This is a genomic window from Singulisphaera chitinilytica (assembly GCF_049331405.1).
GTDB lineage: Bacteria > Planctomycetota > Planctomycetia > Isosphaerales > Isosphaeraceae > PoT.
On record NZ_CP186274.1, the window covers coordinates 4,939,422 to 4,997,092 of the forward strand.

A 57,671-nucleotide genomic window follows, 5' to 3' on the forward strand; every position below is an offset into this window, starting at 1 on the left:
CCGCCGAAGCTCCGGTTCCGGCCTTTCGAGGAAGCCGTTTGCCAGGCTTTCGGCGACGATACGTCAATCCGCTGCCGCAGGGTCGAGGTCGGTCATTCCGACGAAATTCGGGCCGGCGTGCAGGGCTGTCACAACGACCGACCATTCGCTGGCTTCCCCACCGGACACCTGCGGATCGTCCGATGCAGTTCCGAACCGGGTCCGCTCTTGCAAGGCGTGCGACTCTATGTCTGCACGGTCGACGTCGTCCACACGGGGGGACATCGTTCCGGCGAACCAAGCCGCCCGCTCAATTTCGGCTCGCTGCCCCCGGCTCCCTCCTTCTCATGATCGACCCCGAATTTCAAGCTCCAGCGGCCGGCGGCGACACGTCGGCCGTTGTCCCTTCGAAACAAACTCATCCCCCCGCAGTAGAACCGGGGGATGAGCAAGTGATTCTTCCCTGAAGTGACATCAAGGTTTCAGGACGACCTTGATGCATTTATCTTTCTTGTCGCGGAAGGTCTTGTAAGCTCCAGGTGCCTCCTCGAGCGGGATCTTGTGGGTGATGACGAAGGATGGGTCGATCTCGCCCTTCTGGATCTTCTCCAGCAGGGGTTTGGTATAGCGCTGGACGTGCGTCTGGCCCATCTTGAGCGTGAGCCCCTTGTTCATCGCCGCGCCCATGGGGATCTTGTCGAGGAATCCGACGTAGACACCGGGGATTGAGACCGTGCCCCCCTTGCGACAACACATGATCGCTTCGCGAAGGACGTTAGGTCGGTCGGTAGCCAGTCCGACAGAGGCCTTCGCCTTGTCGAGCACCGCATCGAAACTGCCGCCGGCGTGGGCCTCGGCCCCCACGGCGTCGATGCAGCTATCGGGACCCCGCCCCTTGGTCATCTCCATCAAAGTCTCATAAACATCCTGCTTCTCGAAGTCGATCGTCTCGGCCTTCCCCTGCCGGGCCATCTCCAGGCGTTCGGGGACAGTGTCGATGGCAACGACCCGCCCCGCGCCGAGCATCCAGGCGCTCCGGATCGCGAACTGGCCGACGGGCCCGCAGCCCCAAATTGCCACGGTGTCGCCGGGTTGGATCTGGGCGTTCTCGGCCCCCATGTAGCCGGTGGGGAAGATGTCGGAGAGGAAGACGACCTGCTCGTCGGGAAGTTCGTCGGGGATCACGACCGGGCCGACGTCAGCATAAGGCACTCGCAGGTATTCAGCCTGCCCGCCGGGGTAGGCGCCCAGCATGTGCGAATAACCGAAGAGCCCCGCGGGCGACTGCCCCATGGCCTTACGGGCGATCTCGGCGTTGCGGTTACTCGTGTCGCAGAGGGAATACTCGGTCCGCTTGCAGTACCAGCATTCGCCGCAGGAGATCGTGAACGGGACGACCACGCGATCGCCTTTCTTGAGGCGTTTCACGTCCTTGCCGACCTCGACGACGACGCCCATCGGCTCGTGACCGATGACGTCGCCGGGTTCCATCGTCGGCATGTAGCCGTCGTAGAGGTGGAGGTCGGAGCCGCAGATGCAGGTGGTCGTGATCTTGATGATGACATCGCGCGGATCTTCGATCGTCGGGTCGGGGACGGTATCGACGCGGACGTCGCTCTTCCCGTGCCAGCAGAGCGCTCTCATGGTGGATCCTCGTTGTCCTGGGTCTGGGATGTTGAGCTTGTGTATTTACTTGCCCGGCGCCACTTCAGGGCTGTCGCGATAGTGGGGGTTCGACCCATCGGCCACGTTCTCGCGATGCGTGCGGAGTGAGCCGTGGGGACGCCCGCTGTGGAGGCGACGGGCACACCAGTAGTCGAGCGCGGTGATGCCGGCGACCGTCACAATCGCGGCGGCGAGGTTCTCCTTCTTCGGGTTGTCCTCGGTGAACCCAGAGCCAAGGGCGGCCAAATCGAGGGCGTCTCCGGCAACCCTCGCCCAGACGCCGGCACGAGGCTGCTCCGATCCCAGGATCATCACGCCGGCGGCCATCTCGCGAACGCCGAAGGCCCGCAGCAACCAACTCTTATCTTCCATTCCCAGGGCCCGGCCTATGTGTCGGCCCGCGACGACCTCGGCCAGGCCGAGGCCGAGACTGAACCAGCCCAACCCGCGTGCAACTCTCATCTCGTTCATGTTGCCACTCCTAGCAATGATGTAATGATTTATGCGGTCGCATTCCGAAGAGGTCCATCAGCGGATGAGCCTCACAGGTTCGGAGTCGATCGGGGTTCGGAAGAGGACATAAGGCTTCTGGCGGAGGTCCTTCCCCTTGTTGTAAGCGGCCTGGCGATGGAGTTGGTTTGCCGTGAAATAGAGGTAGCCATCGGCGGCGACCGAGAGCGTATCGGGCCAGAGGACTCTCGGGTCGTGGACGATGGTCTCGATGGAGCCATCGGCAAGGCGTCGGACGATCGCATTCTGCTCGTAATTCGTGGCGTAGATCCTCCCCTTGTCGTCCGACTCCAGGCCGTCGGACGCCCCCTTCTCGCCGTGATCGATGACGGTCTTCGCCACCTGTTCATCGCTCTGGCGACCATCGACGAGTGCGTCGATGCTCACGCTATAGAGCTTGCGACTGATCAGCGGGCAGTAGAAAAGGCGTTTGCCGTCATGGCCGATGGCGATGCCGTCGGAGCCAAGCGACAGGGGCTTCTCCTCGCCCGAGAGCTTGGTCTCACGAAGCGGGAGTCCCTCGATCAGCGGGAGAAAACCCGACTCGGCCTTGGTCGAGGGGTGGTCATCGAGGCGTCGCCAGCTCTTGCCGGACTCGAGGTCCACGACGATGATGCCATTCGGCCCATTCCCCGAGGAATCGGTGAGGAAGGCGTATCCCGCCTCGCCGCGTCGGAGGTCGAAGCGTACGTCGTTAAGGTAGCTCGTCGTGAGGGCAACGTCGGCGGGGAAAAGAATCGTCTTGAAAATCTTGTCGGTGGTCAGGTCCACGCCAATGAGCTTCGGACCACCTGGCACTGTTGGGCCGAACTCGATGCTGCCGGTGTCCACGATCCAGAGTCGGTCGAGGGGGTCGACCACGACGCTTTGCACCGAGATCAGCCGCCGGCTCGCATGGGTCTCGTCGGAAAGGTTGATCTCGGCACCGGGAAAGGCGACGGCCTCGCCATGCTTCAGTTCGGCGACTGTAAAGTCAACTTTGTCGCCCCACCTCGGGAAATTGACGAAGATCCGCCCAGTCCTGGACACTGTCACGCCCGTCGGCATCGGCCCGTCGAAGGTAGCGACGATCTCGAGCCGCCCGGTCGGCCGATCCTGCGCCAGTTCACCAGCCAACGTGATCGCCGGTGACGTTAGCCCCACCACGGGAAGCGAGGTCGCGAGCCATCTCAGCCATGTCATCTTCATGTTTGAGAGCATCTCCGTGTCGATGGGCGTCCCGCTCGATCGCGACTTTTCCGCGATGACTTCACATCAACTGACACGAGATAACCTATGCAAAAGGCGAGCCCGAAACAGGTTAATGATTTCCGTGCTTCCGGCCGGGCCTTAGGAATCGCCTTAAGCCATTCCGTGGCCACTCATCAGAAAACCCCATTGCCCCCATCTCTCCCATAACATTGCATCATTACTATTTGCGACTTGATGGCCGCGTCATATCGCAAGGTGATTGCAGTTCGTGCTTACAAAGCTTGCAAACTGGACGGGATGAGATTGGGATATTCGGCGGGACCTTCGGCCTACTCGATGGATGCCGCATGAATCCGTACGTCAGCACGATCATTTTCTCCGCCCCGATGATTCACGCGCTGCTCGCCAACAGGAAGAGTCAGACGCGTCGGCTGACCTCGAGCCGTTGGCTGAGCCTCAAGGAGCGGTTGGAGGGGGGCCAACCCTGTTTGTTATGGGTCCGCGAGGCGTGGAGGCTCGATTCCCTCACGGTTGAGTCCGCCGGCGTCGTTTTCAGGGCATCGCCATCCGACCTACCGCGAAAGATCCTCACATCAACGCTCGCGAACGCGAAGCTCACCTCGGCCCGAGAAGGCTGGCGATCGCCGCTGCACATGCCCCGCTGGGCGTCCCGCTTGACGTTGGAGTTGCTCGATATCCGGGTGCAGAAACTTCAGGAGTTGTCTGAGGCCGACGCGATCGAGGAGGGCGTTGAGTGCGCACCCGGCGGGAACGGCTGGAGGAACTACCAGTCGCCCGCCTCGGACCGACCCTTTGATAAACCGGTGGACTCCTACCGAAGCCTCTGGCTCACCCTGCATGGGGGGGAAGCTTGGAGCCAGAATCCCGTGATTGTTGCCATCCGCTTCCGAACGCACGCCAGAAATGTGGACGAACTCATCCAGGCACGGGAGGAGGAATAGCGAAAGATGGGACGAGCCCCGGCATTCAGAAAAGGTCGATTCTGCCGAGGGGCCTTTCGAGGCAGATCCACCCAGCCTGGCATTGGATTCGCGATCGAAGGCTCGTCGGAGGAGCCAGTCGACTCGATACCGAAGGCGGGCATGTCCCGGATATCCGATGCGAGAAGAGAACTCACCGACGGTTCATGGCGAGCCGGGAGAAGACCCCGAAACACGCATCCGGAATCCGTCGCCGCAACGTAGGAATGCTCAAGGAGGCATCCACCTGCAAAGTCATGACCTGATCCTCCGGGAGTCGAAACCCAAGAATCTGGAGTCACCCTTCTCGGACCTCGAAGGCTTCCTCACTCCAAACAATAAGTTCTACGTACGCAATCATTTCGACATTCCTGAGATCAGCGATTCGAGTTGGCGGCTGAAGATCGAGGGAGCCATCGATAAGCCCATCGAGATCGGCATTCAGGACATAAAGCGGATGCCATCGCACGTGCTGACGGCCATGCTCGAGTGCGCAGGAAACGGGCGAGCCTATCTGGAGCCCAAGGCCAAGGGCATCCCCTGGGGAGCGGGGGCGGTGAGCAATGCGGAATGGACCGGCGTGCCGCTCAGGGATCTCCTCAGCCGAGCCGGCCTCAAGCCCGGGGCTCTTGAGGTGATCCTCGAGGGGGCAGACCGCGGGACGATCGACGAGGAGCCGAAGACGCCGGGTGATATCCATTTCGCCCGCAGCATCCCACTCGTGAAGGCCCTCGACGACGTGTTCCTCGCCTACGAGATGAACGGCGAAGTCCTGACCCCGGAACATGGCAGACCCCTGCGAGCCATCGTGCCGGGCTGGTATGGGATGGCCTCGGTTAAGTGGCTGTCTCGCATCGTCGTCACCGATCGGCACTTCAATGGTTACTTCCAGACGCTCGAATACTCGATCTTTGAACGCCATTCGGGAATCCCCACACTTGTGCCCCTTGCCGAGAACGCCGTGAAAGCGGAGATCGCCCGCCCGGCCATGGGCGAGAGCGTCCTGCGCGGCGGTGAATATCGCGTCCTCGGTGCGGCCTGGGCCGGCGAATCGATGGTGCGTCAGGTCGAAGTGAGCGTCGACGACGGGGAACATTGGCAATTGGCCCGGCTCCTCGGCGATCCCGTCCGCCACGCATGGACGCTGTGGGATTGGTTCTGGCGGGTCCCCGAGAGGGCCGGGCATTATCGCCTGATGGCGAGGGCGACGGATGCCCGAGATCGCACGCAGCCCGATCATCGCAATGAGGACCTCAGGACGGTGATGATCCACCACGTCGTGCCGATTGAGGTTCAAGTGAAATAGTGCGTCGGTATTTGTAAGAAAACCTATTAATACTCGTACAAATCTATATCATTCTATTAATTAGATGATTTTACAATCGAATCACCTCTGAGGCTTGGGTTTATATTATCTCCTCCACGCATCTCGCTTCCCGCCTGCGTGTAATACCCCGGTCAGCCCTGGCGATGGCTTGCGATGAGGACGACTCGGGCATTTTGGCCGAACTCGGCCAGAGTTCTCGCTCGACTCGGCTGTGATCTCCCGTCAGAATAACAATTCACCTCAAAACAATGAACGAATTCGGCGAGATTGCCATTCTTACAGAAGGCGGATTCTCGCGAATTCTTTTGCCCTCAATCGCTTGCAAAATGCTTGTGCCGAAGGTATTGTCACGTGTTAAGAGACTCGACTGATTCGGCGAGTCTCGAACTTGAGGCGGCCAGGTTCTATTGCCCGCCAGCGAATCAATTTCCCTATGAAACCGTTCATCCGTTGGCGATCGTTCGTCCGCTACGCCGCGACACTTCTGTCGCTGGCGGCGGGCGTACTTATTTCACCGACGGTCGCCTCGGCCGGTTGTACGAGTCATGTAACCGCCAATACCAACCCGCTCGACATCGCCTCGATGACCGGGTTGGAGATTTTCAAGGGCTCGGGCAAGGATGTGGCCCATCCTGACGAGGCCCTACCCGGGCGTCGCTTGCCTTGCTCGGGTCCCTCCTGCTCCGAGGCCCCCAAACCCCCGGTCGTCCCGGCCTCGACCGAGTCCGTGCGGACCGACCAGTGGGGATGCCTCACGGCCGCCCATGAGTTCGACGCGGTCGGCTATTTCACCCTCCGCGATGAAGGGCGAGTCCGGCCCGTCCACGCGGGTTCGTCGCTCGATCGTCCACCCCGCCATCCTTCCCTCCTCGCCAGTTGATCTGAATTCCGGCCTAGAATCCAACCTTTGCGCCACCTCTTCGCGCGAAGTGACTGGCGCCTCCGCGCGCCAGTCACCTCCAGAGCGTGCCACCGCAAGGGCCTGGAATCCGGCCTGATTGATCACCTCGGCTACGGACATAACCGTGGCGTCCTGCGCCCTGGGTCTATCCATCGACATTTAACGACTTCGGCTCATGACCGTGAACGGTCATGACTTCGGGTGCGGCGTTTCGCGCCCTCGGGGGATGGTACGCGCAGCCCGCGGGCAAACTCCTCGCGGACCCATCGCCGTCACGCTGCAACGACGGAATTATGGTTAGGCTATTTTTGCGCCATCATAAATTCACGTTAATGTTATCGAATATTATCCTACGATTGATCCCTCGCCGCCGAACCTATCCAGCGTCGTCGTTGCCGTCATGCAAGATCGTTCTCATATTCACATGCTCAAGGAGTTCACCATGAGGTCCAAGCGTTCCGCCTTCACGCTGATCGAGCTCTTGGTCGTGATCGCCATCATCGCCGTCCTGATCGCCCTATTGCTCCCCGCGGTCCAGGCCGCCCGCGAAGCCGCCCGCCGGTCGCAGTGCGTGAACAACCTGAAGCAGATCGGACTGGCGTTGCACAACTACCACGCGACGCTCAACTGCTTCCCGATGAGCATGGGCCTGGACTCGCCCGGTTTCGGCTACCCCTCGCCGAAGTCATACTCCGGCCTGAGCATGCTCCTGCCGTACATGGAACAGATGAACGTCTACAACACGATCAACTACAGCATCCTCCGCAGCGACCCGGGCAATAACACCGCCATCGCCACGTTCGTGAACACATTCATCTGCCCGACCGACCCCCAGACGATGCTGCCGGCCGGCCAGGCGGGCGAGAACTATCGCCCCAATTCCGGCAACGGCATCCAGTTCGTCCAGGGGTTGAGCGATCCCTACTTGCTGAACACCTCCCTGCCGGCATTCAACGGGCCGTTCTACCCGCTGAGCAGCACACGGATCGCCGAGATCACCGACGGCACGAGCGGTACCGCGGCGTTCGCCGAGGCCGCCAAGGGGGACATGTCCAACGCCATCGGGACCGAGAAGACCGACCAGTTCTGGACCAAGACCTATCCGTCGGCCCCCGATCAGGCCATCGCCGACTGCTACTCGTTCCAGCCTTCGAACCTGGCCTTCCAGGGGCTCTCGACGGCGGGCGTGCCCTGGCTGACCGGAAGCACCTCGGCCATGTACAACCACGTCAACGTCCCGAACAAGCGTTCATGCATCTTCCCTCCGGGACGCATCATGAACTCGGCCAACAGCTACCACCCGGGGGGCGTCAACGTCGGCTTCTGCGACGGCTCGGTCCGATTCATCAAGGACTCGGTCAACCTCCAGATCTGGCGGGCCATCGGCTCGCGCAACGGCGGAGAGGTCGTGAGTTCCGACGCCTACTGATCCCCAGGGCCCACGACGAGGAATCCTCCGATGCAAGGTTCACGCAAGTTCTCGACGCCGTGTTGCCTGGCGGCCCTGCTGCTCGCGATCATCCCGATCGCCTGCGGGGGGCCCAAAGAGGCAGACCCCGACCTCGCCCGCAAGGCGCTGGTGACGGTCCTGGACGCCTGGCACGACGGCCGGAGCGTCGACGAGGCGAGCAACATCAGCCCGTCCACGACCGTGGCCGACCCCGACTGGCAGGCCGGCTACAAGCTCGCCAAGTATGAGGTCGCCGGCACGACCTCGTCGGCCGGCTTCGACCTCATGATCCCCGTCGAGCTCTGGCTCCGAGATCCCAAGGGGAAGGACGTCCGCCACAAGGTTCGCTACACCGTGAGCCTCACCCCTGCGCGGACGGTGCTACGCGCCCCCCTCTGAGCCCTCATTCCAAAGCGCAACGGATCGGGGCCCTCACCGATCATGAGGGCCTCGCCGAGCACACATCAGTAAGTCCTTCTTCCTCGTAACATTGCGAGCCACATACGATGTTCTCCATCAAGAAGCCCGCGATCCTGCTCATCTTCGGGGCCTCGATGTTCCCCACCATAGGACGGGCCGCCGCGCCGAGCGCCGGGCCCACCGCCGTGGTCCCGCTGAACGACGCCGATTGCTGGAAGAAGCTGCCCCCGACGGAACATGGCGAGGGGAAGCCGCTGCCGAGCTGGGCGGCCGCCGTCGCCACGCGCCTGCCCCGGACCGCCGCGGCCATGCTCGAGCTCGACTATGCGCATCGGACAAAAAGCCCGCTTGATCCAATTCTTCGGGCCAAGATGCGCTGGATGATCGCTCATTCGAACCATTGTTCCTATTCGGAAGCGTACGCGATCGCCGACCTGCTCCGGGCTGAGGCCGATGAGTCCACGGTGAAGGTGCTGACCGGGAACCCGGAGGTCTGGCCCGAGGCGGATCGGGAGCCACTCGAGTTTGCCCGGCTCCTGACGGTCGCCGCCCCGACGATCCCCGACGATCTCTTCGCCCGGCTCCGGGCCCGCTTCGGCGACAAGAAGGTCGCGGCGATGGTCTTGCTGGCCGCGTACGGTAACTTCCAGGACCGCATCGTGCTGGGGCTCGGCCTGCCCGTCGAGCCGAACGGGCCGCTGCCTCCGCTGGACGTGAAGTTCGCCCCGACCGCCTTCCAGGCGACGCCCGTCCTGCCGGCCCAGCCAGACGTCCCCCGCCTGCTGACCTCGGGCGAGACGGTCGTCGAGCGCGACCCGGAATGGTCGCAGCTCTCGTTCGACGAGCTCCAGTCCCGGCTCGAGCGCCAGAGGGATCGCACCCCTCGCCTGCCAATCCCGGCCTGGGAGGAGGTCAAGAAGAACCTCCCCCCCGCCCTCGCCTCGCGGCCGACCCGGATTCGCTGGAACCTCGTCTGCTCGGGTTATGTGCCTGAGCTGGCCATCCCCTGGAGCGTGAGCACACGGACCATGTGGGCCGAGGCCAAGCCCAACCGCGTCTTCGAGGAGAGTCTCTTCTGGATCCAGACCCGCGCCATCCGCTGCAACTACTGCATGGGGCACTGCGAGATGCTGCTCGAAGTCGCCGGACTCGATAAGGACGCGATCGCCGAGCGCACTCGACGCCTCGCAAGCGACGACTGGTCGTGCTTCCCGCCGGCCGAGCAACGCGCCTACGCCTACGCCCGCAAGCTCTCCAAGACCCCCTGGGAGCTGAACTCGGCGGACTTCAAGACCCTCGAGCAAGACCTCGGGCCCGATAAAGCGATGGCCACCTTCTTCTGGCTCTGCCGAGGCCTGTACATGACCCGGGTCTCCGACGGATTCCAGCTCCCCCTGGAGCGGGACAACGTCTTCTTCGACTTCTACAAGGTCCCGGCCCCTCCCGCGGCGGCCACCGCGTCACCGAAGTCCTGACGACTGACGGATCAACCGAGTGAGATCCTCTCATCCCCACGCGCGAGGTTCATCAGCATGACTCGGACTGGAACATGGACCCTGCTGGCGCTGGCGGGGGTCGGGCTCTTCCCGACCCTCGTCCAGGCCGATCCCCCTCGCGAAGGCGCGGGCGGTGCGGCGGTGCTCGGATTCTCGCCCCTGGACAATGACGAGGCCTGGAAACGCCTGCCGATCGAGAAACGCGAGCCCGAGCCGCTCCCGTCCTGGGCGAGGATCCTCGCCGGCCCGGCCCCTCGGCTGGCGGCTTCGCTCCTGCGGCTCGACTTCGTCCACCGCGCCCACAGCCCGCTCGACCCCAAGCTGCGGGCCAGCATGCGATGGGTCACGGCTCACGCGAACCATTGTGCGTACTCCGAAGCCTACGCCCTCACCGACGCGAAGCGCGCCGGGCTCGATGAGGCCGCCCTCAACGCGCTTCGTAGAGGCGATTGGACGGCCCTATCCGATTCCGAGAAGGCCGCGGTCGAGTTCGCCCGCAAGATGACCGTCGCCTCCTCGACCGTCTCCGACGACGAATTCCGCTCGCTCGTCGTGAAATATGGCGAGAAGAAGGTCGCGGGCATGGTCATCCTGATGGCCTACTCCAACTTCCAGGATCGGCTCATGCTCAGCCTCGGCGCGGCCATCGAGCCGAACGGGCCGCTGCCCCCCGTGGAAGTCGTTGTGATCCAGGAACCAGCCGGCACCCGACCACCGAGGCAGGCGAGCCAGCCCTCGACGCTGCCGAAGCCGACGGGCAATGACCTCGTGGAAGACGACCTCGAATGGATCGGCATCACCTATGACGAGCTCCAGGATCGCCTGGAGCACCAGCGAGCCAAGACGAGCCGCGTCGCCGAGCCGACCTATGAAGAGGTCTATCGCGACTGGCCGGCGGGCGTCCCCAAGGCCGAGCCCAAGCCAACGCGGATCATCTGGAACCTCGTCTGCTCCGGCTATCAGCCGGAGTTGGCCTCGGCCTGGATGGCCTGCGGCCGGTCTCGCGCGGGGAGCACGGAAAAGTCGCGGCTCGACCCCGTCTTCGCCAACACGCTCTTCTGGGTCATCACCCGGGCGATCAACTGCACGTACTGCATGGGGCACTGCGAGATGCTGCTGGAGGTCGCCGGGCTCTCCAAGCCCGAGATCGCCGAGCGGACCAAGATCCTCGCGGGCGACGACTGGTCGAGCTTCCCCCCGGCCGAGCAGCGGGCCTTCGCCTATGCCCGCAAGCTGACGCGGGCCCCCTGGACGGTCAACACCGACGACATCCGCTCTCTCGACAAAGACTTCGGCCACGACCTCGCCCTGGGCGTCATCTACAACGCATGCTGGGGCAACTACATGACGCGCGTCTCCAACGGGTTCCAGCTCCGCCTGGAACGCGACAACATCTTCTTCGACTCCTTCTCGCAGGAGCCTACCCCGGCGAAGACCGCGCAGAACCCATCGGCGAAATGACCGATGGGACGTGATCAAGAAAATCCAACGGGCTCGGCCCCGGTCCAGAGTACGCCTTGCTTGAAACGTCCTGGGCCCACGGACGACGCGTAACGCCGGAGAGAAGACCCATCCACGGGGGTCGGATCGAAGGCGTTACGCGTCCTCTTTCATTGCGGGGACGGCCTGGAGGTCAGGGACTTCCGGTCGTAGGGCGAGGCGCTTCAAGCGGCGGAGCCGGACCTGATAGAAGAGGACGGGCAAGAGGAGGTCGATCACCTCGTCGGCCACGAGCAGCCCTCCAAGGACGGGAGCCGCCATGGGACGGATGACATCGGCTCCCGGCCCGTCGGCCCAGAGGACCGGGGCGAGAGCGAGGATCGTGGTGCCTTCGGTCAGGAGCTTGGGTCGAAGTCGGTGGACCGCCCCTTCGAGCGTCGCCAGGCGTAAGGCATCCGGCGTCAAGGACTCGAGGCCGCCGTGCCGCTCGACCGCGTCGCGCAGGTAGACGAGCATGATGATGCCGGTCGAGGTCGCCATGCCGAAGCAGGCGAGATAGCCGATCCAGACCGTGACCGAGAACGGGAACCCCAGCAGCCATTGGAAGAAGACGCCCCCCGCAATCGCTCCCGGGACGGCCATGAGCATCAACGCCGCGTCGATCAGGTCGTGATAGGTCCAGTAGAGGATCCCGAAGATCAGCAGGAGGATCACCGGGACGATCACGACGAGCGTGTTGCGGGCCCGGACCTCGTGCTCGAACTGGCCGGTCCAGTTGACCGCGATGCCCGTGGGCAGGCTCACTTTCGAAGCGACAACCCGACGAGCCTCGTCCACGAAGTCGACGACGCCCCGGCCCCGCACATTCAGTCGGACATAATTACGCAGGAGCCCGTCCTCTCCCTTGATCGTCGCCGGCCCCTCCGCGATCCGGATGTCGGCCACCTCCTCGAGCGTCACGAATCGAGGCCGACCGTCGGTGCCCTTCGTCGCCGTCGGTACCAGGATGCTCCGGGCCGATTCCTCGTCCTCGCGAAAGTCGCGGGCGTAGCGAACCCGGACCGGATGCCGCTCGCGACCCTCGACCGTCGAAGTCACGACCCTGCCGCCGAGCGCGGTCTCGACCATATCGTTCAGGTCGCCGATCCGGACGCCGAGCTTCGCGGCCCTGGCGCGGTCGGGCTTGATCTGGAGGTAGCCCTTGCCCCGGATCGGGTCGGCGACGACGTCGACGGCCCCCGGGACCTTCTTCAACTCCGAGGCGATGGCCTCTGAAACGGCCACTACCTCGTCGAGGCTCCGGCCGAGCACGCGAACGCCGACGCTCGTGTTCACGCCGGTGGCCAGCATGTCGACCCGGTTCTGGATCGGCATCGTCCAGATGTTCGACCAGCCGGGGACCAGCACCGCGCGATCCAACTCGGAGCCGAAGCCGAGCAGCTCCGACCGATCCTTGCGCCAGAGGACGAGGGTTCGGCCCAGCTCGGAGACCAGGGCTTGCTGAACCACTTCGAGTTGCGGGGCAGGCGGCAGGTCCGGGGCTTGCAGAGCCCGCGTCATGCCATGGCCGCCGCCTCCAGAGCCGTGGTGCAAGGCCACGACGGTCGGCTTCTCGCGATGCTTGCGGAGCCGGCTGAGGGCCTCGGCGACCTCGGGGTCGATCGCCCCCAGGCGGGTCACGAGGTCCTCGACCGCGAGCCTGACGTAGACGGATGCGCCGCGGTCAACGAGGTCGGCGTCGAGTGCCTTGACATGCTCACGCCAGAGCGCGAGTTGCGAAGAGGTGAGGCCGTCGTGAGAGGGACGGCCCAACGCGGCTGCTTTATCTCGAAGGAACTCGACATTTTTCAAGTACGCATACTCTCGCATCTGCACGTCGAAGCGGGGGGAAACGTCGACCTGGCTCGCGTCGAGGGTTGCGCGGCGGTTGGCGGGAGGTCGAGTGATGCGTCGGACCACAAGCTCGTCGAGGATACGCGAGAGGAGCCGGTTCGCATCGCGGGGGGCGATGGCCCGTCGGGGCCACAGCACGCTGGGGCGGAAATTGACCATCGTCTCGATCATATCCATGGGGGCGGGGTCCGTGGCTGTCTCGGCTCGGCCGGCCTTGCCGACGACCATGTCGACCTCGGGGAACCGGCAGAGGATCATGTCGCGGGCCTTGAGGTCATCGGCCGACTGCGCGACCGAGGCCCTCGGCACGGTGATCGGCATGTCCATCACCATCCCCTCGTCCATCGGCACGAGGAACTCGCGGGCGATCGGCTTCATGCTCGACTCGGCGACCAGCCCCGCCAGCACGAGCGAGATCACCGCGGCGACCCGACCGGCCCGCCCCTTCACCACGAGCCCGACCGAGACGATTGCTAGCCCGAGACTCGCCAGCAGGATCGGGCGGCTCCCCAACGGGGCCAGTCCCAAAACGAAGGTCATACCGATGACCCAGGCGAGGGGCCCCGGAGCGTCGAGTAAATACGTCAGGACGGGTCGATAGACGTCGATCACCCCTCGCACGAGTGGGCTCGCCCGCTCGCCGCGGATCCGGCCCCGGATGAGCAGCGAGCAGAGGGCCGGCACGAGCGTCACGGCGAGAGCGGCGACCGTCACCAGGGCGAGCGTCTTGGTGAACGCCAGGGGGTGGAACATCTTCCCCTCGATCCCCCCCAGGGCGAACACGGGCAGGAACGAGAGGAGCATGATGAGGATCGAGAAGAAGATGGGCCGGCCGACCTCGCGACAGGCCGGCAAGACCACGATGCGCAGGTCGCCGCGGGCGGGCCGATTGCCGAATCGCTCGCGGAGCCGATGCATCACGTTCTCGGCCATCACCACCGAGGAATCCACGAGGACTCCGATCGAGATGGCGATCCCGGCGAGGCTCATGATGTTCGACTGGATGTCGACCACACCAAGACGCCTGAGCATGAACATCAAAAGAAACGATCCCAGGACTGTCAGCGGCAGCGTCACCGCGATGACGAACGAGGTCCGCAGGTGAAAAAGCACGAGCAGCACGCAGAGCGTCGCCGTGATGATGGCCTCGACGATCGTGTCGCGGACCGAATGGATCGCCCCCTCGATCAAGGGGGTTCGGTCGTAGAACGGGAGGATCGAAACCCCTGAGGGCAGGCCAGCCTCGAGTTCGTGGATGCGGGCCTTGAGCCTCCGCGTGACCTCGAGCGGATTCTCGCCCGAGGCCATGAGTACGACCCCGCCGACGATCTCACTGCCGTCCTTCTCCAGGATCCCTCGCCTCGGCCCCGGGCCGATCACCACGTTGGCGACATCCTTCAAGGGGATGGCCTGGCCATCGGGGGTCGCCAGGACGATGGCTTCGAGGTCCTGCACGACGGCCTCGGCATTCTCCGGCGTCCCGGTGCCGAGCCAGCCGTTGCTGCTGACAAGGTACTCGGCGTTCCCCTTATGGATCACATGCCCGCCAACCGAGGAGTTCGATCGCGCGATCGCGTCCTCCACTTCCTTGAGCGTGATGCCTCGGGCGCGGAGCCGCAACGGATCGACGGAGATAACATATTCGATGGGATAGCCGCCGACGCTGGCGACCTCCGCCACACCCGGAACCGAAGCAAGTTGCGGCTTCACGAACCAGTCCTGCACCGCCCGCAACCGGCCGAGGTCGATCCCTTTGCCTTCGAGGCTGTACCAGTAAATTTGTCCGGTCGCCGGTGAGTCGGGCCCGAGCTTCGGCACGACGCCTGGGGGCAAGGTCGCATTCGCCCTGGCCAGCCGCTCGCCGACGCGGCGGCGCCCCTCGGCGACCGTCGTCTCGCCGTCGAGGATGACGTGGATCGTGGACATGCCGAAGTCGCTGGAGGAGCGGACCGAGCGGACCCCGCGCAAGCCTTGAAGTTCCAGGGCCAGGGGGTACGTCAGTTGGTCCTCGACCTCGCGAGGCGCATGCCCCGGCCAGTCGGCGTAGATGATCACGCCATCCTCGGAGAGATCCGGGATCGCGTCGATCGGGGTGACCCGGATCGCAAAAGCTCCCGCAATCGCGAGTGCCAGGCTCACGAGGATGACCGCCCATCGACGCTCGATCGAGAAGGCGATGATTCGGTCGATCATTTGTGGTGCACGGGGGATGATGGGGCCGGCGTGGGCTTGAGCTTCGCGAGATACTTGTCCGGGTTGGATTTCAAGGCGTCCGTGCAGCCCTCGCAGCAGATCAGGAGGCCTCGGCCCTTGACGTCCAAATGAACGGGAGTCCCCATCGATCCCAGCGGCTTGCCGGTCACCGGGCAGATCTTCTGGGCCAGGGAGAGCGCCCGATCGGCGGGCGATAACCCCTCCAGCGCCAGCGTCTCCTTCTTCGCGGATCCGCTCGTAGCGACACCAATGGAGGGGGGCTCGACGGAAGGCGACTCGCCCCGATTGGCGTTGGCCCCGAAGTATGCGGCCGCAAGGCTCGGGTTGAGGCGGGTTTCGGCGTCGACGAGGAACGCGCCGGCCTCGGCGACCCGCCACCCCGCTTCGAGGCCGCTCACGACAGGGTAGGACGTGCCGCAGCGGGGCCCGAGGCGGACCTCGACCCCGTCGAAGGTCCCGGGCATGCTCTCGACGTAGACGAGCCGACGCGCACCGGTGTCGATCACGGCCGACTCGGGGACGGCGAGCACCTGCCCGGGCGGGCAATACGAAACAACCCTGGGCAGGAGCTTCATCCCGCCGCATTCCTGGCATTCGCACCCCGCGACTTCGGCCGTGACGCCCGGGTGCATCGGGCACCACCAGCCGACTTTCTGCTGTGCGCTCAGCGCGACGCGGATCAGCACGTTCTCATCTCTGGGGCAACGACCGGCTTCGAGCCGAGGTTCGGCCGCATGCTCGGGGCAGACGTAGACGGCCCTCGGCTCTCCCTTGCGGATCGGCGGCAAGCCTCGCGGCATCGAGCGGAACGGCTCGCGCTCGGCGATCGGGACGTTCACGACGGCCGTGGCGTATTTCGTGGGCAGGACGCCTGGCTCGGCCAGCTCGATCGTCACGCGGGTCCCCTGCTCCGAGGCGAGGATCTTGCCTCGCCTCGGTTCCGAGCCGTCGGGAGGGTCGGGACGGACCTCGGCCTCCTGCCCGGGTTCGAGCCAGTTGGCATCGTCGGCGCCGATCTCGGCCGAGAGCTGGCGACGGCCGTCCTGCGTCGTCAAAGGGCCGGCCAGGCGGATCGACCTAACCAGCGGCAGGAAGCGGACGGGGGCCGTCCGGACGCCCGCGAGCATGACGCGCTCGGGCGAGAGCTGGACGCGGGCGATCACGCCGTTCGGCAAGGGGCCCATGTCACCCTTCTTGCGCCTGACCAGGGCCATGTGGCAGATGGGGCACTTGGCCGGCCAGTCGGAGACGACGCCCGGCTCCATCGGGCAGAAATACTCGGTATCGGCGGAGATGGCCCCCATGGCCGCGTCGCGAGCGGCGGGGGCGGTCCAGCGATCCCAGTACGTGCGGAAGTCGTCCCAGCGCCCCACGACGACGAACGCCACGACCAGTGCCGCGAAGAATCGGGCACGGACCCAGGCCGCCTTCAACGCCCAGGCCAGGCTCCGGGAGGCCCCGGCTCCGAACGACCTCCCGGGGGGACTCGGTGATGCGTCGGGCACGGACATGAAACGGTCCTCGGTCCTGTCGAGAGGGCAGTGTGCGAACAAACTCAAGGGCCAGGAGCCACCGGGGCGTCGGGGCCATCCTCGGCCCTCGGCTCCATCTTGTGTTCCCAGTGCATCATGAGGTCGAAATCCTCCTGGCGGAAGATCAGGATCGGGTCGGCGCCCATCACCAGGAATCGCACGAGGGCCTCCTCCTGCGGATTGTCGAGGACGACCTTGACGCTGAAAGTCCGCTCGCGAGGCGTGACCGCCTCCGCGACGATCTGATAACTCGCGAGGGCCTGGCCCGGCTTGCGATGGGCGTCGACCACCTGGAGCCGAGGCGTCGTCGGCTCGACCCTGCCCGTCGGCCGCCCTTCCTTCCAGAACTCCAGGGCGCGTTCCAGCGCCTGCCGGGCGACCGCGGATTCGGGCACGAGCGAGGTCGGCGTCGCCGGCTCTCCGCAGCCGGAAACGGCCAGGGCCAAGAGGAAGATTCCCCAGGAACACCGCTTTCTTTGCCGAGGCCTTGCCAATGCCGGTCGACCCTTCATATTGCTCTGTGTCATGGTATCACGGTCTTCGAGGGCATCGCATCGCGGCTTGCCGGGGGAGTTCCCGAAAAGGATCTTGTGCCCGAGGCCGATACCTTGACAAAATCGCCTGGTTTCGACGCTCATGGAAGGGGCGAGGCATCGGGGCGCCGCGGTCGGCGGGCTTCGATGATAAAGGATGTTCGTCGGCGCATGAATGCCTCGACAGTCCCAACGGGAGTCCATCACGTGACCCAACGTCGGCGCGGATTCACGCTCATCGAATTATTGGTCGTCATCAGCATCATCGCCGTCCTGATCGCGCTCCTGCTACCGGCCGTCCAGTCGGCACGCGAGGCGGCCCGACGCAGCCAGTGCACGAACAACCTGAAGCAGATCGGCCTGGCCCTCCACAATTACCTCAGCGCGTATCAGGTCTTCCCGTTCGGCAAGGGGAAGAATTACGTCGCCACGCTGCCGTCCTCGGCCGCCTATGCACGCTGGTCGGTCCACAGCCAGCTCCTGATGTTCATCGAACAGGGGAACCTGTTCAACTCGATCAACTTCTTCCTGCCGCCCGAGACCCCGGGCATGGCCGGCGACGTCCCGTTCATGCCGCCGTATCAGAATCCCAACCGCGAGAACCAGACGGCCTCGCTGGCGCAGGTCTCCGTGTTCCTCTGCCCCTCCGATGGCGGCACGAACTTGCTCTCGCAGTGGCCGGGGGGGAATAATTACCTGGGGAACCTCGATACCTGGGCCTGCGACCTGAGCGAGTCCGTGCCGACACAGGTCGACCCCAACGCGACCCCCTCCGGCATCTTCTACTACCTGAGCGCCGTGAGGGTCGCGGACGTCACCGACGGCCTCAGCTCCACCTGCTTCTTCAGCGAGAAGATCCGCGGAACCGATACGAACGACGGCAACGCTCGTTCGGATTCGCTGGTCATGTCCGGCACGATCACCCCGGTGCCGAACGGCTTCGAGGGGACCCGGCAGAACTGCGAGAGCCTCAACCCCAAGACGACGACCCGGCTCACCCGCCGCCAGGGGATGAGCTGGGTGATGGGAGAGATGTGCTGCACCTCGTATAACCACGTCGCCGTCCCGAATGGCAAGACCTGCGCGGGGGTCGGTTTCTCCGGGAGCATGGCGAACATGCCGATGCAGGTCCCCCCGTCCAGCCTCCACCCCGGGGGCGTCAACATGCTGATGGGCGACGGCACCGTCCGATTCATCAAGAGCAGCGTGGCGCTCCCGACCTGGAGGGCCATCGGCACGCGGAATGGCGGCGAGGTTGTCTCGGCCGATGCACTCTGAACAAGTCCGCGGACTCACAGGAATCGACGATCTTGGAAGCAACCGAGGGCCTGCCCAGCTCGGGCAGGCCCTCGGCGTCTCTTCGTCTCGCATTGAGTAATCAGGGAACCGATTGATGCGCCTCGCCTTCGTCCGCCTCGGACTCATCGTACTGACCGCCCTCGCCGGCTGCGGCAACCCCCCGCCTCCGATGTCGACCCTCGAAACCGGCCGCAAGGCCCTTGAGGATGGCCTGGCGGCCTGGAAAGACGGAAAGACAGCGGCCTCCATGGGCGACGCCAAGCCCGCCGTGGACTTCGTGGACTATCAGTGGAGGGCCGGGAAGAAGCTCTCGAGCTACACCATCGTCTCCGACGCGAAGGGGGAGTCGAACCACACGTACACGGTCGACCTGACCCTCGCGAACACGGATGAGGCCAAGCAGGTCGAGTACATGGTCTTCGGCTCGGATCCGATCCACGTCTTCCGCGACGAGGATTACGCGCGGACCCTGAACATGGACAACGCCCCGACCGTCCCCAAATCCGCCAAGAAACGCCGCTGAAGCCCGATCGGCCCCGCGGTGATCACGCCCGAGGCCGATAGCGCACGACCTTGACCACGCCGTCGAAGTCGCCGGTTCGAAGCTCGTCGAGCATGATCGTCTCGACCCGCACCGCCTTGCCTCCCCCGGAGCCCGCCCCGATGAGCGGGAAGGCAATCGAGGCATAGCCTTTCCCCCTCGCGAGCGACAACGCATTCCGCACCGAGTCGCGGATCGAGCGATCCGAGGATCTCCAGAACATATTGATGCCGGCGACATGGATGATCGCTTGGAATGGGAGCCGCCCCGGACCCGTCTCGACGGCTCCTCCCAGCGGGATCGGCCCTTTCCTCGCGAGTTCGCGGAAGGGCTCGCGCCCGCCTCGCTTCTTGATCGCCCCCGAGACCCCTTGCGGCAGGAGCAGCCACCAGGGGATCACGTTGCGATTCCAGGCGTTGACGATGACGTCGACGTCCTGTTTCAGAAGGTCGCCGTCGACGATTTGCAATTCCATGACTTCTCCCGCATCGCCAGGCATCCTCCTTTTGCCGGAGAGGCCTGTTGCAGCCGAGATCCCGCCTGGGTGACTTGTGGTCGCGAATCCCCTCCGTACGACCCATCCAGCATATTCTGCAGCTCCGTCGAAAGCGTCAAGTCAAGCCGTCTTCCCTGCGCCATTTGCTTGAGATTTCAACAATACCTAAGCTTGTTCTTTCTCATCCGGGATTGGAAGCCCGGATGAGGATTCTCGGCCGACTCACCCCAAATCACCTCAACTTCCAATCGATCCTCAGAACCGAATCTCAAGGCTTGAACCTCTGAACCTGTCCGCCAATATCCTCCCGTCGTGGGCCGATAAAGATAACGAACTGGGCTCGAATGTCGGTAACACAGAGTTGCGCTTTCGTTTGCAAACAGATGCGGGGTCCTGATCTTCCTGGAACGGGCGGAGAGTATCGGCGATGCGTCAACGCGCGACCTTGAAACTAAGTCCCCGCCTCGAGGGCCTGGAAGAGAAGCAACTCCCCAGCGCCTCGGTGCCGACGACGCCGTCCGCCCAATCCGAGATCCGCGCGACGGCCCAGGCGACCCACGCGGCGAGGGCGACTAATGCCCTCGAGTTCGCGGGCGATTCGACGCGACACCTGGCCGCCCTGGCGCGGAACAACCAGATCTCGGCTGCCCCGCTACCTCGTCAGACGTCCAACGTGACCGGCGTCACCATGGACAGGATCACCAATCCGACGCCCTTCAACGCCATCCTGCGACCTCCGTTCCAGCAGGTGATGGTGCAGTCGCGGCCGCCCAAACCGGGCCAGACGTATAACGTCCTCTTCATCAGCGTGTACAATGGGACGAAGCGGACCTTCAACGCCAGCGACAATCTCACGGTCAAGCTGAGCAACCAGGCTCCAGGCCAGGCGTTCCCGGTGCTCACCGGCTCCGAGCAGTGGAAGCCCGGGCAACGGATGGTCTTCTACGTATTGTCGAAGCAGTATTATCCGGCCACTCCGGTCGTTTCGGCAGGCTTCCAGTTCAACTTCGTCAATCCCCAGGTGACGGCCATCCCGGGGCCGTCGGGGATCTTCCTGCGGCTCAAGTACAACCCCGCCACGTTTAATAAGGTCCTCGACCAGATCGTCGCCTATGGTCCCGGTTCCAAGGGCCACGAATTGGGGCTCGCGGACACCTCAATCTGGGAGATCATCCCGGCGAATTCCAACGTCATCCCCCTTTGACGAGGGGCTGGCAGGTTTCCTCGCCGACGATCTCCGTCCGGGCCGAGTGGGTGTTGCGGCCCGAATCCAAGGCCATTGCCACATAGCAATGCAACCACAAGTGATCACTCCTCGGTCGAATTGGCGCCGCCCGTCTTGAGGAAAAGCCCAAAGGATGTGGTTCGATCACTCTCGGGCTTGGGGCGAGGGGGTGGCCACCTGTACGGCAATCAGGTGAGCACGCGAGGTCTTGAGCACATCGCCAGGTTCCTCGCCCTCAGTTCCGTCTCCCTCTCCGGGATCAAGGGGCCGAGCAGCGGCCTCGGCTTCCTGAGCCCGCTGGTCGGGATGGTCCATCTGAGGATCGATGGCGAGAGTTGGCTCGACCTCAACGGTGAGGGACACGACTCCAGCGAGAACGAACTATCCCACCTCTCCGGCATGAAGCGCCTGGAGTCGCTCACACTCGGGGCACCGATCACCGACGCCGGGATGGCCCACCTGGCCCGGTTGAAATCACTTCGATGGCTCCAGGCCGATGATAAGGGAAACCAAATCACGGACGACGGCCTGGCCCGACTCTTAGGCATGAAAGAGCTTCGCAACCTCCTGCTCGCCGGCCGGTTCACGAGCGCCGGCCTGAAGCACCTGGAAGGCCTCGAGAACCTGTCTCAGCTCTCGCTCGCCTGTCGCCCAGGCGCGATCAGTGCCGAGGCCATCGAGAAGCTCGAGGCCCGCTGCCCATCGCTTCAGCAGGTCACGTGCACGCCCGAGCCGAAGCCGACGACGCCCGCCCCGAAGGTTGGCCGGGCTGCCCCTGACTTCGAAGTCGTGGCGTTCGATGGCCGAAAGGTGCGCCTCAATGACCTGAAGGGAAAGATCGTGCTGCTCGATTTCTGGGCCACCTGGTGTATGCCCTGCCTGGCTGACACGCCGCGTCTCAAGTCATTGATCGACGAACACCGTGCCGAGGCATTCCAGGCCATCAGCCTCAACATGGACGTGGATTCCCACCTGGCCCGGCGTCACGTGCAGCGTCAGGGGTTGGACGGGCCCCAAGCCTGGCTCGCGAAGGATTCAAAGATCCTCACTCTCTATGCCGTCGACTCGGCACCGCTTTATGTGGTCATCAAGCCCGACGGGACGATCGCCTACGCGGGGCGCGAGCTGGACGCGTCAAGGACCTCGGTCGCGTCGCTCGCGAAATCGAGCCCACCCAGGCCGTGAGCACTCGAATTCAAGGGGGGACGAGATCGCCGGGTTAGTCGAGGCCGCTCTTCCCGGCCTGATGCTGGAGCGACTCGATCGTCATCCCCTGGGCCTGGCGGATGAGATCCAGGGTCATCGCCTCGAGTTGTTCGACGAGGGCTCGGCACTCGTCGAGACGCCCTTCGGCGGCAAAGTCTTCGAGGTCGGACGCCACCTTGCCCGCGAGGTTGGAGAAGGCGTATAGCAGGGCACAAGATTTATGCGCGGCGCCGCTCAATCGCGTGGCGTCGCGATTCCGCAGTGCCTCGCCGATCTCGGCGATCCGCTGTGGTGCATATGTCTCCAGGTCGCGACACATCCGGACCAGGATGTCCGCGTCCTCGCCGCACGAGGTCAGGACTGCGGTCGGGTCGATCAAGTTCCTCAACCGAGGGGCTTCCGGGACCGGGATCGGTCGAGGGATTGCCACCTTGTCGATGACCAATCGATCGATGGCTTCGAAGAGGGCGGCCTTCGAGACGGGCTTGGTCAGGAAGTCGTCCATCCCGGCGTCGAGGCAGTGCTGGCGATCCTGGTCTCGCGAGCGGGCTGTCAGCGCGATGATCGGCAGGTGGCCGCCGATAGCCTGCTCCTGTTCCCGGATCGATCCCACGACCTCAAAACCATCGCATTCGGGCATGTGCACATCCAGGAGAAGCAGGTCGAAGTCCCGCTCGGTGACGAAGGCGAGGGCCTCTCGCCCGTTGCTCGCCCTGGTGACATGGTGACCGCGACGGGTCAAGAGCTGCTCGGCGAGATTGGCGCTGAATTCGTTGTCCTCGGCCACGAGGATCTCGAGCCGAGGTGCATCGGCGACCATCAGGGGGGACGTCGGGGACTTCTCGGGCGCCGCGTGCTGCAACATGATGGGGCCATCGTACGAGGTCCGGCTCAACACCCGGCGGAAAACCTCGTGGAGCTCCTCACTCCGGATCGGCTTGACGAGGAGGGCGTCGATCCGGAGCTCGCGCGAGCGGGCCGGGTCGATGGCGCGGTCGCTCCCATTCATCAGGATCAGGTGCGTCTCGGCCAGCTCGGCCCGGGCCCGGATCCGGGCGGCCAGGGCGAAGCCGTCGGTGTCGGGCATCTGCGCGTCGATCAGGACGATGTCGTAGAGCCGGCCTGACGCCGCGGAGTCCCAGAGGGCGTCCACGGCCCCGATCCCGTCGACCACCGAGGTCGGCACGGCCCCCCAGCCCCGGCACCATTGTTCGAGGATCCGGCGATGCGTCGCGTTGTCGTCGACGACGAGTACACCGCGGCCATCGAGCAGGCGAGACGCGTCGGCCCCGAGGAGCGACGGATCATGGCCGAGCTCGAACCTCGCCGTGAATGTGAAGACGCTCCCCTTGCCGGGCTCGCTCTCCACCGAGATGACGCCCCCCATGAGGTTCACCAGTCGCGAGGCGATCGTCAGGCCCAGGCCCGTCCCGCCGTACTTGCGAGTCGTCGACATGTCCTCCTGCTCGAAGGCGAGGAAGATCGCCGCGTGCTTCTCATGGGCGATCCCGACTCCGGTGTCGGAGACCTGGAACCGCAGGTGGACCTCCGAGTCCTTCGCCCCCGCGTCGAGGACGCCGACCCGGACCTCGACCTCCCCCTTCTCCGTGAATTTGACGGCGTTGCCGACGAGGTTATTGAGCACCTGGCGCAGGCGCCCGACGTCTCCGAACAGCGCGTCGGGGACCTCCGCCTGCACGTCGCCGACGAGTTCGAGCCCCTTTCGATGGGCCCGGGGCGCGAGGGCCCGGAGGGTGTCTCCGACGACGCCTCGCACGGAGAAGTCGACCGGGTCGAGTTCGAACTTGCCGGCCTCGATCTTGGAGAAGTCGAGCAGGTCGTTGATGAGGCCGAGCAGGTCGTTGGCCGAGGCCGAGACGGTCTTGAGATACTCGCGCTGGTCGGTCGTCAGGGCGGTGTCGAGGACGATCTCCGTCATCCCCAGGATCGCGTTCATGGGGGTTCGAATCTCGTGGCTGACGTTCGCCAGGAATTCGTCCTTCGCCGTATTGGCGGCCTCGGCCATCTCCTTGGCGAGCCTCAACTCGGCCGCCTGGAGGTTGCGCTCGATCCCCAGGGCGATCACCCCCGCGAGCGAGTCGAGCGTCTGGATCACCGCCTCGGAAAACGGCTGTCGCGAGAAGAGGGCCAGCACCCCCGTCAGGCGGTCGCCGACGACGAGCGGGAAGCCGGCGAACCCGACCATCCCCTCGCGCCTCGCCCACTCTGGGTCGCTGATGAGAGGTTCGTCGACGATCTGGTTGCTCAGGAACGGCTTGCGCTCGAACGCGAGCTTGCCGACGCCGAGCTCGCCCAGGGGGATCCGCGAATGCCTGCCGTCGAGGTTCGTGTACATCCCGGCGCTGGCCTGCAACTCCAGCGTGTCCTTCCCGGCGGGGAGGAACCAGATCCTCGCGAAGGCGGCGTCGATGTAGCGCACCAGGGCCTCGGCGCAGGGCTGGAGGAACTCATGCAGGGTCTCCCCCCGATTCAGGGCGATTCCCACGTCGCGCCCCAGCTCGGCGAGGCGGGCCCGCTCGACCTCCGCCTCCCTGGCTTGAAGGAGCATCTCCTCGGCCCGCTTGCGGTCGGTGATGTCGGTCCGGCTCCCGAGGAATCGGATCGGCTTGCCGGTCTCATCCCGCACGGCGATGCCTCGCGACAAGACCCATCGGTAAGTGCCGTCGCGATGCGCGACCCGGAATTCGGACTCGAACTCCTGCGTCTTGCCGCTCAGGTAGTCCTGGATGTCGACTTCCACCCGCGGCGCGTCCTCGGGATGCCATAGTGCCTTGTTCGTGATGTTGTCACTCGCGGCCTTGGGCAGGTCGAAGCCCGCCTGCTCCCAGACGTTGAGGTAATGGACCGGCCCGCTGGGATAGATCCCATCCGGCATCTCGACTTCCCAGATCCCCACGTGCGACCCTCGCACGGCGAGTTCCAGGCGCTCGCTGACCTGGCGGAGGGCTTCCTCGGCGAGCTTGCGCTCGGTGATGTCCTCCACGAGGCCGCCGATCCTGGGAGCCTCGCCCTCCTGCGGCTTCACGGCGAAGGACCGGCTCCGCACCCATCGGATCGAGCCGTCGGGGCGCACGACCCGGTACTCCATGCTCACGAAGTTGCCCCCGGCGCGCTGGATGAAGTTCTCCTGGATCAACGCACGGTCGTCGGGGTGGATGCTGCTGGACCAGGCCATCGGGTCGTCATAGAGGGCCTCGATCTTCGTCCCCCAGATTTCCTCATACGCCGGGCTGACATAGAGGATGCGCCCCGTGGTGGCGTCGGCGATCCAGTAGATCTCATGGATATTCTCCGCGAGTTGGCGGAACCGCTCCTCGGTCTCCCATGCGGTTTCCTCCTGGCTTCGCCTCGCATCGCCGCGGCCGTTGGCCCTCGCGCGGCGGGCGTACGCGACCAGGCCGGCGAGCGCCGCCAGGGCGAGGACCACGTCCCATCGCCCGATCCAGGATAAGCCAGAGATTTCGCTGAAGGCGTAAGTAGCCAAGGATGCGCCAGGAAAGGTGCAACGATGCCGGTTCGACGGCCGGCGGCACGACCCGCGAGGCTCGGGACCGGGATCAATGGCAATGAGAGCTCAGGACACGCGATCCAAGCGAGATCGTCTTCTAGGGTGGACGGACGCGGGGGCTTGGGCGATCGAAGCCGATGTTGAGGCTACGAGCTGGGCGTGGGGTCTTTCACGCACGCCCACCGAGGAGACAGTGTCAGGAATCTGCCGACGGTGAGACACGCGTGCATCGCGATCAGTTCGTCAAACCCCGACCGACCCCAACACCAAGCGAATGGAGTGCCAACCCAATGCAAGGATTCAATCAGGCCATCCTTCCGCACGATGCAAGCCGCACTTATAGCATCGACACAGCGATCCCGCGGCGAGTTTGCTTTGATGGCTTCCTACCCTGACGCCACGTCGGAGCCCGAGACTTGGCGCCCTCAGTGACAATCCTCGACTCTGCCTCTCGCCCGCAAATCGCCCCCGGACGAACGCCTCAAGTAAAGACTCTTTCAAGGGAAGCGTCAAGCCGGAGGGCGCTGATCCCGGAGAAAAATGAACACAATCACGAAGCACCATGACTTGAACGGAAGCCTCGCCACCAACCTTGCCGGGTGGATTCGTGCCGGAACCCAGCCCAAGCCTTTTTGCAGTAACATTGCCAAACCATGGCAATCGAGAACCGCATGGTTACTCGCAATACGCGGCGTCGACGTCCAGGCATCGCGATCCAGGAGGAAAACGCTGGCCAAATTCAGGTCATTTGTCTCAAAAGCTTCCAACTCGTCAGACCACTTTCGACCCTACCCCGCCGTGACGATGGACTCCCGCCCTCGGTCCAACCCCAACAAGACGGGCCTGGCACATGGGGAGGGGAGAATCTTCGGATCGAAGGGGCGCGAAGCGCGTGGACGCGGGCGGGTCATCGTTTAGCCTGCCTTCGGACACGACTGGCGGGACGGCTGAATAGCCGAGTGGCCTGGACTTGCTATACTACACTGTACACCGGTGGCATTCGGACTCTGTCGGGAACCGCCCCTCCCGGCTTCGTGACGGCGGGAGCGGGCAAAACCACCCTCACCCTCTGTATCGAACCGGAGTTAGTGCTCGCGAAGTGGAGACCGACACGTGAAAATGAATATTTCTTTAAAAATTCGAGCTCGATCGATAATACAAGAGAGGGCGACGGGCCGCGCGGGCCACGACATTCCGAAGAGGCCGGGCGAGGGGACGAAGAGGTGAATCCGAGGGGTCGACCCGACCGACGCGACAAATGCCGACGCCGTAGCCGCAATCCAGGGCATCGAAGAGGTCTCCGAGATGAAGTTGAGAATCCGAGGTAATTCGATCCGCCTCCGACTCGGCCAGTCCGAGGTCGAGCGGATGGTCGAGCAGGGTTTCGTCGAGGAATTCACCACGTTCGACATCGCGCGTCGCCAGCGCCTGGAGTACGTCCTGCGATCCTCGGACGACGCCAAGGAAGTCGCCGCCACGTTCGACGAGGGTCGCCTCGTGGTCAGGATCCCGGCCGAGCAGATCCGAGCCTGGGCCTCGACGGATCAGGTGGGGATCGAGGCGTTTCAGAAGGTCTCCGAGGACGAGACGCTCAGGATTCTCGTCGAGAAGGACTTCGAGTGTATCGACGCCCCCGTGCATGAGTCGCAGGCTGACGCCTTCCCCCGCCCAACTACGGGGATCGCCTGTTCGACCGCGAGTGGGGACTATCCCGACGACACGTCGACAGATTGACGCCGCGCGACGACCGGCCGACGGTCGATCGGCGCTCATGTCGTTGAGGGCCCTTGCCCGGGGAGCCTGCGATGCTGATTTTACGCTGGGACGGGGAAGTCGCCCGCGAATTACCCGATGAGGTCGTCGAGGAAGAGCCGCTCGAGATCCGGGTCCAGGGGCGGCCGATCAGCGTCACCATGCGCACGCCGGGCCACGACCCCGACCTTGCCGTCGGCTTCCTCCTCACCGAGGGGATCATCCGGCGCCGGCAGGACGTGCTCCTGGTCCGGCACTGCGACGACAATCAGGATGGCAACATCCTCGACGTGCTGATCGATCCCGACGTCGCCGTCGACTTCCAGCGCCTCACGCGTCACGTCTTCGCCAGTTCGAGTTGCGGGCTCTGCGGCAAGGCGACGATCGACTCGGTCCACTGCCAGTTCGCCCCGGTGCAGTCCGACATCGTGGTCTCGGCCGAGTTGCTCGCCACCCTGCCGGACAAGATGCGGCTTGCGCAAACGACCTTCAACCGCACGGGGGGCCTGCACGCGGCGGCCCTCTTCGACCTCTCGGGCGATTTGATCACGCTCCGGGAGGACGTCGGCCGGCACAACGCCGTAGACAAGGTGATCGGCCAGCGCTTCCTGAAAGGGGCCTTCCCCCCCGATCAGGCCATCCTGGTGGTCTCGGGCCGCAGTTCCTTCGAGATCATGCAGAAGGCCCTCGCCGCGAGGATCCCGATCGTCGCGGCCGTCTCCGCCCCTTCCAGCCTCGCCGTCGAATTCGCAAGGGAGAGCGGCCAGACGCTGATCGGTTTCCTCAGGGAACGGCGAATGAACGTCTACGCCCACCCGCACCGGATCGAATTCGCGAGCGTTTCCGAGGCCAAACCCTGAAGCGATAGGCTCCTCACCATCGATCAAACCGCGGCACTCGTCGCGACGCCGCCGGGACTCTTCGCCGGCGAGGGACGAGTGGCCCAGAGGATCCCGACCGCACTCATGAGGCAGACGCTCATGTGGACGAGGAGTCGGGCGTTGGCGGTCGCCGGGATCGGGTTCGTCGTCGAGGCCAGCGGGAACGCGATGCCGCCGAGCACGTCGAAGACGAGCGTCCCCAGGATCGCCCCCACAATCCCCCCCAGGGCCGCGATCGCCGGACTCTTCCAGCCTTCCCCCCCGAGGCCGAAGGCCAGGCCCGCCCCGAGGCCCGCCCCGGCCCACATCCCGCCGTGGATGAGAATGGGGAACAGGACGTCGTGCGAGAGGTGGGTCGCCGACTCCATGAACGCTCGCCAGTAAATCCCCAGCATGAGCCTCGTGCAAAGCCAGCAGAGGGTCCCGCCGAGCACGGCGCCCGCCATGGCGGCGATTACTCGCCGCAGACCGCCCCGCCACGGGCTGCCGCAGGCCCCCAGAAGCAAGCCGAGCACGGCCCCCATCGAGCCGTACGCGGCCGAAGCGACCTGCTGGACCGCCAACCGCTTCTGCCTCCCGATCTCCTGGGCCGACGAGACCGCGTTCGACGAAAGCTCCTTCGACATCTCGAAGGTCGGTGCGAAGTAGGCCTGAGCCCACTCGCCGACCCGCCACGACGCCAGGCCCGCCGCGGCCCCCGCGACGATCATCACCAACCCCATCAAGGCGAGGCTCCGCGGGCGAGGGTCAAGGCTCGACGAGACCTCCGCCTGCGGCCAGGTCGTGCGGGGAGGCGAGTCGAGGGACTCCACGGGGGAGTTCAGTTCATTCCCAGACATGAAGACCTCCTAGGACATCGGCGAGGACTCGACCGCGGCGACTCCCCCAATTCGGATCGGGCCGGGTCGGGGGCCAACTTGAATTCGCCCGGCTCGATGCACGAAACAACTGGAGATGAAGACCTCGAAAACCGAGGCATTTTTATCATAGACAGAGACGTCGATCCCGTCACTCCGATTCTTGCTTCCAACAAACGTTCCACGGGCGTGAAACTCATGTTTTGCCTAGTTTTTTCGTACTAAAACCATCAAGGTATGCAGCCGAATCCCTTAATAGTAAGTGGATTATTTTAGCGTGATCGGGAGAAATCGCTTGACTTCGCGGGTCGAGTCTGGGAAAAATCAGTCGATTCAAATATCTTAACTTCGAATTCAACTCGAGAAACCAGGCGGCACGGCTCGGACCGGTGCATCATGCCCGGGCATATGCCAGGGGCTGATACACGTTTCATTTCCGACGAGCCGAGCTGAGAGGTTCGGGGTTTCAACCGACCCGGGGCGTCCCGAACGCGGAGTCGCCAGGGTCCTCCGTATGCCTTCGATTTGGCGAGGATCAGCCTCTCACATCGCATGAGGACTGATTGAGATTCGTCGCGGGGTTGCCGCATCATTTCACATCGGCATCCTCAACACTTCTGGTTCTGGGGGATACACCGTGTCATCGATGCATCGACGGGGGGCCGTGGCGCTCTTGCTGGCCTATTCGACGACGATCATGGGCGGCGGCTGCGGCGCCGGGGTGAATGACGAGGTCTCGGCCAGCACCCGGGGGGTGGCGGCGGCCGACGCCCCCAAGAGCCAGGCCGACTTCTATAAGCAGCAGAAACAGCTATTGCCCAAGAGTGCGTCCAAGACGAAGGGGTCGAGGAGCCGCACGAGGTGAATCCGGCCTTCCCGGGAGGAGGAATCGTCCGCGCCGGGACGATCGAGAGTCGAGTTACGTCGTGTCGGGTGTCGAGTCGGCCAGCTCGAAGCGAGTCACGCGAGCGGCTCGCGCGTTTCACTAGCCCCAGGAGATCGAGGATATGTCGATCAAGCGACGTGGTTTCACGCTCATCGAGTTGTTGGTAGTCATTGCGATCATCGCGGTGCTTATTGCATTGTTGCTCCCCGCCGTCCAGTCGGCGCGCGAAGCCGCGCGTCGTGCCCAGTGCACCAATAACCTCAAGCAGCTCGGCCTCGCGATCCATAATTACATCAGCCAGAACAATTCCGTCCCCCCGGTCATGATCATGTACGGTACGCCGTCGGCCGGCGCGACGAACAACGGCCAGCAGCATTCGATCCATGCCCGGCTCCTGCCCTTCCTCGAGCAGCAGCAGATGTTCAACGCCATCAACTTCATGCACAGCGAACGCTGGGGCGGCCCCGGCGGCGACATCATGAACGGGTATCTCGGATCCACGGCCGACGGCGACCTCTGGGGCCTCCAGAACGCCACGGTGACCTGCAATCAGATCAATTCGTTCCTCTGCCCGTCCGACACCGGCGCGGCGAACCTGACCGGCATGCGGTTCTACCAGGGCGGCCCGATCCAGCTCGTCGGCCAGCTCAATTACCCGTATAACGCGGGGCTGAACCCGTTCACGTCCTCCGGCGGCGGCAACGTCCGGGGCCCCGGCTACTGGCCGGCCTGGAAGCAGTTGCAGACCGCGGCCCCCTTCAACGGGATCCAGGCCGAGTCGACCGTGACCGTGGCCTCGTTCGTCGACGGCACGAGCAATACGGTCGTCTTCAGCGAGTGGATGAAGGGAGACGGCCTGGACCCCAGCGTCTCCAAGGATGGCCTCGGCCAGGTCTACACCTCGACCGCCGGCTCGACGGCCTTCGCCGGCCAGTTGAACAACGACATCCAGCAAGCCCAGGCCTGCCAGCAGGCGACCACCCGCAACTGGACCTGGAAGGGCGACTGGTGGATCTCGGGCCAGTCGGCCACTTACACCCACACCCAGACCCCGAATAAGAAGTCGTGCTACTACTCCGACATCGGGCAGCCGGGCTCGTCGGCGGTCAACGTCGTCGCGGCCTCGTCGAACCACCCTGGCGGGGTCAACACGGCGTTCGCCGACGGCTCCGTGAGGTTCGTCAAGTCGTCGGTGAATGCGTTGACGTGGATGGGCCTCGCCACCCCCAACGGGGGCGAGGTCATCAGCGCCGACTCTTATTAACCCAAGGTAGACCTCGCGATCCCGACCGTGCCGAACTGTAGGGGTTCTCGCGGGCGGTCGGCCGCCGACGGCCCGACGCGTCGCCCAGCGGCCGCCCGCAGCCCAACCTGTCGTATCCGGCCCGGTCGGGGTCCGTTCCGAGACGTCGCCATGTCGCACGAGTCATCGTCATCAACGTCGATGCGAGCCCCGTCGACCGCAACAGGTCCAAGGTCCCGAGTCATGCCGGATGCTCGGCAAGGGATGATGACGTCCCGCAAGAAGAGGCCAATCCGCCTGATCCTCGCCCTCCTCGCGGTCGTCGGGGTGGCTGCGGCGATCCCGTTCGTCCGGAGGGAGCTCGACCCGGAGGCCCTCCGGCGCGCGGATGAATCCTTCCGCAAGGGGGATGCGACGACCGCCCTGCATCGTGCCCTCAAATACCTCGAGTCGCGGCCGAACAGCCGCTCGGCGAACCGGATCGCCGCGGTCAGCCTGAGCCGGCTCGACCAGCCCGATCGCGCCGAGCCTTACTATCAATGCGCGGGCCGGTTGGGGCTGGACGATCAGCACCTCCGCGCCCTCGCCATCGTCCGGGCCAACCAGCGAGACAAGGCGATCCGGGCCTATACGGATCTGCTCACGGAGCATCCCGACGACATCCTCGCCCTGAGACGGCTGGCGGGGGTCCGGATCTCGCAGACCCAGTACATCGAGGCGATGGACCTCGCCGAACGCCTGACCAAGCTCCCCGACGGCCAGATCATCGGCTACACCCTCGCCGGCCTCATCTATCACCGGACCGGCTACACCGACCAGTCGGTCGGCAAGTTCGAGCACGTCCTGAAGCTCGACCCCGAGCTGCGCCAGATGCCCCTCGAACCCGCCTGGCAATTCTGGGCGTTCCTGGCCGAAGGATTGCTATCGCTCGGCCGCTCCGCCGAGGCGAGGGGGTATCTCGTCGAGGCCCTAAAGACGAGCCCCGAAGCAAGGCTCGCCGGCCTACTGGGCCGGGTACACCGGAACGAGGGGGACATGGACGAGGCGGAGAAGGCCTGGCGGCTCGCGACGCAGTGGAACCCGCAGCTCGGCGGCCCCTGGCTCGAACTGGGGCGACTGGCCCTGGACCGAGACCAGGTACAGGAGGCGGTGGCGCTGCTCGAGAGGGCCGCCGCGCTCACCCCGGCCTCGCCCGAGCCCGCCTACAGCCTGAGCCTCGCCTACCGCCGGCTCGGGCAGGCGGAGGCCGCCAACCGGCTCGCGGCCCGCGCCGAGGAATTACGAAAACGCCAACGCGAGCTCTTCTCGCGAACCGGAACCAAAGCGAGCCCAACGCCATGACCCGAATCAATATCTCGCGACCGCAAGGCGCTTTGGTCCGACTGGCCGCGATCCTACTGCCGTGCTGGTTCGGGGCCGGCTGTCGTCCCGACCCGCCGACATTCGCCAGGGAGTCGGCTCTGAAGCCGCCCGCTCCGGCCTCGACGGCCGCCGGCTCCGCCGAGGCCCCGCGCGCGACGCCCGACCCCACGGACCTCGGGCCGTCGACCGACCAGGCCGAAGACAGGGCCTCGGGCACGATCCGGTTCCGCGACGCGACGGAGGCCTCCGGGATCGACTTCGTCCATTGCAGCGGCGCGAGCCCCGAGAAGATCTACCCCACGGCCAACGGCAGCGGCCTGGCGATGATCGACTACGACAACGACGGCAAGCTCGACCTCTATTTCGCCTCGACCCGCAACCTCCCGCTCGATGCCCCGAATCAGTCGAAGGGGAACAAGCTCTTCCGCAACAAGGGCGACGGCATGTTCGAAGACGTGACCGCGAAGGCCAGGGTCGGCTTCAACGGTTTCAACCACGGGGTCTGCGTGGGGGACCTCGACGGCAACGGCTGGCCCGACCTCTACCTGACGACGATCGGCAACAACGTCCTCTACCTCAATCAGGGGGACGGCACCTTCCGCGACGCCAGCGCGGGCTCGGGCGCGAACGTCGGCCCCTGGTCATCGGGCTCGGCCGTGCTCGATTACGACGACGACGGCGACCTCGACCTCTACGTCACTTGCTACGGCACCTGGCCCGAGGGATCCTCCACGATCTTCGCCGAGATCCAGAACAAGGGGATCCGCACCTACGCCTCGCCGAAGCAGATTACACCCTCTCGGCACTACCTGCTGAGGAACCGGGGGGACGCGACGTTCGAGGATGTCACCGAGGCGGCCGGGATCCTCCGGAAAGACGGCCGGGGCCTCGGCGTGCTGGCCTGCGACCTGAACCAGGACGGCCGCGTCGACCTCTTCGTCGCCAATGATATGTGCCCCAACTTCCTCTTCCTGAACCGGGGTGGCGGCACGTTCGAGGACGCCAGCGAATCCTCCGGGGCCGCCCTCAGCGAGGCGGGATACGCCCAGGCGGGGATGGGGGTCGACGCCGAGGACCTGAACGGCGACGGCCTCCCCGAGATCATCGTCACCCACTTCCGCGAGGATTACGACACGCTCTACCGCAACCTCGGCAAGGGCCTCTTCCGGGACGTGAGCGCGAGCGCGGGCGTCATCAAGGACAGCATGCCCAACGTCGGCTGGGGTTGCGCCCTGGCCGACTTCGACAACGACGGCCATCCCGACCTCTTCGTCGTCAACGGGCACGTCGACGACAACCTCTCGGCCATCACGGGGCTCGACGTCCCCCAGGCGGAGCCCCCCAAGGTCTGGCGGAACCTCGGCGACGGCCGTTTCCGCATCGCGAAGGGGGCGGGTGCCTATTTCGACACCCCCCAGGTGGCCCGTGGCGCGGCGTTCGGAGACCTCGACGACGACGGCGACGTGGACGTCGTCGTCTCGCGCCTGGACGCCCGCCCGGCCATCCTCCTCAATGATTCGGAGGCGCGTCCCTGGATCAGGCTCGACCTCCGCACCGGCCCGTCGCATCGCCCGGCCGTCGGGGCCTCGATCGACGTGAATGCGGGAGGAAAAGTCCTGCGCCGGCATCTCAAGGGAGGGGGCAGCTACCTCTCCTCGAACGACCCACGGCTCCTCGTCGGCCTCGGCTCCTCCGAGAAGGTCGACCGCGTCGAGATCCGCTGGCCAGGCGGCCGCGTGACGACCCTCAAAGAGCCGGCCTTGAGGCAGACCCACCGCGTCGACGAGCCGACGACGGCCGAGGCCACCACGGGGGAAGCCAAGCGATGACTCGACGCTCGACCCGACTGCTCTGGCTCGTGGCCGCCCTCCTCCCGGTCGGGACGACCTGGGCCGCCTGGTCCTGGATGGCCCCGGGGCCCGACCTCCGCGAGGCGATCGCCCTGGCCAAGTCGAACCGTTTCGACGAGGCCGAGGCTCTCGCTCAAAAGTACCTGGCCCGCGACCCGAAGAGCGCCCGCGCCCACATGCTCCTGGCGCAGTTCGCTCTCAACCGGCCCGAAAGTCCCTCGCCCAACGAGGCCGATCCCGAGGCGGGCAAGCGCAACGCCCGGCGGGCCCTCGAGCACCTCGACCAGATCCGGACCGACGCCACCAACCTCGATCCCAAGCTCCCGCCCCTCGTCGCCCTCTATCGAGGCAAAGCCCGGAACCGGCTCGGCAGTCTCGTAGAGGCCGAGGCCTCCTGGGAAGAAGCTCTCCGGCTCGATCCGCAAATCCCCGAAGCGGGATGGCATCTGCTGGAGATGCAGTATCTCCAGGGGCGCGTCGAGGACTCCCGCCAGTTCGCGTTGAAGATGCACGGGATCGAGCTCGACCCGCACGACCGTGTCCAGTACCTCGTCGAAATCCTCCGGCAGGAGGCCCGCACTCCGGCCCCCGAATCCCTGCTCCCGATCTTCGAGCCGATCGTCCGCGACCATCCCCAGGATTACCGCGCCCGCATCGCATTAGGACTCGCCCGGGTGCGTTCCGGTCGGATCGACGCGGGGATCGACGAACTGCGGCAGGCCGTGCGGCTCCAGCCGGAGAGGCCCGAGCCCTGGCAAGCCTGGCTCACCGGCATGGAGGAAGCCGGCCAGATCGACAACCTGATCCGGGCCTGGGATCGGCTCCCGTTGTCGTTCGCCGACTCGGATCGGTTCTCCACCTTCGCCGCCCGGATTGAGCAGGAACGCGGCGACTTCGCCAAGGCTATCGAGCAATACCGGCGTGCCCGCCACGCGTCCCCCTGGGATCGCACCGCCCTCTTCCGCCTCGGGCGGGCGCTGTCGAACGCGGGCAAGACGGCCGAAGCCGCGGAGGTCGATCGCGAACTTCGGGGCATCAACGAGGCCGTCGCCGAGGTCCCGAGCCTCCACGAGGAGTTGAACGCCCTGCCCGACCTCGGGATCACGCCCTATCCTGAACTCTGCGAGCGGGTCGCCCGCAACCGCCAGCAACTCGAACATCTCGACGAGTCACGAGCCTGGCAGGCCCTCGCCGACCGGGATCGAGCGAAGGAGTTGGCCTCAAGGCCTTAAGCCGCGTGGATCGAACCCGAGGATGACGATCGGCGTCGGGCTCATGGCTCGCCGACCTTCTCCACCACGGTATCCGCAGCACCGACGACCCGCCCATCCTCGGATTGGACCTCGAGCCTGCGAAGTGGCTGAGACTCCTTGCGATCTACGAGCCGGGAATGGGGCTCATCCGGCTCGTAGCAGAACGCTTCACCCCACTGCCGCAAGGCGACGAGGACGGGGAAGAGTTCCCGCCCCTTTGGGGTCAAGACATAGTCATGATAGGCGCTCCCGTCCGACGCGGGGACGAGTTCGAGGATGCCGTGGGCGACGAGCGAGCGCAGCCGCGTCGTCAGGATGTTCTTCGCCACGCCCAGGCTCTTCTGGAACTCGCCGAATCGCCGCAACCCATCGAAAGCATCGCGCACGATGAGGAGCGACCACCAGTCGCCGATCACGTCCAGCGACCGGGCGACCGGGCACTCGGCACCCTCCAGGCTCGTCCGCTTCACCATCGGGATTCGACCTCATCAAGAATCGTCGCGACACCCCAGGTTGCATCTTAGGACCATTCCTGACCATCAGCAACTCGAGGTCCACAACTGGGGAATCGAGAACGGCTTTTGGCGAAACGTTGCCCGACGAACCTGACGGTCGCACGTTTGGACCTGGAAACGGCAGACTCCATGACGATCCGGTTCCATAAGGCGACGATGAAATTGCTGGACCTAAACCCGACGCCCTCCCTGAACGCCCCGAACTGGACGTGAGTGATACGGCGGTGACCAGCGCCGCCGTGGACGAGTTCCAGGCCGCCCGACCGGACCTTCGCATCGAGAGATAGAAACGAATCGAGCTGCCAGGATGAATCACCGGGCAGAGACCCCACCCAACGCAAAGCGGCGTGGCCCCTCTCCTTTCGGTTGAGGCCACGCCGCTTTGAAGTCCGAGCCCGATCCGAGGATCGGCCGAGATGATCAGGGATTCAGGGCGGAGTTATTCGTGTCGTCGGCGGGCAGCCTGGAGCCCTGCGCGGCAGCCTTGGCACGCTCCTGACTCTCAAGGCGGAGTTTCTCGAGGCGGCTCAGGGGCTTGTCGGGAGAGTCGCCCGGCTTGGGGGTCGCAGCGGCGAGGGTGGGCTTGGGGGCCGAGCCGCCAGTGCCGTTCTTGCGCTGCGGCAAGGGGGCATCGACGCGGAGTCGGCCGGAGCCGATGTTGTGCAGGATCGGCTCACCGTCCTGGGTGATGACGACCTGGCAGAAAAGGCTTTTCGTCTCGCCGGGGGGCGTGGCCGGGTCGGTCTTGAGGTGGAAGACGATGTCGGTGGTGTCCTTGGTGATGGTGGCCACGTCGGTCGTCACCTTGTTCGGCAAGCCGATCAACGTCACCTTGGCCTCGCCGTGGAAGTCCTTGGCCTTGTTCACCTTCACCGCGATGTCGACCTCGTTCCCCTTCTCCACGCTGGCCGCGCTGAAGTTCAGGGCAAGGTACGGTGGGGCGATGGTCAGCTTCGCGAGCTGCGACGAGACCGTGAGTCGCCCGGCCCCTCGGCCCTGGCGATTATTGCCACCGGCCGGGCGAGGCGGTTGAGGGCCGGTCGGCGGCTCGAAGTAGGTGCCGTTGACCACAATCCGCCAGGTGGCGAGCTCGGCCCCGCCATTCGCGTTGATCGGGATCAGGGCCTCGTTCTGGTTCTCCGGGATCAGGATGCCCCCCTTCGAGGCGGTTCCGGGCGGATTCCATGGGAGCGAAACGGCGATCGGCGCGGTGAAGCCGGGCTTGCGCTTGGCGACCACCTTCAAATCCATCGTCCCGCCCCGGACCAGGGGAACCTTGGGCTCGACGATCTCGATGGTGAACGGGGCCTCGTCGGTGACGGCCACCGCCAGGGATTCGACCGTGCGAGTCCAGAAGGGGACGTTGTTCTGCCCGAGGACCAGCTCGGCCGTGGAGACGAACTCGCTGGGGATCTGGAGCTTGGAGTCGACCGGCTTGCCCGAGATCGTCGCGAGGGTCGCCCCGACAGGAGCATTGGCATCGGCCGTGAAGAGCACCGGCTGGAGCGAGGAGCTCGAGCTCATCGTGTCGGTCTCGAACGAGACGCCCGCGGGGAGCGACGAGGCGTTCAGGGTCAGGGCCCCGCCGAAGTCGGCACGGCTGGCGTTCACGAGGATCGCCTGGCGATTCCCCCGGGGGACGGCGATGGCCATCGTCCCGGTGCCTCGACGGAGAGACTCGTTCGGGGTGCTGAGGACGAGCTTCGGCTCGACGGGGTTGATCTCGACGCGATAGGCGTAGTCGGGGCCGCCCTTCTTGAGGTGGTCGGTCACCGAGAGCACAAATTCGCCATCCTTCGGAGCGGTGAATCGGATGTAGCTGTCGGGCCCGCCGTTGTCGTCGTTGCTGGCGATGGCCCCGCCGTCTCGCGAGGAGATCGAGAGGATGGAGTCGAGCGGCGAGCGCACTTGTCGGGCGAAGACGCGGACGTCATAAGTCTGCCCCTTCGTCGCCTTGAAGGCGTAGAGGTCCACGTCCCCCTCAGCCCCGATCACACCGTTGAGGGCCATGGGAGGGGCAAACGCCGTGGCCCGGGCGTGGGTGTCGTTGGGCTCGGCCTCGATCGTGTTGCCGAACGGGCTCAGGCGGAAGACGTTGGGATAAGGTGCGGTCCCGCGATCGTCCTGCGCAACCAGGCCGAAGTCGCGCTCGGCCGAGTTCGGCAGGGTGAGGCTCGTCGTCTTCTCGCCGAGGACGTCGCCGATCCATCGCACGGTGACGGCCTCGCCGACCTTACCGCCCGCCGGCACGGTGGCCGTCGGCCTGGGGAAGTTTCCGACGTGGAGCCGGTAGAGGCAGTTGGCGTTGCCGGCGTAGGCGCTCTCGCGGACGAGGATGACGTACTTTCCGGCCTCGGGCGCAACGATGGAGACGAGCCCGTCCTGCCAGACGAGGGCCGAGTCGTCGCTCGATCCCATCTCGAACCGCTTCGCGTTCAGGATCGCCACGTAGGGGTCGAACAGGGTCAAGCCGAGGCGGATCCCCTCGACCTCGGCCGTGATCCTCTCACCTTCCTTGGCCTCGACGACGTAGTAGTCGACGTCCTCATTGTCGGCGATGCCGTTGACCGTGACGTTCATGTCGATCGGCTGCGGCCTGGCGAAGTCGTTGTTCGGCTCGGCCTCTCCCACGTCCTTGAGCACGCCCACGCTGAACGTCTTGAGGGGACTCACGCCGGTCGCCGTGCGGAGCCGGAAGTCGTGAAGGCCGACCGTCGCGTTGGCGTCGATCTTCAGAGTCGCCTTGACCCGACCGTCCTTGTCGGCCGCGAGCTTCGTGACCTGGATCCCCGGCTGATAGAAGAGGATCTCCCTGGCGTCGGTCAGCCGCTGGCCGGTCAGGGTCACCTCGACCTCGGAGCCGCGCTGGCCCCCGACCGGGCTGATCCCCCTGATGGCAGGGCTGACCGCCATCGCGGAGGGCGTGACGATCGCGAAGGCGAGCAAGGCGAACGTGATCGATTTCATGGTTGGCGTACGATCGAGGGCCGTTGGTCTGGGTTTGGTCGTTCCGTCTAATCTCGCGAGGATCGGGGCGATCTTGCCGGGTCGAGGCTTTCTGGAAGATCGGGACGAGGCAAATCATCAAGGCGGCGAGAGGCCGGCAGGTTTCGGAAGGCGGGAGGCCGACCGACACAGTCCTCGTTGAGACATTTGAACAGGAAAAGACACGCGGCGCAATCAGGCATATCGGCCACGCATTTGTATAGAAGCGTCAAAATGGGGAGACCGGGACCGGCCGTCCCCCCGCATCGGGTCGAAAACCGAAAAGGCTCGGGCGGGTCGGCGGGAGATGGGGCGTGAACTGGGACTAGGTCTCGAGCGAATCCCTTGCGCCCGATGAGGTTGGGCGTATGAAAACGGACGGACACCCGACCCCGGCGTCCTTGCCGAAAGTGAGGGTCCCGTCCGCAAATCAGATACTTGAATCGCTTCTGTGATCGAGTCGGGCGAGGCGTGAGCTCAGCCGACGCGAGAAGTGGCCACCGCGATGGAGAACCCCTGGACGACGGCGGCGATCCGGATCACCTGATGGATCCGATCCTCGGTGACCGTCTCGGCGAGCAGGCTCTGCTCGTGGGCCTTGATGCAGGTCTCGCAGCCGGCGAGGGCCGCGCAGGCCATCGAGCAGAGCTCGAAGAGTTTCTTGCTCGTCGCCGGGCGGACCATCCGGGACATCCGCAACCCGGCCTGACGCTGGGAGTAGCTTTCCTTGCCGATCATGTGTCGGAACCGGTAATAGACCGTGTTCATCCCCATGATCGCCGCCGAGGCCTTGGCGTCGGCAGCGGCGTCATCCGTGAGTTGGCCCGCCCCTTGAGCCTTGATGGCCTCGGCCAGCTCCGTGTCCTTGATGAACAGGGCGCTGGCGAACGCGATCGCGTATCGTTCCTGGAGCTCAAGATCCCCATTATCGAGGACGTTGGCGAGATTCAGGCGGAGATCCTTGGTCTCTTCGCCCAGCAAGGCCTTGAGTTCGTCGAGTGAGGGCATCGGATCGATGACTCCGCGGAAGGAGGCGACCGGGAAGAATCCACGCGCGACCGGGCCGACCCGCTCGGGGCAGGCGGAAGTTCCTGATCGCTCACGAGTTCGGCTTGGGTAACGAGGTGGAGTCGAAGCGGCGGGCCGGGGAGAACTCCGGCCCGCCGCGTCTCGGGATCTGCAAGGAGGGAACCGTGACCCTCGGCTCAGACCTTGATCGTCTCTTCGCCCTTCTTCCAGTTGCAGGGGCAGAGCTCGTCCGACTGGACGGCGTCGAGGACGCGCAGAACCTCGTCGACGTTGCGGCCGACGTTGAGGTTGTACACGGAGACCCACTGGATGACGCCATGCGGGTCGACGAGGAAAGTCGTGCGCTGGCAGACGCCCTCGGTCGGGTCGAGGATGCCCAACTCGGCCGCGAGCTTCTGCGCGGCGATCAGCGGATATTTGAGCGAGTGCAGGTCGTCGTGCGACTTGCACCAGGCGAGGTGCGAGAACTCGTTGTCAGTGCTGCCGCCGACGACCTCGGCGTCCCGATCCTTGAAGTCGTGGAGCTTGCGGTTGAACTCAACCAGCTCGGTCGGGCAGACGAACGTAAAGTCTTTGGGATAGAAGAAATAGACGACCCAACGGCCCGCGTACTGCTCGCTGGCGACCGTGGTGAGGGCATTCTCACCCGAGCCGATGCTGGCCTTTGCCGTGAACCGGGGGAACTTGTCTCCAACCGTCAACATGATCAAGGTCTCCTGGATTCACGCCGGTCTTCGATCCCGCAGGCTGGGACCACCGTGGAATGCGGGGCCGGCGTGCTCGTGACATTGGTCATGTTAAGAGTTTCGATGTTATAATTCAATGGAAGCCTAGGCTATAGAATCAATAAGAGCTTCTTATGGACCTAACCCAACTCCGCTCGTTCCTGAAAATCGCCGAGTACCGGAGCTTCACGCGTGCGGCGAAGGATTTCGGCGTCTCGCAGCCGGCGCTGAGCCAGCAGATCGCGAAGCTCGAGGCCGACCTGGGCCGGCCGATCTTCGAGCGGCAGGGGAGGCAGATCAGCCTCACCGAGGCGGGCGAGCTATTGAAGCGGCAGGCCGAGCAGATCATCTCGCTCGCGGACGACACGGCCAAGCTGCTCTGCGACGACGGGGAGTCGGGCAAGGTCATCGTCTCGGCGATCCCGACCATCGCCCCGTACCTGCTCCCGTCCCTGATCCGGACCTTCCACGGCCGGCATCCCCGCGCCCACATCGAGATCCACGAGGAAGTGACCGAGTCGATCCTCAAGCGTTGCGCGATGGGCGAGATCGACGTGGGGATCCTGGCCTTGCCCGTCGAGCGGGCCTACCTCAAGTTCGAGCGGCTCTTCGAAGAAGAGCTGGTCCTGGTCCTGCCGACCTCGCACGAACTCGTCCACAAGCCGGAGATCCTCCTGGAAGACCTCCAAGACGAGCCCTTCGTCTTGCTCGACGAGGCGCACTGCCTCTCGGGCCACATCCGCAGCTTCTGTCAGCGCCGGGCCGTGCAGCCGGTCACGACCGGGAGGACGCAGCAGCTCTCGACCGTGCAGGAGCTGGTCTCGCTCGAGCTGGGGGTCTCCCTGATCCCGGAGATGGCCCGCCGCGTCGACTCGAGTGATCGCCGGGTCTATCGTTCCCTCAGCGGCAAGGTCCCCACACGGACCATCGCCGCCTGCTGGAACGCCGACCGCTACCAGTCTCGCCTGGCGAAGCGGTTCCTCGACGCCCTCCGCGAGATGAAGCAAGAGGCCGAGCCGGGCGATTGAGTCTCTTCGAATGGCGAACGCCCGGGGCACGCTCCGCCATTATCCCATCTGGTGGAGCCGCTCGATGAAGTAAAGCCCGGTATACACCTTGGGATCCACCAGGGTCCCCTCGGCCACCCGGGCGCGGAGCCAGGCGTCGACCTTGCCGAGCGGCACTTCCGTGACCTGGATCGACTCCCCTTCGACACCGCCGCCATCTCCGACCTTGTGAAGCCCGGTTGCCAGCATGATGTTGATCACCTCGTCGGTGATGCCGGCGGATGAGGGTCCCCGGGTCAGGTACGTCACCGAATCCGGCTCGTAGCCCGTCTCCTCGATGAGTTCCCTCCGGACGGCCGTCTCGAGGGCTTCCTCCTCCGTCCCCTCGACATCCCCGACCAACCCTGCCGGGAACCCGACGACCGCGACGCCCCCGACGGGGATCCGCTTCTCGTGTGTCAGCAAGAGCTTGCCGTCATCGGTCAACGCCGCTATGAAGACCGACCGGATAGGCCGGGTGCGCTCGATGAACTCCCACCCCTGCCTGCGGACGAGTCGCAGGAACCGCCCCTCGCCGATGACCTCATCCTGACCGCTCATGACATGCCCCCTGCCTCGCCCGGCCATTTCGGCGCGTACGTCATCTCGTTTCAGATCCGACCCGATCCACGAGTTGAAGATCGGCGATGTCCCGACCCAACTCAAGAGGCCCGCCCCCTTCGAAATGCAACAAGGGGCATTCGGAGCCTCGGCACGCGAGGAGACTCCAAATACCCCTTGGATTCGACTTCAGGAAAGGGCCCTGGCGGGTGGGACCTCTTCGGCTCTAATCAACTCCGCTTAGCTCTGCTTGGAGGGAGCGAGCTGAGCCGAGGGAGCCGGAGCGGCCTGGGGGGCGGGGACGACGGCGGGGGCACAAACCGGGACGGTGCGGGTCACCGGGCGGTAGCAGGTCTCGGTCACCGTCTCGCAGACGGGGACGGGGATGCAGCGGGTGATCGTCTTGGGGACGCAGACGAAGGTCGTGACGGGGATCTTCTCGTTCACGACTTCGCTGACGATCCGGCAGGACGTGACCGGCACCTGGATGGTCTTGCACTCGGTAACGAGGCGGCAGGTCGTGACGGGCACCTGGCGCGTCTGGACCTCGGGGACCATCGTGCAGACCGGGACGTTCTTGACGACCGGGACCGGCGTGTAGCAGGTCTTCGCCACGGTCGTGTGACCGCAGGTCGGGGCCGTCTTGCCGCAGAGGCCGCAGCCGTGCGAGACCGTCGGGACGGTCACGAGCTGCGTCGTCGGCTGCATGCAGTATTCGGTGACCTGGCGGTAGGTCGTCACCGGCTTGCAGACGGTGAAGGTCTGGGTGACCATCGTCGTCTCGGAGACGGGACGGCAGGTCGTGATCGTCTTGGGGACGTAGGTCGTGTCGTAGACGGGGCGGCAGACCGTACGCTGACGGTCGACGAAGTTCACCTGCGCCTGCTTGACCATGATGGTCTCGGTCACAGGCTGCATGTGAATGCGCTGCACGACGCGGTTCACCTGGTACGGGACCATCTCGGTCACGCACTGGTACGCAGGCGCAGGGGCCGGGACGTACGCACAGGGAGTGCTGTGGCACTTCGTACACGCCGAAGCAACGCCCGGCGCCGCAACGAACGCCAGTCCCAAAGCCGCAAAGAAGCCACGTGCCCAAAATCGCATCGCTGTAGTTCTCCGGTTGGCAATCCAGGTTGACAAGGACTTCGTCCTGATGGAACTCACTGTATCTTACAATATGGGAGAAATAAATCGCCTGGGCACTCTAAATAATTTTGGACGACTATCCCGGCATTTCTCGATGAAAATCATCGAGATGGTCGCAATTTGGGTATTCTGAGATGATTGTCCGGCCAAAGTTAATAAGTTGGACCTAACGATTACCGTGTCAGTATTGAGAAGCTGGAGAATATTCGGGGCAAATCCATTGAGTCACGCCGGGCGATGGCCGATACCGTCGACAAAGCTGCCGCCTTGACGCGCAGTCCGGCTCGCGGCCCGATTTGTCGAGAGGGGTCTCCCTCGATGCCCGAGCTGCCTGACATCGCGATCTACGTCGAGGCGTTGGAGCGCCGGGTCCTGGGCGCAATCCTCAAGGACGTGCGAATCCGCAGCCCGTTCCTGCTTCGGACGTTCGATCCCCCGCTCGAGTCCGCTTTCGGCAAGAAGCTCGTCGCGATCCGGAGGCTGGGGAAGCGGCTCGTCTTCGGCCTCGATGACGACCTCTGGCTGATCCTGCACCTGATGATCGCGGGGCGACTCCACTGGAAGCCGCTCGGGAAGCCCGCATCCAGCAAAGCCGGGCTCGCGACCTTCCTCTTCTCGACCGGGTCACTCCTCCTGACCGAGGCCGGCACGAAACACCGGGCGGGGCTGCACCTCATCCAGGGATCTGCGACCCTCGAAGAGCATGACCCAGGCGGGCTCGAGCCCCTCTCGGCCACGCTCGACGACTTCCGCGTCGCACTCCAGGCCCAGAACCACACGATCAAGCGCTCGCTCACGAACCCGCGTATCTTCAGCGGGATCGGCAACGCCTACTCCGACGAGATCCTGCACCGCGCCCGACTCTCCCCGCTCACCCTCACCCAGAAGCTCAAGCCGGACGAGGTCGAGCGGCTCTACGAGGCCACCCGCGTGGTGCTCGTCGAGTGGATCGAACGCCTCCGAGCCGAGGCGGGCGACGGCTTCCCCGAGAAGGTCACGGCCTTCCGCCCCGAGATGGCCGTGCATGGCCGCTTCGGCATGGCCTGCCCCGTCTGCCAGGCCCCCGTCCAGCGCATCCGCTATGCGGACAACGAGACCAACTACTGCCCCCGCTGCCAGACCAACGGCCGAATCCTCGCCGATCGCTCCCTCTCCCGGCTCCTCAAGGACGACTGGCCGAGGCACCTCGACGAACTCTGAACGACGCCTTGATACATAAAAATCCATACATGTTCATGCATCTTATTGCCGCCCACCTTTACACAGTCCGCCCATAGCCGATTGCGTATCCGAGGTCGGGCCTCCCTTCCGGCGAAAGAACCGTTAGACTGATGCCGACGTCAGTCGATCTATTCGGACCAAGGCGCGAGGGATGCGATGGTGCCAGCGTTACGCAGATGGCCGTGCGGACTCGTCCTGTCCCTGCTCACGCTCGCATCGACCCTGATCTCCGAACCGACGGGATGGGCCCGGGGCGAGGAACCCGCCAGGCCTCCCGAGGCTTCCACCTTCCGCAACCCACTCAAATTGCAGGGCGCGGATCCCTGGATGACCTACCACGACGGCTGGTACTACCTCGCGACGACGACCTCGGGCGACATCCGGCTCCGTCGTGCCCGGCGACTGGCCGAGTTGAAGGAAGCCGTCGACCAGGTCGTCTGGAAGGACCAGACCCCTTCGCGATTCCGCGACATCTGGGCCCCCGAGTTCCATCGCCTGGACTCGGGCCAGGGGCCGCGCTGGTACCTGTATTACACCGCGTCCGACGGCGAGGACACGCACCATCGACTCTTCGTCGCCGAGAGCCAGGGGGACGACCCGTTCGGCCCTTACGCGTTCAAGGCGAAGTTGCAGACCGACCCCGACGACGCCTACTACGCCATCGACGGCACGGTCCTCCGCATGCCGACGGGGGCGCTCTATTACCTCTGGTGCGGGCGCCCCAGCCCCGCGGGCCAGGGCCTCTACATCGCCCGGATGTCCAATCCCTGGACCCTGGCCGGGCCACGCACCTATCTCCCCGCCGATGGCTTCGGCTGCAAGGTCGTCCGTGAGGGCCCGATCCCGCTCCTGCGCAATGACCGGGTCTTCCTGATCTACTCCGCCTGCCCGGCCGATACGCCCGACTACAAGCTCGGCATGCTCAGCGCCCCGTTGACGAGCGACCCGCTCTTGGTGGCCTCATGGACCCAGCATCCCGAACCCGTCTTTGTTCGGAACGACGAGGCCGGGGTGTACGGCCCGGGGCACAACTTCTTCTTCCAGTCCCCCGACGTAAGGAAGACTGGATCGTCTATCATGCGAAGACGGGCACGCAGAAGACCTATGCCGATCGCTCCACGCGTGCCCAGCGCTTCCATTGGAACCCGGACGGCACCCCCAGCTTCGGCCAACCGATCGCGCTCGACCGGGACATCCCCTCCCCCTCCGGCGAGCATCCAGCCAGGGTCAAGAATCCCGCCGGCAATTGATCAGCTAGATTTTATTTATTCCCCAGCATGATCGCATCAATTTGATTGCGAATTCTTGCTCGAAGCCTGATGTAGAAATCCAAGGATCTCGTCGCGGAAGCGGTCGGGATCCTTGGCAAGGTGTTCGAGATGGCCGGCGCCCTCATAGACCGATAGCGACGCATGTGTCTGGACTCGATCGCAGATAGATCGGGCCTCGTCCGGCCGTGCCCTCGTGTCCCTGTCTCCCGCCATGATCAGCACGGGGATATCGCCGGGTATGCCGTCGATCGCCTTGACCGGAGATATCTCGTCGAGGTGCGGTATCACCCAGTGCGACACGAGCAAAAGCCCTTGGTAGGCGAACCAGTCGAGAACCGGGGGCAGATGGTTCTCGAGCCGGTTCCTCACCGCGGTCTTGAGATCCTTAAAAGGGCTCTCGAGGACATAATCGCGGACCCGGCCTCCCAACTCCCCGCTGGCGAAGACCGCCGCGGCCGCACCGAGCGAAAGGCCGTGGATGAGGATCGGCCTGCCCGGCCTGCGGCGCTCGAGGAACTCGACCGCGGCGATCACATCCCGTCTCGCCCCAAAGCCGATGTCGTTGAACTCCCCCGCGGAATCGCCGTGAGCCCGGAGCGAGACCATGAGCACGGAAGAACCGGCCCCGGCATAAATCCAGCCGCGATCGAGGCAACGGAGCCGACTGCCCGAATAGCCGTGGATCAGCACGACTGAAGGGGCGTCAGCCCTGCCCGGCAAGAGCCAGGCGCCCAAGTCTAAGCCGTCTCGCGTCGTGAGGCGAAGGGGTTCGAGGACGCCCCAATCGAGGCTGGGCGCGGGCTCTGCGAAGATGGGGCGAGATCGCCGCGTCAGCCTATAGGCCACCGCGAACGAGGCGAGCAGCCAGAGCATGATCAGGATACCCACGAATGCGAGACAAACCTTCCAACGCCGCGATGCCGTTCGGATCAACGTCAGCTTCATGCAATATCCTTGACAATATACGTCGTCATGGCGCTGCATACTCATCGCCGTCCTCGATGACCTTCGACGTGAGAGCGTATTTCGCGACACGTCCCGGGTCATCCACCCGACGATCGTCACGCGATGGCGAACGACGGCCGGAAAACCGATGCCGCGTGATCACCCTCGCCGAAAGTGTCAAGGCCCAGCCGTCAAAGGATTTGCAAGTCGCCAGGATTGCTGTTTGTTCGATTGACTGGTGTGAGTCCCGCGGAAGGCCTGACTCAGACGAGCACGATCCTTCCCTCGAGGCAACCCGGAGCGGCGGCCCATCGGGCATCCCGAAGCGCCATGTGAGAGGATCTCGAAAAGTTCAACATTTTCAGCGGGGACGGATATTCACGGGTCTCCAACGTCGGAATTCGGAAACCGCCAGTTCCTAAAAAATTCGCTTGCAGTTGGCCCTCGAATTCGACTACAAGTGTCTCATTCAACTGGCACCATGCTTGGTCCCTGTACCCCTCAAGAACTCGCGATTCGCGCCGAAGATAGCCCTTCCAGGATGTGACTCCTTCGTCATCGTAAGGGCATGAGCGTCGGACACATGAATGAGCCTGCTCGATGAGGTGACATGACCGTGATGCGCTTGGCGATGGCTGCAGTCGCACTGCTATTCCTCCTCCCGGTGATCGTCCTCGGCCAGGTGAAGGAAGGCCAGGAAGACAAGATCTCCAACGACAACCCCGCACGCCCCTTGCAGATGCCCCCGGCCTCGACCGAGGCGAAGGAGGCGATCGACGACTTCGATCGCTTCCAGAGGCGAGGGGCATGGGAGCGAGCCCTGAAGTCGCTCTACACCATCGCCGAGGACCAGACGCGCCGGTTCGTCGACGGAGAGAATGGCTTCATCATCCCGATCGAGCGCAAGCGTCGCCTGATCCTCGCCGCATTACCGGCGAATGGACGTGCCGCCTGCCGGCTCTTTTACGATTCCGAGGCCAAGCGGTTGCTCACCGAGGCCGAAGGGTCCAACGAGCTCAAGAACCTCGAAACCATCTACTCCTCCTATTTCATCACGTCGGTAGGGGACAACGCGGCCGACCGGCTCGGTGACCTCTACTTCGAGATGGGCCGGTTCGACCGCGCGGCCGAATGCTGGCTCGCCGTCGTGCGAGAGGCCCCCGACACCGACCTCTCACCGGCCCAGCTCTCCACCAAGGCGGCGCTGGCGCTCTATCGGGCGGGGCGGTTGGCCGAGTACGAGCAGTTGAAGTCGGAGATCGCCGAGCGTCACGCCGACGAGAAGATCACCCTGGGCGGACTCTCGGCCTCCCCGGTCGAGCAGTTGCGCCGGCTGATCGTCGAGAACCCGACTGAGGCCAAGACCAAGGCCGCCTCCGCGGCCTCCAGGGGCGAAGTCGGATTCGAGGGGGAAGTCGAAACGATCTGGCAGGCCCGCATCGCCGACTCCATCGAGGCCGGCATGAGCCCGCCCGAACTGAGCCAGTGGGAGATGAACCCGCTGAGCGCCGCGGTGCCGGCGGTCGCGATCTCGGAGACGAACCTGTTCGTCAACTTCCTCGGCCACAACTTCGCGATCGACCTCAAGACGGGCAAGATGCTCTGGCGCTCGGCCTCGTTCCATCACCTCGAGATGGTGGGGATGCAGGACCAGTCGAGGATGGTCGACACCACCCGGTTCGCCGTGATCGCCTCGGGCGAGTACGTCTGGAGCCTGGCCAAGGACCTCAAGGATCCGAACTTCTTCGGCCCCTTCCGGCTGACCTGCCGACGCGCCGACAACGGCGAGGCCGTCTGGCAGACGAATGAACTGGCCGACTACGCCCCCTATGACCTGGTCGGGCCACCGCTCCTGGTCGGGGGCAAGCTATATATCACGGCCAAGTCGCAGGCGAACCCGCAGATGATGCAGGGGCAGCCGCAGCAGTTCGTCCTGGCGATCCAGCCCGAGGACGGCCGGCTCATCTGGAAGGTCGAGGTCGCGACCTTCCGCCAGGGCGTCCCCATGTACTACTTCTACTACAACCGCGACCCGTCGCCCCAGCCAAGGCTCGTCCACCGGGCGGGGGCACTCTACGTCGACACCCAGGCGGGCATCCTGGCGAAGCTCGACGCGGAGACCGGCGTGCTCGATTGGGGCTACGGCTACAAGACGGACCCCGCCCAGAGCATGGACCGGTTCTTCTTCGGCTACAGCCGGCCCTCGGAGGCGACCTCCTCGGGGAGCAACCCCATCGTCGACGGCGAGGCCTTCCTCATCAAGGGGATGCAATCCGACCGGCTCTACGCCCTCGAGCCCAACCGGATGAAGGTGCTCTGGGAGCGCCCGATCTCGAAATCCGCGAGACTGCTGGGCACGGACGAGACGACCCTCTTCCTCGGCGGCCCCGAGCTGAGCGCGCTCGACCTGAAGACGCGAGAACTGCTCTGGGCGACCAAGCTCCCCAGCGGAAGCCTCGACGGCCACCTGCTCGTCAGGCCCGACGGCCTCTGGCAGCTCACGCCTCGCGGCGTCTTCGAGATCGACCCCAAGACCGGCGCGGTGCGTCGGATTTTCCGCGGGAAGGACCTGGGGGCGGCCAGCGGCAGCCTCTACCTCACCGACCGCTTGGTGCTGGCGATCTCCAACCGTGCCATTTCCGCTTATCCCCGCAAGGCGGCCGGCGCCGAGGCCAACGCCAGCGTGGACGCCCCGACCCGAGAGAAAAGGGCCTCGAATGAAGAATAATCGATTGATCACGCTCGCCACTCTCGTGCTCGTGTGGGGCGGGATCGGCACCCTCGGCTCGGCCCAGATTGTGTCCGAGAACATCGAGGGCTTCACGGTGACGGGCAAGGGGCTCGTCATGGCCAAGCCGAACCTCGTCGAGGTCGACCTCGAGGTCTCCGCCGCCTCGGAGCTGACCGCCGACGCCATCGTCAAGTATCGCGACGCCAAGCGGCGGATCCACGACGCCTTCGCCGGGCTCAAGCTCGCCAACCTCTCGCTCGAAGAGCGGGGGCTGCTGCTCGACCAGAAGGGCATGCAGAACATGAACTACTACTTCGGCGGCTATCAGCCCAACTCGCGGACCAAGACCGAGGTCCAGCTCTCCCGCAAGCTCGTCCTGAAATTCTCCGACATCCGCAAGATGGAGGAGGACAAGCTGATCCAGCAGATCGGCAAGCTGCTCGACGTCGCGCAGGACGCCGGGGCCAAGGTCGGCAAGACGAACGACTACAACCCATACTATTATGACTACTCGTCCCGGTTCAATCAGGGGCTCGTCAAGTTCGTGGTCGACGACCTGGACACCCTCCAGGAGGCCGCGTACGAGAAGGCCATCGCCGACGCCCGCACCAGGGCCCAGCGCCTGGCCAGGCTGAGCGGCGTCACCCTCGGCCCGGTCGTCTCGGCCCGCGAGGTCAGCGTCCCCGGCGATCGGCCGAGCCCGAACTACAACTACTATCCCGGGAACACCGACGACGAGAATCTCCCCAAGCGCCTGGAGGCCTCGAAGTTCCAGGAGATCCCCGTCCGCGTCGAGCTCCTGGTGCGGTTCGAGATCGTGCCGGCCTCGGCGGGCAAGGAGCGAGCGGGAGTGGAGAAGAAATGATGACCCATCCCTTCGCCGATCGAGAGTCGCGTCGCGCCTTCCTGGGCCTCGGCTGCGCACGTTCGCTCGCCGCGATGGCGGGGGCCGGGTGGGTCTCGGCCTGGAGCCCGAAATCGCTCCGCGCCGCCGAGCGCCAGGTCCTGCCCAAGCACGTCACGCCCGAGACGCTCAAATCCGTCATCAAGGGGCTCGACTATCTGGCGGGCCGGCAGGCCGAGGACGGCTCCTGGATCGTCGGCGGGGGCGAGGCCTACCCGGTCGCCATGACCGGCCTGGCGGGCACGGCCTTCCTGGCTCACGGGAACTCACCCACGCGGGGCAAATATTCCAAGGTCGTGCAGGGGGCGGTCGAGTACCTCGTGCGCTGCGGGACCAGCACGGGCCTGATCACCGGGCCGAGTCAGGACAGCGGCCAGCCCATGCACGGGCATGGATTCGCGCTCATGTTCCTGGCGTGCGTCTACGGGATGATCAGCAAGGAAGCCTTGAGGAACCAGGTCCGCAACGTCGTCCGCAAGGCCGTGACCCTCACGAGCCAGGGGCAGAGCGCCGACGGCGGCTGGACCTACGTGCCGGGGACCGGCGACGAAGGATCGGTAACCGTCACTCAGGTGCAGGCCTTGAGGGCCGCACATAACGCGGGGTTCCTCGTGCCCAAGGCGGTGATCGAGGAGGCGGGCAAATATCTGGAGAAGTGCCGGACGCCCGAGGGGGGGATCCAGTACTCGCTCCGATCGGGCGGAGGGCCTCGCCTGCCGATCTCGGCGGCGGCCGTGGCCACGCTCTACAACGCCGGCCAGTTCGACAGCGCCATCGCCACCGACTGCCTCAAATATGTCTGGGATCAGTATCGGGCCCAGGAAGGCTGGGACAAGTCGGGCGGGCACTCGTTCTACACCCACCTCTACGCCTCCCAGGGGTTCTACATGGCGGGCGATCAGTACTGGGATGCCTACTTCCCCGGCGCCCGCGACCAGTTGATCCGGATGCAGCAACCGGACGGTTCCTGGAATGGAGACGGGATCGGCCAGGTGTATGGGACGTCCATCGCCGCCATCATCCTCCAGCTCCCCTTCAAATATCTTCCGATCTTCCAGCGCTAAGCTATATGCCAGTCATCAAAATAGGGAGGATGCGATCTTGAGCGGCACGACAACCGAGCTCGACCTCGCCGAGTTGGACGAACTCCGATCGGCCTACAAGCAGATCCGCGAGCAGGTCGCCAGGCAGATCGTCGGGCAGGATGACGTGGTGGATCAGCTCCTGATCGCCGTCTTCGCCCGGGGCCACTGCATTTTGGAAGGGGTCCCCGGCCTCGCGAAGACCTTGATGGTGAACTCGCTGGCCCAATCCCTCTCGCTCGAGTTCAACCGGATTCAGTTCACGCCCGACCTGATGCCGAGCGACATCACGGGCACCGAGGTCCTCTACGAGGACCGAGCCAGCGGGGCGAGAGAGCTCCGCTTCGTTCCGGGGCCGATCTTCGCCAACCTCGTCCTGGCCGACGAAATCAACCGAACGCCGCCCAAGACCCAGGCCGCCTTGCTCGAAGCCATGCAGGAGCGGCAGGTGACCGCCGGCGGGCATCGCCACGCCATGCCCGACCCCTTCTTCGTGCTGGCGACCCAGAACCCGATCGAGCAGGAAGGGACGTATCCCCTGCCCGAAGCCCAGCTCGACCGCTTCCTGTTCAAGATCTACATCAGCTACCCGACCCCGGACGAAGAGCGACGGATCTACCGGCTCACGACGGGGGCCGAGACGCCCGAGATCACCCCGCTGTTAACCGGCGAGCGGATCTCGGCACTCCAGAAAGTCGTCCGCCGGGTGCCCGTCTCGGACCACTGCATCGATTACTCGATGGACCTCGTGCGAGCCACGCGTGGACCCGAGCATGGCGGGCCGAGCTACATCGGCGAATGGGTGGCCTGGGGCGCCGGGCCTCGCGCCGGGCAGTCTCTGATACTTGCCGCCAAGGCGAAGGCCGCGCTGGCCGGCCGGGCCAGCGTCTCGATCGAGGACATCCGCGAGGTCGCCCGCCCCGTGCTCAGGCACCGCATCGTCATCAACTACAACGCGCAAGCGTCGGGCGAGTCGAGCGACTCGATCATCAAGAGGCTCTTGAACGACATACCGGTCAGGAAGGGAGCCGCCGATGCCTCAACCGCCGAAATATTCCGATCCTGACGCCATCGCGCGGATCACGGACCTGACCCTGCGATCGAGGCGGCTCGTCGAGGGGGCCATCAGCGGGCAGCACCGCAGCCCCTTCCACGGCTTCAACATCGAGTTCGCCGAGTATCGCGATTACACCCCGGGCGACGACCTGCGCCGGCTCGACTGGCGCGTCTTCGCCCGCTCGGATCGGCACTACATCAAGCAATATGAGGAAGAGAGCAACGTCCGCGTGACCTTCCTCGTCGACGCCAGCGCGTCGATGAACTACAAAGGGGCGGGCCGGCTCTCCAAGTATGACTACGGCGCGACCCTGGCCGTCTCCCTCGCGATGTTGCTTACCAGGCAGCAGGACCCTGTCGGCCTCGTCCTCTTCGACGAGAAGGCGAACACCGTACTGCCCCCGGCGGCCACGCAGGCGCAGATCATGGTGATGTCGGGCCTGCTCGAGAAGTGCCGGCCGGCGCGGAAGACCGAGCTCGGGGCCATGCTGCGGTCGGTCACCGACCAGCTCAGGCGCCGGAGCCTCCTGGTGATCATCTCCGACATGCTCACCGACCTGGACGCGGTCTACGACGGTTTGAATCGGCTCCGATTCCTGGGGCACGAGGTGCTCTTGCTCCAGGTACTCGACCGCGACGAGGTGGACCTCCCCTTCGACGGCCCGACCATCTTCCAGGACATCGAGGGGGATGAGGAGCTCTTCGCGGAGCCCTGGGCTTTCCGCAAGTCGTATCAACAAGCGATGAAAGACTTCCTCGACGGCCTCAAGAAGGAGTGTGGCAAGCGGGGGTACGACCACGTGCGGTTCTTCACCGATGAGCCGCTCGGATCGGCCCTGAGCGTCTTCCTGCACACCCGGGAAGAGATCGGCCGCTCGCCCCGATAAGTCACGGGACCATCATGCTTTCATTCCTGAGCCCGCTCTTGATCTGGGGGACGCTCCTCGGCGCCATCCCCATCATCATCCACCTGCTGAACCGCCGACGGTTCCGCCGCGTGGAATGGGCGCCGATGCGCTACCTCAAGCTCACCATCCAGCGCAACCGGCGCCGGATTCAGATCGAGCAGCTCCTGCTCTTATTGTTGCGGATCGCCGTGCTCGTCCTGCTATTCTTCTTCCTCGCCAGGCCGATCCTGAACCCGACCGGCCTCGAGAAGTGGCTCGGCTCGGGGGGGCGCACCAGCCAGGTCGTGCTGGTCGACGACTCGCTGAGCATGGGCTACGCGGCCGGCGAGGCCGTCGCCTTCACGCGGGCCAAGGAAATCGCCGCCGCCCTCTTCGCCGGGGCGAGGCCGCAGGACCGATGCACCCTGATGACGACCTCGGCCCCGAGGTCTCCGGTGCTGCACGAAGTCGAGGGCTCGAGCCGCGAAGACCTCTCCGGCGGCGTCTCGTCGCTGGCGATCACCGCGACCCACGCCTCCTGGCCGGCGGTGCTCGAGGGGGTCGACGAGGTCCTCAAGTCGTGTACGTATCCGACCCGGCAGGTCACGATCATCACCGACATGAGGCGGGCCGGCTGGGAGAGCGGCGTCTCGGCCGTCGCCAAACGCTGGGACGAGGCCGACGTTCGCGTCAGGGTCGTCGACGTCGGCGCGGAGGAGGTCGCGAACGTCTCGCTCCAGTCGCTCAACTCGCTCGATCGCACCATCCTGGCCGGGGCCGAGAGCCGCTGGGAGGCCGTGATCAAGAACGACTCGACGCGCACCCTCACCGGGGCCAAGGCCGTGCTCCGGGTCGACGACAAGCCGACCGAGGTGACCCTGCCCGACATCGCCCCGAGGCAGGTGGCCAAGGTCCCGCTGAACGTCCAGTTCCCCGGCCCCGGCTCGCACGACCTCTCGCTCCAGATCCCCGAGGACGAACTCCCCGGCGACAACCAGCACTGGGCGGCCGTCCCCGTCAAGGACTCGCTGCTCATCAGGCTCGTCGATGGCGACCCTTCCACCGAGCCCTTCGGATCCGAGGTCGACTATCTCGCCGCCCCTCTGTCGATCGGCGTCGGCGCGGCGGAGGCCTGGCGTGTCGAGGTCGTGCCCGAGAATGACTTCCTCTCCCCACGCCTGGATCCGGCCGATGTGCTCGTCCTGGCCAACGTGGCGGCGCCTTCAGTGGAGCAGGCCGAGCGGATGCGAAAGCTCGTCTCCGAAGGCATGGGCGTCATGATCTTCACCGGCTCGAAGCTCGACACGGGGCTCTATAACGACCTCTTGTTTCGGGTCACTCCCAGGCTCCTCCCCTTCCCGCTCAAGGGCCTTGTGGAAGAGAGCATCCGAGGTTTGATCGTCGAGCCGATCCGCCCCTCACCGCTCGAGAAGCTGCTCGAGCTCAAGACGACGGCGCTCGAGCGTGTCGCCGCGAAGCAGATCATGGCGGTCGACGAGCAGGGCCAGGAGGGGCAAGTGAGGGTGCTCGCCCGCTGGAACGACCCGGGGAGGTCGCCCGCGATCGCCGAGCGCATCGTCGGCGACGGCCGGGTCCTGCTCTGGACGACCACCGCCGACCGCGCGGGTAATGACTGGCCGATCGAGCCGAGCTTCGTCCTCGCCGTCCGCGAGGCCGTGCGAGGCGCGGCCAGGCCGACCCGTTTCGACAACAACGTCTCGGCCGGCGAACGGATGAGGCGCGTCGTCCATTCGAGCCAGCAGATCGCCAACGCCAAGCTCCTGCCCCCGGGGGGCGGCGAGCCGGTCGCCCTCTCGGCCGTGCCCCTCGAGGAGAAGCCGAGCGACCAGGGGCCCGCCATCGAGATCAAGGTGCCCGACACGAGGCGGGCGGGGGTCTACCGCGTCTCGTGGGATGAGGGGCCGCTCGGCAACCAGCAGGACACCTTCGCGGCGAACCCCGACCCCCGCGAGAGCTCGCTCGAGCGGATCGGCTCCGCCGAGCTCAAGGCCATGCTCGACCCGCTCTCGGTCGAGGTGGCCTCGGCCCGAGGCGCGGGGGGCGAGCTCTTCTCGCCGATGGGCCGCGAGATCTGGCACGAGCTGGCCCTCGGCCTGCTCTTCCTCCTGATCGCCGAGTCGATCTTCGCAACGTGGGTGGGACGCTCCCGATAATCTCGATAAATCCGCATGAATCCTTATGAATAAGCTCTGGCAGATACTCCTGGGGATCGAACGCTCGCCCGGCACGACCGTGGGGGGCGACACGCGGCTCGAGTTCTCGGCGCTGCCGGGCGGGGCCGCCACCGTCGGCCTCGTCCTGGGGGCGCTGGCGATCCTGGCCTTGCTCTGGCGGCTCAACAGGTTCGAGGTCCGCGACCTGCCGCGAAGGCGTCGGATCGCGATCGTCGCGATGCGGGCGATCACCCTCCTCGCTCTCGTGGCCATGCTTCTCGAGCCAGTCCTGGTCTCGAGCCGGCGTGAGACGGTGAAGTCGCACCTGCCGATCATCGTCGACGACTCGGAGAGCATGAAATTCTCCGACCCCTACACCGACGACTCCCGCGCGACCGAGCTCGCCTCACGCCTCAAGCTCTCCTCCGAGGGGGGCCGATCGCCGGTCGACCGGCTCCGCGAAACGACCCGGCTAGACCTGGTGAAGACGGTCCTGGAGCCGAAGCTCGAGGACCTCGCCAAAGGGCGAGAGCTGCATATCCACAACCTGGAGTCGGCCGCGCAGCCGGGCACCACGGCCTCGCGCTCACAGAAGGCCCGGAAGCTCGCCGACATCAAGGCGAACCGCTCGGTCTCCCCGCTGGGAGATGCACTCCAGGGGGTCGTCGGGTCGCACCGAGGCCAGCCGGTCGCCGGGCTCGTGCTGATCACCGACGGGCGTTCCAACACGGGCGAGGATCCGCTCCGCGCCGTGGAAGCGGCCGCCCGGCAGAACATCCCGGTTTACACCATCGCGGCCGGCGCCGACGAAGGCCCGCGCAACATCCGACTCTCCGAGATCGAGGTCAGCCCCGTCGTCTTCGTCCGTGACCCGTTGAACCTGGCCGTGGTGGTCGAGGCCCGCGGCCTCCGCGACGCCGAGGCGACGATCGTCCTCGAGCAGAAGCTCAACCAGAACGACTGGGAGCCGGTGGGCACCCAGCGCGTCGTCCTGGGCGAAGATGGCATCCTCAAGCGGACGACGTTCCGGATCACCCCCAAGGTCGTCGGCCAGTATGAGTTCCGCGCCCGCGTCGAGGACGCCGGCCCCGAGCTGACGCAGGAAGACAACGTCGCCACGGCCGCAGTGAAGGTCGTCCGCCAGCAGATCCGCGTCCTGCTGATCGCGGGGGGTCCGTCGCCCGAGGTCCAGTTCCTCCGCAACGCCCTGATGCGCGACCAGCACGTCGAATTCGCCGGCTGGTTCCAGCACGCCGACCCGGGGTTTCGCCAGCCTGGGGACCGGCCGATCAACCGCCTGCCGAACGACCTGGCCGAGTTGGGTCGCTACGACGCACTCCTGCTCGTCGACCCCGACATGCGGGCGCTCGGGCAGCAATGGCCCGAGATGATCACCCAGTTCGTGGGCCAGGAGGGGGGCGGGCTCATCTACGTCGCGGGTGAACTCCACTCGCAGATCCTCTTCGAAGCGGCGGAGGG

The 57,671-nt window shown here is 65.1% G+C and carries 44 protein-coding genes and 1 pseudogene (1 of these 45 only partly in view); 28 read left to right on the forward strand and 17 right to left on the reverse strand.

What is annotated here, in order from left to right; genetic code table 11:
- Window positions 1-63: 63 nt before the first annotated feature.
- The 4 genes from ACOYYX_RS19545 to ACOYYX_RS19560 all read right to left on the reverse strand — a co-directional run bounded on the left by ACOYYX_RS19545 (window position 64) and on the right by ACOYYX_RS19560 (window position 3,342).
- Entirely contained in the window at window positions 64-252 is a 189-nt protein-coding gene (locus ACOYYX_RS19545; RefSeq protein ID WP_422922887.1) for a hypothetical protein, read from the reverse strand.
- A 201-nt stretch (window positions 253-453) separates the two neighbouring features.
- Window positions 454-1,623, reverse strand: coding sequence for a zinc-dependent alcohol dehydrogenase (locus tag ACOYYX_RS19550; protein ID WP_422922888.1), 1,170 nt, complete (start codon window positions 1,621-1,623; stop codon window positions 454-456).
- A 45-nt stretch (window positions 1,624-1,668) separates the two neighbouring features.
- The gene (locus tag ACOYYX_RS19555; protein WP_422922890.1) at window positions 1,669-2,115 is read right to left on the reverse strand and encodes a cyclase dehydrase; all 447 of its coding nucleotides are present in this window, start codon (window positions 2,113-2,115) and stop codon (window positions 1,669-1,671) included.
- A 57-nt stretch (window positions 2,116-2,172) separates the two neighbouring features.
- Complete coding sequence (locus ACOYYX_RS19560; protein WP_422922892.1) at window positions 2,173-3,342, reverse strand: L-dopachrome tautomerase-related protein; 1,170 nt, start codon at window positions 3,340-3,342, stop codon at window positions 2,173-2,175.
- 350 nt (window positions 3,343-3,692) lie between these two features.
- On the opposite strand from ACOYYX_RS19560, the gene ACOYYX_RS19565 reads away from it, so the two are divergent.
- From ACOYYX_RS19565 to ACOYYX_RS19595, 7 genes and pseudogenes are all read left to right on the forward strand, one after another.
- Entirely contained in the window at window positions 3,693-4,307 is a 615-nt protein-coding gene (locus tag ACOYYX_RS19565; protein ID WP_422922894.1) for a hypothetical protein, read from the forward strand.
- 157 nt (window positions 4,308-4,464) lie between these two features.
- Window positions 4,465-5,631: a sulfite oxidase gene (locus ACOYYX_RS19570; RefSeq protein WP_422922896.1), complete on the forward strand. Its 1,167-nt coding sequence runs from the start codon at window positions 4,465-4,467 to the stop codon at window positions 5,629-5,631.
- 454 nt (window positions 5,632-6,085) lie between these two features.
- Window positions 6,086-6,532, forward strand: a complete 447-nt coding sequence (locus tag ACOYYX_RS19575) for a hypothetical protein (RefSeq protein WP_422922898.1) — start codon at window positions 6,086-6,088, stop codon at window positions 6,530-6,532.
- A 463-nt stretch (window positions 6,533-6,995) separates the two neighbouring features.
- The gene (locus tag ACOYYX_RS19580) at window positions 6,996-7,982 is read left to right on the forward strand and encodes a DUF1559 domain-containing protein (RefSeq protein ID WP_422922900.1); all 987 of its coding nucleotides are present in this window, start codon (window positions 6,996-6,998) and stop codon (window positions 7,980-7,982) included.
- A gap of 30 nt (window positions 7,983-8,012) precedes the next feature.
- A complete protein-coding gene (locus tag ACOYYX_RS19585) occupies window positions 8,013-8,402 on the forward strand; it encodes a hypothetical protein (protein WP_422922902.1) in 390 nt (129 codons plus the stop codon).
- Window positions 8,403-8,599: 197 nt separating this feature from the next.
- A pseudogene (locus ACOYYX_RS19590) lies at window positions 8,600-9,898 on the forward strand (deiodinase family protein); the annotation flags it as partial.
- Window positions 9,899-9,955: 57 nt separating this feature from the next.
- Window positions 9,956-11,380: a carboxymuconolactone decarboxylase family protein gene (locus tag ACOYYX_RS19595; RefSeq protein ID WP_422922903.1), complete on the forward strand. Its 1,425-nt coding sequence runs from the start codon at window positions 9,956-9,958 to the stop codon at window positions 11,378-11,380.
- Window positions 11,381-11,515: 135 nt separating this feature from the next.
- Here ACOYYX_RS19595 and ACOYYX_RS19600 read toward each other — a convergent pair whose 3' ends face one another.
- The 3 genes from ACOYYX_RS19600 to ACOYYX_RS19610 are packed head-to-tail and all read right to left on the reverse strand — an operon-like array spanning window position 11,516 to window position 17,444.
- Window positions 11,516-15,445 (reverse strand): efflux RND transporter permease subunit, encoded by a 3,930-nt coding sequence (locus ACOYYX_RS19600; protein WP_422922905.1) that lies wholly within the window; start codon window positions 15,443-15,445, stop codon window positions 11,516-11,518.
- Window positions 15,442-16,977 carry a heavy metal-binding domain-containing protein gene (locus ACOYYX_RS19605; RefSeq protein ID WP_422922907.1) on the reverse strand — a complete coding sequence of 512 codons (1,536 nt, stop codon included), beginning with the start codon at window positions 16,975-16,977 and terminating at the stop codon, window positions 15,442-15,444. The genes ACOYYX_RS19600 and ACOYYX_RS19605 overlap by 4 nt, the downstream gene beginning before the upstream one ends.
- A gap of 44 nt (window positions 16,978-17,021) precedes the next feature.
- A complete protein-coding gene (locus tag ACOYYX_RS19610) occupies window positions 17,022-17,444 on the reverse strand; it encodes a hypothetical protein (protein ID WP_422922909.1) in 423 nt (140 codons plus the stop codon).
- 294 nt (window positions 17,445-17,738) lie between these two features.
- Between ACOYYX_RS19610 and ACOYYX_RS19615 the strand changes: the two genes are divergently transcribed.
- Together ACOYYX_RS19615 and ACOYYX_RS19620 are read left to right on the forward strand one after the other, a co-directional pair.
- A complete protein-coding gene (locus ACOYYX_RS19615; protein ID WP_422922911.1) occupies window positions 17,739-18,809 on the forward strand; it encodes a DUF1559 domain-containing protein in 1,071 nt (356 codons plus the stop codon).
- 115 nt (window positions 18,810-18,924) lie between these two features.
- Entirely contained in the window at window positions 18,925-19,353 is a 429-nt protein-coding gene (locus ACOYYX_RS19620; protein ID WP_422922913.1) for a hypothetical protein, read from the forward strand.
- Window positions 19,354-19,375: 22 nt separating this feature from the next.
- On the opposite strand, the gene ACOYYX_RS19625 is transcribed toward ACOYYX_RS19620, so the two are convergent.
- Window positions 19,376-19,846 carry a macro domain-containing protein gene (locus ACOYYX_RS19625; protein WP_422922915.1) on the reverse strand — a complete coding sequence of 157 codons (471 nt, stop codon included), beginning with the start codon at window positions 19,844-19,846 and terminating at the stop codon, window positions 19,376-19,378.
- A gap of 448 nt (window positions 19,847-20,294) precedes the next feature.
- Between ACOYYX_RS19625 and ACOYYX_RS19630 the strand changes: the two genes are divergently transcribed.
- Both ACOYYX_RS19630 and ACOYYX_RS19635 read left to right on the forward strand, forming a co-directional pair.
- Window positions 20,295-21,071, forward strand: coding sequence for a hypothetical protein (locus ACOYYX_RS19630; RefSeq protein WP_422922917.1), 777 nt, complete (start codon window positions 20,295-20,297; stop codon window positions 21,069-21,071).
- Window positions 21,072-21,227: 156 nt separating this feature from the next.
- The gene (locus tag ACOYYX_RS19635; protein WP_422922919.1) at window positions 21,228-22,277 is read left to right on the forward strand and encodes a redoxin domain-containing protein; all 1,050 of its coding nucleotides are present in this window, start codon (window positions 21,228-21,230) and stop codon (window positions 22,275-22,277) included.
- A gap of 34 nt (window positions 22,278-22,311) precedes the next feature.
- Here the strand turns inward: ACOYYX_RS19635 and ACOYYX_RS19640 are convergent, their stop codons facing one another.
- Complete coding sequence (locus ACOYYX_RS19640; RefSeq protein WP_422922921.1) at window positions 22,312-25,746, reverse strand: response regulator; 3,435 nt, start codon at window positions 25,744-25,746, stop codon at window positions 22,312-22,314.
- A gap of 1,386 nt (window positions 25,747-27,132) precedes the next feature.
- On the opposite strand from ACOYYX_RS19640, the gene ACOYYX_RS19645 reads away from it, so the two are divergent.
- Both ACOYYX_RS19645 and fdhD read left to right on the forward strand, forming a co-directional pair.
- On the forward strand, window positions 27,133-27,561 hold the full coding sequence (locus ACOYYX_RS19645; protein WP_422922923.1) for a DUF7009 family protein: 429 nt from the start codon (window positions 27,133-27,135) through the stop codon (window positions 27,559-27,561).
- Window positions 27,562-27,632: 71 nt separating this feature from the next.
- Window positions 27,633-28,439: a formate dehydrogenase accessory sulfurtransferase FdhD gene (gene fdhD, locus ACOYYX_RS19650; protein ID WP_422922925.1), complete on the forward strand. Its 807-nt coding sequence runs from the start codon at window positions 27,633-27,635 to the stop codon at window positions 28,437-28,439.
- A gap of 23 nt (window positions 28,440-28,462) precedes the next feature.
- Here fdhD and ACOYYX_RS19655 read toward each other — a convergent pair whose 3' ends face one another.
- Window positions 28,463-29,299 carry a hypothetical protein gene (locus tag ACOYYX_RS19655; protein WP_422922927.1) on the reverse strand — a complete coding sequence of 279 codons (837 nt, stop codon included), beginning with the start codon at window positions 29,297-29,299 and terminating at the stop codon, window positions 28,463-28,465.
- Window positions 29,300-29,954: 655 nt separating this feature from the next.
- Here ACOYYX_RS19655 and ACOYYX_RS19660 point away from each other — a divergent pair.
- From ACOYYX_RS19660 to ACOYYX_RS19680, 5 genes are all read left to right on the forward strand, one after another.
- A complete protein-coding gene (locus tag ACOYYX_RS19660) occupies window positions 29,955-30,182 on the forward strand; it encodes a hypothetical protein (protein ID WP_422922929.1) in 228 nt (75 codons plus the stop codon).
- Window positions 30,183-30,330: 148 nt separating this feature from the next.
- Window positions 30,331-31,467 (forward strand): DUF1559 domain-containing protein, encoded by a 1,137-nt coding sequence (locus ACOYYX_RS19665; protein WP_422931641.1) that lies wholly within the window; start codon window positions 30,331-30,333, stop codon window positions 31,465-31,467.
- A gap of 243 nt (window positions 31,468-31,710) precedes the next feature.
- Entirely contained in the window at window positions 31,711-32,787 is a 1,077-nt protein-coding gene (locus ACOYYX_RS19670) for a tetratricopeptide repeat protein (RefSeq protein ID WP_422922931.1), read from the forward strand.
- Entirely contained in the window at window positions 32,784-34,637 is a 1,854-nt protein-coding gene (locus ACOYYX_RS19675) for a CRTAC1 family protein (protein WP_422922933.1), read from the forward strand. Before ACOYYX_RS19670 ends, ACOYYX_RS19675 begins: the two co-directional genes overlap by 4 nt.
- The gene (locus ACOYYX_RS19680) at window positions 34,634-35,890 is read left to right on the forward strand and encodes a tetratricopeptide repeat protein (RefSeq protein WP_422922934.1); all 1,257 of its coding nucleotides are present in this window, start codon (window positions 34,634-34,636) and stop codon (window positions 35,888-35,890) included. Before ACOYYX_RS19675 ends, ACOYYX_RS19680 begins: the two co-directional genes overlap by 4 nt.
- Window positions 35,891-35,931: 41 nt before the next feature.
- Here the strand turns inward: ACOYYX_RS19680 and ACOYYX_RS19685 are convergent, their stop codons facing one another.
- From ACOYYX_RS19685 to ACOYYX_RS19700, 4 genes are all read right to left on the reverse strand, one after another.
- Entirely contained in the window at window positions 35,932-36,384 is a 453-nt protein-coding gene (locus ACOYYX_RS19685; protein ID WP_422922935.1) for a winged helix-turn-helix transcriptional regulator, read from the reverse strand.
- A gap of 462 nt (window positions 36,385-36,846) precedes the next feature.
- A complete protein-coding gene (locus tag ACOYYX_RS19690; RefSeq protein ID WP_422922937.1) occupies window positions 36,847-39,393 on the reverse strand; it encodes a PPC domain-containing protein in 2,547 nt (848 codons plus the stop codon).
- 495 nt (window positions 39,394-39,888) lie between these two features.
- Window positions 39,889-40,419, reverse strand: a complete 531-nt coding sequence (locus tag ACOYYX_RS19695; protein ID WP_422922939.1) for a carboxymuconolactone decarboxylase family protein — start codon at window positions 40,417-40,419, stop codon at window positions 39,889-39,891.
- Window positions 40,420-40,616: 197 nt separating this feature from the next.
- The gene (locus ACOYYX_RS19700) at window positions 40,617-41,144 is read right to left on the reverse strand and encodes a peroxiredoxin (RefSeq protein ID WP_422922941.1); all 528 of its coding nucleotides are present in this window, start codon (window positions 41,142-41,144) and stop codon (window positions 40,617-40,619) included.
- A 155-nt stretch (window positions 41,145-41,299) separates the two neighbouring features.
- Here ACOYYX_RS19700 and ACOYYX_RS19705 point away from each other — a divergent pair, with 155 nt between their 5' ends.
- The gene (locus ACOYYX_RS19705) at window positions 41,300-42,193 is read left to right on the forward strand and encodes a LysR family transcriptional regulator (protein ID WP_422922943.1); all 894 of its coding nucleotides are present in this window, start codon (window positions 41,300-41,302) and stop codon (window positions 42,191-42,193) included.
- A 39-nt stretch (window positions 42,194-42,232) separates the two neighbouring features.
- Here the strand turns inward: ACOYYX_RS19705 and ACOYYX_RS19710 are convergent, their stop codons facing one another.
- Both ACOYYX_RS19710 and ACOYYX_RS19715 read right to left on the reverse strand, forming a co-directional pair.
- On the reverse strand, window positions 42,233-42,772 hold the full coding sequence (locus ACOYYX_RS19710) for an NUDIX hydrolase (RefSeq protein WP_422922945.1): 540 nt from the start codon (window positions 42,770-42,772) through the stop codon (window positions 42,233-42,235).
- Window positions 42,773-43,012: 240 nt separating this feature from the next.
- Window positions 43,013-43,879 (reverse strand): hypothetical protein, encoded by an 867-nt coding sequence (locus ACOYYX_RS19715; protein ID WP_422922947.1) that lies wholly within the window; start codon window positions 43,877-43,879, stop codon window positions 43,013-43,015.
- A 360-nt stretch (window positions 43,880-44,239) separates the two neighbouring features.
- Between ACOYYX_RS19715 and ACOYYX_RS19720 the strand changes: the two genes are divergently transcribed.
- Together ACOYYX_RS19720 and ACOYYX_RS19725 are read left to right on the forward strand one after the other, a co-directional pair.
- On the forward strand, window positions 44,240-45,121 hold the full coding sequence (locus ACOYYX_RS19720) for an Fpg/Nei family DNA glycosylase (RefSeq protein WP_422922949.1): 882 nt from the start codon (window positions 44,240-44,242) through the stop codon (window positions 45,119-45,121).
- 177 nt (window positions 45,122-45,298) lie between these two features.
- Entirely contained in the window at window positions 45,299-46,423 is a 1,125-nt protein-coding gene (locus tag ACOYYX_RS19725) for a glycoside hydrolase family 43 protein (RefSeq protein WP_422922951.1), read from the forward strand.
- Between the two features lie 5 nt (window positions 46,424-46,428).
- On the opposite strand, the gene ACOYYX_RS19730 is transcribed toward ACOYYX_RS19725, so the two are convergent.
- Window positions 46,429-47,358 (reverse strand): alpha/beta hydrolase, encoded by a 930-nt coding sequence (locus tag ACOYYX_RS19730; RefSeq protein WP_422922953.1) that lies wholly within the window; start codon window positions 47,356-47,358, stop codon window positions 46,429-46,431.
- A gap of 631 nt (window positions 47,359-47,989) precedes the next feature.
- On the opposite strand from ACOYYX_RS19730, the gene ACOYYX_RS19735 reads away from it, so the two are divergent.
- The 7 genes in view from ACOYYX_RS19735 to ACOYYX_RS19765 are tightly spaced (at most 37 nt apart) and all read left to right on the forward strand, a layout consistent with a single transcriptional unit that may run on beyond the window.
- A complete protein-coding gene (locus tag ACOYYX_RS19735; RefSeq protein ID WP_422922955.1) occupies window positions 47,990-50,086 on the forward strand; it encodes a PQQ-binding-like beta-propeller repeat protein in 2,097 nt (698 codons plus the stop codon).
- Window positions 50,076-50,954, forward strand: coding sequence for an SIMPL domain-containing protein (locus ACOYYX_RS19740; RefSeq protein WP_422922957.1), 879 nt, complete (start codon window positions 50,076-50,078; stop codon window positions 50,952-50,954). The genes ACOYYX_RS19735 and ACOYYX_RS19740 overlap by 11 nt, the downstream gene beginning before the upstream one ends.
- Window positions 50,951-52,057 (forward strand): prenyltransferase/squalene oxidase repeat-containing protein, encoded by a 1,107-nt coding sequence (locus tag ACOYYX_RS19745; protein ID WP_422922959.1) that lies wholly within the window; start codon window positions 50,951-50,953, stop codon window positions 52,055-52,057. Before ACOYYX_RS19740 ends, ACOYYX_RS19745 begins: the two co-directional genes overlap by 4 nt.
- Window positions 52,058-52,094: 37 nt before the next feature.
- Window positions 52,095-53,141, forward strand: coding sequence for an AAA family ATPase (locus tag ACOYYX_RS19750; protein ID WP_422922961.1), 1,047 nt, complete (start codon window positions 52,095-52,097; stop codon window positions 53,139-53,141).
- Window positions 53,110-54,018 carry a DUF58 domain-containing protein gene (locus tag ACOYYX_RS19755; RefSeq protein WP_422922963.1) on the forward strand — a complete coding sequence of 303 codons (909 nt, stop codon included), beginning with the start codon at window positions 53,110-53,112 and terminating at the stop codon, window positions 54,016-54,018. Before ACOYYX_RS19750 ends, ACOYYX_RS19755 begins: the two co-directional genes overlap by 32 nt.
- 14 nt (window positions 54,019-54,032) lie before the next feature.
- The gene (locus ACOYYX_RS19760; protein WP_422922965.1) at window positions 54,033-56,192 is read left to right on the forward strand and encodes a BatA domain-containing protein; all 2,160 of its coding nucleotides are present in this window, start codon (window positions 54,033-54,035) and stop codon (window positions 56,190-56,192) included.
- A gap of 25 nt (window positions 56,193-56,217) precedes the next feature.
- Window positions 56,218-57,671 carry the 5' portion of a VWA domain-containing protein gene (locus ACOYYX_RS19765; RefSeq protein WP_422922966.1) on the forward strand. 1,003 nt of this gene lie beyond the right edge of the window, so the window shows 1,454 of its 2,457 coding nt (coding positions 1-1,454); the start codon lies at window positions 56,218-56,220; its stop codon lies beyond the right edge, outside the window.

What these genes read in the sequence shown, in the direction of transcription:
- ACOYYX_RS19580 (WP_422922900.1), top strand. Translation starts at nt 6,996, where the DNA reads ATGAGGTCCAAGCGTTCCGCCTTCACGCTGATCGAGCTCTTGGTCGTG.
- ACOYYX_RS19760 (WP_422922965.1), top strand. Translation starts at nt 54,033, where the DNA reads ATGCTTTCATTCCTGAGCCCGCTCTTGATCTGGGGGACGCTCCTCGGC.
- ACOYYX_RS19570 (WP_422922896.1), top strand. Translation starts at nt 4,465, where the DNA reads ATGCGAGAAGAGAACTCACCGACGGTTCATGGCGAGCCGGGAGAAGAC.
- fdhD (WP_422922925.1), top strand. Translation starts at nt 27,633, where the DNA reads ATGCTGATTTTACGCTGGGACGGGGAAGTCGCCCGCGAATTACCCGAT.
- ACOYYX_RS19555 (WP_422922890.1), bottom strand. Translation starts at nt 2,115, where the DNA reads ATGAACGAGATGAGAGTTGCACGCGGGTTGGGCTGGTTCAGTCTCGGC.
- ACOYYX_RS19550 (WP_422922888.1), bottom strand. Translation starts at nt 1,623, where the DNA reads ATGAGAGCGCTCTGCTGGCACGGGAAGAGCGACGTCCGCGTCGATACC.
- ACOYYX_RS19725 (WP_422922951.1), top strand. Translation starts at nt 45,299, where the DNA reads ATGGTGCCAGCGTTACGCAGATGGCCGTGCGGACTCGTCCTGTCCCTG.
- ACOYYX_RS19565 (WP_422922894.1), top strand. Translation starts at nt 3,693, where the DNA reads ATGAATCCGTACGTCAGCACGATCATTTTCTCCGCCCCGATGATTCAC.
- ACOYYX_RS19685 (WP_422922935.1), bottom strand. Translation starts at nt 36,384, where the DNA reads ATGGTGAAGCGGACGAGCCTGGAGGGTGCCGAGTGCCCGGTCGCCCGG.
- ACOYYX_RS19755 (WP_422922963.1), top strand. Translation starts at nt 53,110, where the DNA reads ATGCCTCAACCGCCGAAATATTCCGATCCTGACGCCATCGCGCGGATC.
- ACOYYX_RS19695 (WP_422922939.1), bottom strand. Translation starts at nt 40,419, where the DNA reads ATGCCCTCACTCGACGAACTCAAGGCCTTGCTGGGCGAAGAGACCAAG.
- ACOYYX_RS19670 (WP_422922931.1), top strand. Translation starts at nt 31,711, where the DNA reads ATGATGACGTCCCGCAAGAAGAGGCCAATCCGCCTGATCCTCGCCCTC.
- ACOYYX_RS19710 (WP_422922945.1), bottom strand. Translation starts at nt 42,772, where the DNA reads ATGAGCGGTCAGGATGAGGTCATCGGCGAGGGGCGGTTCCTGCGACTC.
- ACOYYX_RS19625 (WP_422922915.1), bottom strand. Translation starts at nt 19,846, where the DNA reads ATGGAATTGCAAATCGTCGACGGCGACCTTCTGAAACAGGACGTCGAC.
- ACOYYX_RS19705 (WP_422922943.1), top strand. Translation starts at nt 41,300, where the DNA reads ATGGACCTAACCCAACTCCGCTCGTTCCTGAAAATCGCCGAGTACCGG.
- ACOYYX_RS19575 (WP_422922898.1), top strand. Translation starts at nt 6,086, where the DNA reads ATGAAACCGTTCATCCGTTGGCGATCGTTCGTCCGCTACGCCGCGACA.
- ACOYYX_RS19735 (WP_422922955.1), top strand. Translation starts at nt 47,990, where the DNA reads ATGGCTGCAGTCGCACTGCTATTCCTCCTCCCGGTGATCGTCCTCGGC.
- ACOYYX_RS19655 (WP_422922927.1), bottom strand. Translation starts at nt 29,299, where the DNA reads ATGTCTGGGAATGAACTGAACTCCCCCGTGGAGTCCCTCGACTCGCCT.
- ACOYYX_RS19680 (WP_422922934.1), top strand. Translation starts at nt 34,634, where the DNA reads ATGACTCGACGCTCGACCCGACTGCTCTGGCTCGTGGCCGCCCTCCTC.
- ACOYYX_RS19700 (WP_422922941.1), bottom strand. Translation starts at nt 41,144, where the DNA reads ATGTTGACGGTTGGAGACAAGTTCCCCCGGTTCACGGCAAAGGCCAGC.
- ACOYYX_RS19595 (WP_422922903.1), top strand. Translation starts at nt 9,956, where the DNA reads ATGACTCGGACTGGAACATGGACCCTGCTGGCGCTGGCGGGGGTCGGG.
- ACOYYX_RS19645 (WP_422922923.1), top strand. Translation starts at nt 27,133, where the DNA reads ATGAAGTTGAGAATCCGAGGTAATTCGATCCGCCTCCGACTCGGCCAG.
- ACOYYX_RS19630 (WP_422922917.1), top strand. Translation starts at nt 20,295, where the DNA reads ATGCGTCAACGCGCGACCTTGAAACTAAGTCCCCGCCTCGAGGGCCTG.
- ACOYYX_RS19730 (WP_422922953.1), bottom strand. Translation starts at nt 47,358, where the DNA reads ATGAAGCTGACGTTGATCCGAACGGCATCGCGGCGTTGGAAGGTTTGT.
- ACOYYX_RS19620 (WP_422922913.1), top strand. Translation starts at nt 18,925, where the DNA reads ATGCGCCTCGCCTTCGTCCGCCTCGGACTCATCGTACTGACCGCCCTC.
- ACOYYX_RS19675 (WP_422922933.1), top strand. Translation starts at nt 32,784, where the DNA reads ATGACCCGAATCAATATCTCGCGACCGCAAGGCGCTTTGGTCCGACTG.
- ACOYYX_RS19560 (WP_422922892.1), bottom strand. Translation starts at nt 3,342, where the DNA reads ATGAAGATGACATGGCTGAGATGGCTCGCGACCTCGCTTCCCGTGGTG.
- ACOYYX_RS19740 (WP_422922957.1), top strand. Translation starts at nt 50,076, where the DNA reads ATGAAGAATAATCGATTGATCACGCTCGCCACTCTCGTGCTCGTGTGG.
- ACOYYX_RS19600 (WP_422922905.1), bottom strand. Translation starts at nt 15,445, where the DNA reads ATGATCGACCGAATCATCGCCTTCTCGATCGAGCGTCGATGGGCGGTC.
- ACOYYX_RS19715 (WP_422922947.1), bottom strand. Translation starts at nt 43,879, where the DNA reads ATGCGATTTTGGGCACGTGGCTTCTTTGCGGCTTTGGGACTGGCGTTC.
- ACOYYX_RS19745 (WP_422922959.1), top strand. Translation starts at nt 50,951, where the DNA reads ATGATGACCCATCCCTTCGCCGATCGAGAGTCGCGTCGCGCCTTCCTG.
- ACOYYX_RS19585 (WP_422922902.1), top strand. Translation starts at nt 8,013, where the DNA reads ATGCAAGGTTCACGCAAGTTCTCGACGCCGTGTTGCCTGGCGGCCCTG.
- ACOYYX_RS19690 (WP_422922937.1), bottom strand. Translation starts at nt 39,393, where the DNA reads ATGAAATCGATCACGTTCGCCTTGCTCGCCTTCGCGATCGTCACGCCC.
- ACOYYX_RS19605 (WP_422922907.1), bottom strand. Translation starts at nt 16,977, where the DNA reads ATGTCCGTGCCCGACGCATCACCGAGTCCCCCCGGGAGGTCGTTCGGA.
- ACOYYX_RS19720 (WP_422922949.1), top strand. Translation starts at nt 44,240, where the DNA reads ATGCCCGAGCTGCCTGACATCGCGATCTACGTCGAGGCGTTGGAGCGC.